Source organism: Streptomyces sp. NPDC107521, assembly GCF_055598485.1.
Map to the genome: position 1 here is coordinate 189,057 of NZ_JBVKAT010000009.1, position 57,360 is coordinate 246,416.

Annotated in this window: 48 protein-coding genes (2 of these 48 running past the window's edge); 30 read left to right on the forward strand and 18 right to left on the reverse strand. The window is 74.6% G+C overall.

Annotated features, from left to right (window positions below):
- The 9 genes in view from ACZ7LB_RS16385 to ACZ7LB_RS16425 are tightly spaced (at most 7 nt apart) and all read left to right on the forward strand, a layout consistent with a single transcriptional unit that may run on beyond the window.
- Positions 1-1,404, forward strand: the 3' portion of a protein-coding gene (locus ACZ7LB_RS16385; protein ID WP_471468757.1) for a dihydroxy-acid dehydratase domain-containing protein. It extends 444 nt beyond the left edge of the window; 1,404 of the gene's 1,848 nt are visible here — the last part of the coding sequence; its start codon lies off the left edge, out of view; its stop codon occupies positions 1,402-1,404.
- Positions 1,401-2,237: an ABC transporter permease gene (locus ACZ7LB_RS16390; RefSeq protein WP_471468759.1), complete on the forward strand. Its 837-nt coding sequence runs from the start codon at positions 1,401-1,403 to the stop codon at positions 2,235-2,237. Before ACZ7LB_RS16385 ends, ACZ7LB_RS16390 begins: the two co-directional genes overlap by 4 nt.
- Positions 2,234-3,010 carry an ABC transporter permease gene (locus tag ACZ7LB_RS16395; protein ID WP_471468760.1) on the forward strand — a complete coding sequence of 259 codons (777 nt, stop codon included), beginning with the start codon at positions 2,234-2,236 and terminating at the stop codon, positions 3,008-3,010. Before ACZ7LB_RS16390 ends, ACZ7LB_RS16395 begins: the two co-directional genes overlap by 4 nt.
- A complete protein-coding gene (locus ACZ7LB_RS16400; protein ID WP_471468762.1) occupies positions 3,010-3,810 on the forward strand; it encodes an ABC transporter ATP-binding protein in 801 nt (266 codons plus the stop codon). The genes ACZ7LB_RS16395 and ACZ7LB_RS16400 overlap by 1 nt, the downstream gene beginning before the upstream one ends.
- Positions 3,807-4,607, forward strand: coding sequence for an alpha/beta fold hydrolase (locus tag ACZ7LB_RS16405; RefSeq protein ID WP_471468763.1), 801 nt, complete (start codon positions 3,807-3,809; stop codon positions 4,605-4,607). Before ACZ7LB_RS16400 ends, ACZ7LB_RS16405 begins: the two co-directional genes overlap by 4 nt.
- On the forward strand, positions 4,604-5,947 hold the full coding sequence (locus ACZ7LB_RS16410; RefSeq protein WP_471468764.1) for an FAD-dependent oxidoreductase: 1,344 nt from the start codon (positions 4,604-4,606) through the stop codon (positions 5,945-5,947). Before ACZ7LB_RS16405 ends, ACZ7LB_RS16410 begins: the two co-directional genes overlap by 4 nt.
- Before the next feature lie 7 nt (positions 5,948-5,954).
- Positions 5,955-7,241: an aconitase X gene (locus ACZ7LB_RS16415; RefSeq protein ID WP_471468766.1), complete on the forward strand. Its 1,287-nt coding sequence runs from the start codon at positions 5,955-5,957 to the stop codon at positions 7,239-7,241.
- Positions 7,234-7,641 carry an aconitase X swivel domain-containing protein gene (locus ACZ7LB_RS16420; RefSeq protein ID WP_471468767.1) on the forward strand — a complete coding sequence of 136 codons (408 nt, stop codon included), beginning with the start codon at positions 7,234-7,236 and terminating at the stop codon, positions 7,639-7,641. The genes ACZ7LB_RS16415 and ACZ7LB_RS16420 overlap by 8 nt, the downstream gene beginning before the upstream one ends.
- A 2-nt stretch (positions 7,642-7,643) precedes the next feature.
- Positions 7,644-8,462: an SDR family NAD(P)-dependent oxidoreductase gene (locus tag ACZ7LB_RS16425; protein ID WP_471468769.1), complete on the forward strand. Its 819-nt coding sequence runs from the start codon at positions 7,644-7,646 to the stop codon at positions 8,460-8,462.
- Positions 8,463-8,539: 77 nt separating this feature from the next.
- On the opposite strand, the gene ACZ7LB_RS16430 is transcribed toward ACZ7LB_RS16425, so the two are convergent.
- Positions 8,540-9,205, reverse strand: coding sequence for a guanylate kinase (locus ACZ7LB_RS16430; protein ID WP_471468770.1), 666 nt, complete (start codon positions 9,203-9,205; stop codon positions 8,540-8,542).
- A gap of 167 nt (positions 9,206-9,372) precedes the next feature.
- Here ACZ7LB_RS16430 and ACZ7LB_RS16435 point away from each other — a divergent pair, with 167 nt between their 5' ends.
- From ACZ7LB_RS16435 to ACZ7LB_RS16485, 11 genes are all read left to right on the forward strand, one after another.
- Positions 9,373-11,070: a helix-turn-helix domain-containing protein gene (locus ACZ7LB_RS16435; protein ID WP_471468771.1), complete on the forward strand. Its 1,698-nt coding sequence runs from the start codon at positions 9,373-9,375 to the stop codon at positions 11,068-11,070.
- 451 nt (positions 11,071-11,521) lie between these two features.
- Positions 11,522-13,075, forward strand: coding sequence for an adenosylhomocysteinase (ahcY, locus tag ACZ7LB_RS16440; protein ID WP_471468773.1), 1,554 nt, complete (start codon positions 11,522-11,524; stop codon positions 13,073-13,075).
- Positions 13,075-14,106: a cupin domain-containing protein gene (locus tag ACZ7LB_RS16445; RefSeq protein ID WP_471468775.1), complete on the forward strand. Its 1,032-nt coding sequence runs from the start codon at positions 13,075-13,077 to the stop codon at positions 14,104-14,106. The genes ahcY and ACZ7LB_RS16445 overlap by 1 nt, the downstream gene beginning before the upstream one ends.
- Positions 14,107-14,139: 33 nt before the next feature.
- The gene (locus ACZ7LB_RS16450) at positions 14,140-15,393 is read left to right on the forward strand and encodes an aminotransferase class III-fold pyridoxal phosphate-dependent enzyme (RefSeq protein ID WP_471468777.1); all 1,254 of its coding nucleotides are present in this window, start codon (positions 14,140-14,142) and stop codon (positions 15,391-15,393) included.
- The gene (locus ACZ7LB_RS16455) at positions 15,390-17,603 is read left to right on the forward strand and encodes a hypothetical protein (protein ID WP_471468778.1); all 2,214 of its coding nucleotides are present in this window, start codon (positions 15,390-15,392) and stop codon (positions 17,601-17,603) included. Before ACZ7LB_RS16450 ends, ACZ7LB_RS16455 begins: the two co-directional genes overlap by 4 nt.
- Before the next feature lie 27 nt (positions 17,604-17,630).
- Positions 17,631-18,818 (forward strand): M16 family metallopeptidase, encoded by a 1,188-nt coding sequence (locus tag ACZ7LB_RS16460; RefSeq protein WP_471468780.1) that lies wholly within the window; start codon positions 17,631-17,633, stop codon positions 18,816-18,818.
- Positions 18,815-19,732, forward strand: coding sequence for a hypothetical protein (locus ACZ7LB_RS16465; protein WP_471468781.1), 918 nt, complete (start codon positions 18,815-18,817; stop codon positions 19,730-19,732). The genes ACZ7LB_RS16460 and ACZ7LB_RS16465 overlap by 4 nt, the downstream gene beginning before the upstream one ends.
- 2 nt (positions 19,733-19,734) lie before the next feature.
- On the forward strand, positions 19,735-20,796 hold the full coding sequence (locus ACZ7LB_RS16470; RefSeq protein ID WP_471468782.1) for a nucleotidyltransferase family protein: 1,062 nt from the start codon (positions 19,735-19,737) through the stop codon (positions 20,794-20,796).
- The gene (locus ACZ7LB_RS16475; protein ID WP_471468784.1) at positions 20,793-21,746 is read left to right on the forward strand and encodes an ABC transporter ATP-binding protein; all 954 of its coding nucleotides are present in this window, start codon (positions 20,793-20,795) and stop codon (positions 21,744-21,746) included. Before ACZ7LB_RS16470 ends, ACZ7LB_RS16475 begins: the two co-directional genes overlap by 4 nt.
- Complete coding sequence (locus tag ACZ7LB_RS16480; RefSeq protein WP_471468786.1) at positions 21,743-22,510, forward strand: ABC transporter permease; 768 nt, start codon at positions 21,743-21,745, stop codon at positions 22,508-22,510. The genes ACZ7LB_RS16475 and ACZ7LB_RS16480 overlap by 4 nt, the downstream gene beginning before the upstream one ends.
- A gap of 6 nt (positions 22,511-22,516) precedes the next feature.
- Positions 22,517-23,314 (forward strand): ABC transporter permease, encoded by a 798-nt coding sequence (locus tag ACZ7LB_RS16485; RefSeq protein ID WP_471468787.1) that lies wholly within the window; start codon positions 22,517-22,519, stop codon positions 23,312-23,314.
- Positions 23,315-23,585: 271 nt separating this feature from the next.
- Here ACZ7LB_RS16485 and ACZ7LB_RS16490 read toward each other — a convergent pair whose 3' ends face one another.
- The 10 genes from ACZ7LB_RS16490 to ACZ7LB_RS16535 all read right to left on the reverse strand — a co-directional run bounded on the left by ACZ7LB_RS16490 (position 23,586) and on the right by ACZ7LB_RS16535 (position 37,258).
- Positions 23,586-23,996 (reverse strand): DUF302 domain-containing protein, encoded by a 411-nt coding sequence (locus ACZ7LB_RS16490; RefSeq protein WP_471468789.1) that lies wholly within the window; start codon positions 23,994-23,996, stop codon positions 23,586-23,588.
- 61 nt (positions 23,997-24,057) lie between these two features.
- Positions 24,058-24,441, reverse strand: a complete 384-nt coding sequence (locus ACZ7LB_RS16495) for a GNAT family N-acetyltransferase (RefSeq protein WP_471468790.1) — start codon at positions 24,439-24,441, stop codon at positions 24,058-24,060.
- A 1,201-nt stretch (positions 24,442-25,642) separates the two neighbouring features.
- Positions 25,643-28,822 carry an AfsR/SARP family transcriptional regulator gene (locus tag ACZ7LB_RS16500; protein ID WP_471468792.1) on the reverse strand — a complete coding sequence of 1,060 codons (3,180 nt, stop codon included), beginning with the start codon at positions 28,820-28,822 and terminating at the stop codon, positions 25,643-25,645.
- Between the two features lie 692 nt (positions 28,823-29,514).
- Complete coding sequence (locus tag ACZ7LB_RS16505) at positions 29,515-30,648, reverse strand: LLM class flavin-dependent oxidoreductase (RefSeq protein ID WP_471468794.1); 1,134 nt, start codon at positions 30,646-30,648, stop codon at positions 29,515-29,517.
- 4 nt (positions 30,649-30,652) lie between these two features.
- Positions 30,653-31,528, reverse strand: coding sequence for a PhzF family phenazine biosynthesis protein (locus ACZ7LB_RS16510; RefSeq protein WP_471468795.1), 876 nt, complete (start codon positions 31,526-31,528; stop codon positions 30,653-30,655).
- Positions 31,529-31,535: 7 nt separating this feature from the next.
- Positions 31,536-32,411: a phytanoyl-CoA dioxygenase family protein gene (locus ACZ7LB_RS16515; RefSeq protein WP_471468797.1), complete on the reverse strand. Its 876-nt coding sequence runs from the start codon at positions 32,409-32,411 to the stop codon at positions 31,536-31,538.
- 202 nt (positions 32,412-32,613) lie between these two features.
- On the reverse strand, positions 32,614-33,369 hold the full coding sequence (locus ACZ7LB_RS16520; RefSeq protein WP_161225433.1) for an iron-containing redox enzyme family protein: 756 nt from the start codon (positions 33,367-33,369) through the stop codon (positions 32,614-32,616).
- 140 nt (positions 33,370-33,509) lie between these two features.
- Positions 33,510-34,826 carry an ATP-grasp domain-containing protein gene (locus tag ACZ7LB_RS16525; protein ID WP_471468799.1) on the reverse strand — a complete coding sequence of 439 codons (1,317 nt, stop codon included), beginning with the start codon at positions 34,824-34,826 and terminating at the stop codon, positions 33,510-33,512.
- Between the two features lie 32 nt (positions 34,827-34,858).
- A complete protein-coding gene (locus ACZ7LB_RS16530) occupies positions 34,859-35,971 on the reverse strand; it encodes a DUF1611 domain-containing protein (protein WP_471468800.1) in 1,113 nt (370 codons plus the stop codon).
- Positions 35,972-36,016: 45 nt separating this feature from the next.
- Entirely contained in the window at positions 36,017-37,258 is a 1,242-nt protein-coding gene (locus tag ACZ7LB_RS16535) for an ATP-grasp domain-containing protein (protein ID WP_471468801.1), read from the reverse strand.
- 755 nt (positions 37,259-38,013) lie between these two features.
- Between ACZ7LB_RS16535 and ACZ7LB_RS16540 the strand changes: the two genes are divergently transcribed.
- From ACZ7LB_RS16540 to ACZ7LB_RS16555, 4 genes are all read left to right on the forward strand, one after another.
- Complete coding sequence (locus ACZ7LB_RS16540) at positions 38,014-38,460, forward strand: flavin reductase family protein (protein WP_471468870.1); 447 nt, start codon at positions 38,014-38,016, stop codon at positions 38,458-38,460.
- Between the two features lie 283 nt (positions 38,461-38,743).
- Positions 38,744-40,093: a 3-phosphoshikimate 1-carboxyvinyltransferase gene (aroA, locus tag ACZ7LB_RS16545; protein WP_471468803.1), complete on the forward strand. Its 1,350-nt coding sequence runs from the start codon at positions 38,744-38,746 to the stop codon at positions 40,091-40,093.
- A 146-nt stretch (positions 40,094-40,239) separates the two neighbouring features.
- A complete protein-coding gene (gene hisC, locus ACZ7LB_RS16550; protein ID WP_471468805.1) occupies positions 40,240-41,307 on the forward strand; it encodes a histidinol-phosphate transaminase in 1,068 nt (355 codons plus the stop codon).
- A 793-nt stretch (positions 41,308-42,100) separates the two neighbouring features.
- Positions 42,101-42,634 carry a response regulator transcription factor gene (locus tag ACZ7LB_RS16555; RefSeq protein WP_471468806.1) on the forward strand — a complete coding sequence of 178 codons (534 nt, stop codon included), beginning with the start codon at positions 42,101-42,103 and terminating at the stop codon, positions 42,632-42,634.
- On the opposite strand, the gene ACZ7LB_RS16560 is transcribed toward ACZ7LB_RS16555, so the two are convergent.
- Positions 42,618-43,424 (reverse strand): alpha/beta fold hydrolase, encoded by an 807-nt coding sequence (locus ACZ7LB_RS16560; RefSeq protein ID WP_471468808.1) that lies wholly within the window; start codon positions 43,422-43,424, stop codon positions 42,618-42,620. The genes ACZ7LB_RS16555 and ACZ7LB_RS16560 overlap by 17 nt on opposite strands.
- A gap of 295 nt (positions 43,425-43,719) precedes the next feature.
- Positions 43,720-44,079 carry a winged helix-turn-helix transcriptional regulator gene (locus tag ACZ7LB_RS16565; protein WP_471468810.1) on the reverse strand — a complete coding sequence of 120 codons (360 nt, stop codon included), beginning with the start codon at positions 44,077-44,079 and terminating at the stop codon, positions 43,720-43,722.
- Between the two features lie 77 nt (positions 44,080-44,156).
- On the opposite strand from ACZ7LB_RS16565, the gene ACZ7LB_RS16570 reads away from it, so the two are divergent.
- The 5 genes from ACZ7LB_RS16570 to ACZ7LB_RS16590 all read left to right on the forward strand — a co-directional run bounded on the left by ACZ7LB_RS16570 (position 44,157) and on the right by ACZ7LB_RS16590 (position 50,502).
- Entirely contained in the window at positions 44,157-44,861 is a 705-nt protein-coding gene (locus ACZ7LB_RS16570) for an SDR family NAD(P)-dependent oxidoreductase (RefSeq protein ID WP_471468811.1), read from the forward strand.
- A 228-nt stretch (positions 44,862-45,089) separates the two neighbouring features.
- Positions 45,090-46,352 (forward strand): ATP-grasp domain-containing protein, encoded by a 1,263-nt coding sequence (locus ACZ7LB_RS16575; protein ID WP_471468813.1) that lies wholly within the window; start codon positions 45,090-45,092, stop codon positions 46,350-46,352.
- Between the two features lie 357 nt (positions 46,353-46,709).
- Positions 46,710-47,960: an MFS transporter gene (locus ACZ7LB_RS16580; RefSeq protein WP_471468815.1), complete on the forward strand. Its 1,251-nt coding sequence runs from the start codon at positions 46,710-46,712 to the stop codon at positions 47,958-47,960.
- A gap of 174 nt (positions 47,961-48,134) precedes the next feature.
- Positions 48,135-49,355, forward strand: a complete 1,221-nt coding sequence (locus tag ACZ7LB_RS16585; protein ID WP_471468817.1) for a metallophosphoesterase — start codon at positions 48,135-48,137, stop codon at positions 49,353-49,355.
- Positions 49,356-49,647: 292 nt separating this feature from the next.
- Positions 49,648-50,502: a hypothetical protein gene (locus ACZ7LB_RS16590; RefSeq protein ID WP_471468818.1), complete on the forward strand. Its 855-nt coding sequence runs from the start codon at positions 49,648-49,650 to the stop codon at positions 50,500-50,502.
- 183 nt (positions 50,503-50,685) lie between these two features.
- Here the strand turns inward: ACZ7LB_RS16590 and ACZ7LB_RS16595 are convergent, their stop codons facing one another.
- The 5 genes from ACZ7LB_RS16595 to ACZ7LB_RS16615 form a co-directional block, all read right to left on the reverse strand.
- Positions 50,686-51,666 carry a ferric reductase-like transmembrane domain-containing protein gene (locus ACZ7LB_RS16595; RefSeq protein ID WP_471468820.1) on the reverse strand — a complete coding sequence of 327 codons (981 nt, stop codon included), beginning with the start codon at positions 51,664-51,666 and terminating at the stop codon, positions 50,686-50,688.
- A gap of 384 nt (positions 51,667-52,050) precedes the next feature.
- Entirely contained in the window at positions 52,051-53,427 is a 1,377-nt protein-coding gene (locus ACZ7LB_RS16600; RefSeq protein ID WP_471468822.1) for an MFS transporter, read from the reverse strand.
- Entirely contained in the window at positions 53,417-54,643 is a 1,227-nt protein-coding gene (locus ACZ7LB_RS16605) for an ATP-grasp domain-containing protein (RefSeq protein ID WP_471468823.1), read from the reverse strand. Before ACZ7LB_RS16605 ends, ACZ7LB_RS16600 begins: the two co-directional genes overlap by 11 nt.
- A complete protein-coding gene (locus ACZ7LB_RS16610) occupies positions 54,640-55,827 on the reverse strand; it encodes a pyridoxal-phosphate dependent enzyme (RefSeq protein ID WP_471468872.1) in 1,188 nt (395 codons plus the stop codon). The genes ACZ7LB_RS16605 and ACZ7LB_RS16610 overlap by 4 nt, the downstream gene beginning before the upstream one ends.
- Before the next feature lie 225 nt (positions 55,828-56,052).
- A complete protein-coding gene (locus tag ACZ7LB_RS16615; protein ID WP_471468825.1) occupies positions 56,053-56,793 on the reverse strand; it encodes a class I SAM-dependent methyltransferase in 741 nt (246 codons plus the stop codon).
- Positions 56,794-57,072: 279 nt separating this feature from the next.
- Here ACZ7LB_RS16615 and ACZ7LB_RS16620 point away from each other — a divergent pair, with 279 nt between their 5' ends.
- A protein-coding gene (locus ACZ7LB_RS16620) for a hypothetical protein (protein ID WP_471468826.1) crosses the window boundary here: on the forward strand, positions 57,073-57,360 show its 5' end (the start). The gene runs 384 nt beyond the window's last position; only the first 288 of its 672 coding nucleotides appear in the window; it begins with the start codon at positions 57,073-57,075; the stop codon falls past the right edge of the window.

Consider the following 57,360-nt stretch of genomic DNA (forward strand, 5'->3'; position numbering starts at 1 on the left):
CAGCGCAGCGCCCTGCACGAGGACGGCGGCCCCGACATCGAGGACGTCTTCCTGCACGCCGGGCACACCGCCCTGGGCCGCACCTCCGCCGAGGACCTGCTGGCCATGTCCGAGGGCGCCATCCGGGGCCCCGGTGTGTGCGCCGGCATGGGCACCGCCAACACCATGCACATGGCCGCCGAGGCCCTCGGCATGACCCTGCCCGGCACCACCCCGACCCGGGCCAACGGCACGGTCATGTGGGAGGCCGTCCACGCGGCGGGACGCCGCATCGTGGAGATGGTGCACGAGGGGCTGACCGCCCGCACCGTGCTCACCCCGGCCGCGGTCCGCAACGCCGTCACCGTGATGCTCGCCGTCGGCGGTTCGATCAACTCCGTCAAGCACCTCCAGGCCATCGCCGTGGAGGCCGGACTCGACGTGGACGTGTGGCGGACGTACGAGGAACTGGCCGACCGGGTCCCGGTCGTCACCGCCGTACGCCCCAACGGGCCCCATCTCATCGAGGAACTGGACGACGCGGGCGGCACCCTCGGGGTCCTGCGCACCCTCGCCCCGCTGCTCGACACCGGCACCGTCGGCGTCACCGGCCGCTCCCTCGCCGAGCTGATCGCCGAGGCGCCGGAACCGGACCCCACCTACATCCGCCCCGTGCAGGAACCTTTCTCCACGCGGCCGTCCATCGTCGTCCTGCGCGGTTCCCTCGCCGCGGACGGGGCGATCGTCAAGCTGCCCGTCGACGAGGAGCGCCCCCGGCGCTTCAGCGGCCCGGCCCGCTGCTACCCCTCCCGGGAGGCGGCCGTCGCGGGACTCGCCGCGGGCGAGGTGCGCGAGGGCGAGGTCGTCGTGCTGCGCGGGATGGGGCTGCACGGCGGACCCGGCATGGCCATGGCCTCCGCGTTCGTCTTCGCCCTCGACGGGGCCGGACTCGGCGAGAAGGTCGCCGTGGTCACCGACGGCCAGCTCTCCGGCCTGGTCAACAAGGGCATCGTGGTCGGCGAGGTCGCGCCCGAGGCCGCCACCGGCGGTCCGCTCGGCCGGGTCAGGGACGGCGACGTCATCACCATCGACCTCACCACCCGCACCGTCGACCTGGAGGTCGACCCCGGCGTCCTCGCCACCCGCGAGACCGCCCCCGCGGAGACCGTCCGGACGCCCGGCTGGCTCACCGCGTACGACCGGACCGTCACCGGCCCCGCCTGCGGCGCCGTCCTGGCCCGCCCGGGATGCGGCACCCTCTGCGAGAGCGCCGCGCCGTCCCCCGCCACCGGCGGCGCCCCCGCACACCCCGCCGGGTCCGCCGCCGAGGACGCGCCCGCCACCGCCCGCACCCCCGCATCCGTCCCGGGGTCCGCCCCCGCACCCGGACCTCCCCCCGCCCCCACCCCCGGAGGCGCCAGATGACCGCACTCGACACGGCCCCACCGGGCCGGGCCCCCTCCGTCACCACCCCGCGCCCACGCAGGAACCGGCCGCGGACCGCGCCCTTCGTCGGGATCGCGGTCGCCGCGCTGATCGCCGAGACCGTCCCGCGCACCGGTCTGATCGCCGACGGCGTACTGCCGCCGCTCAGCACCGTCGTCGCCGAACTGGTCCGCGTGACCGGCGAGGCGGCCCTCTGGCAGGCCCTCGGCAGCACGCTGCGCACCTGGACCGTCGGCCTCGTCGCCGCGGTCGTCGCCGGGGTCGCCGCCGGTCTCCTCATCGGACTCGTGCCCGTGCTCCGCGCGGTCACCGCCTCCACCGTCGAGTTCCTGCGGCCCATCCCCTCGGTCGCCCTCATCCCGGCGGTCATCCTCGTCTTCGGCACCGACTTCGAGTCCGGCGTCGTCCTCATCGTCTACGCCGCCTTCTGGCAGGTGCTCGTCCAGGTCCTCTACGGGGTCCAGGACGTCGACCCCGTCGCGTACGACACCGCCCGCTCCTACCGCTTCGGGCTCCGCGCCCGGGTGCTGCACGTCGTCTGGCCGACCACGCTGCCCTTCGTGTTCACCGGGATCAGGCTCGCCGCCTCGGTCGCCCTCGTCCTCGCCATCACCGGCGAACTGGTCATCGGCACCCCCGGCATCGGACAGCTCATCTCCGTGGCCCAGAGCAGCGGCGCCACCACCCGGATGTTCGCCCTCGTCCTGCTCACCGGCCTCCTCGGGACACTCGTCAACATCGGCTTCCGGTACGCGGAACGGGCCGCGCTCGGCTGGCACCCCTCCGTCCGGCGATCGGAGAACGCCCGATGAGCCTCCTGCGCCGCGCCCTGCTCGCCCTCGGCCTGCCCGCCGCGCTCGTCGCCCTGTGGTGGGTGACCAGCGCCGGCAGCACCAGCTACTACTTCCCGCCGCTGTCGGAGATCCTCGACCAGTTCGGCCGGCTCTGGCTGTCCGACCGGTTCGCCGCCGACGTCGTGCCCAGCATGCTGCGGCTCCTCGCCGGGTTCGCCGTCTCCGCCGTGCTCGGCGTGGCCCTGGGCGTCGCGCTCGGCCTCACCGACGCGCTGCGCCGGGGCGCCGAACCGGTCCTGGAGTTCGTCCGGGCCGTGCCGCCCACCGTGCTCGTCCCGGTCATCGCCATCGTCGCCGGCATCGGGGACGGCTCCAAGACCCTGGTCATCGTCTCCGGCTGCGTCTGGCCGGTCCTGCTGAACACCGTCGAGGGCGTCCGCGCCACCGACGAGGTCATGGCCGACACCTGCCGCGTCTACGGCGTCCGCGGCGCGGCCCGGCTGCGCCACCTGGTGCTCCCCGCCGCCGCCCCGCAGATCGCGGCCGGACTGCGGCAGTCCCTGTCCATCGGGCTGATCCTCATGGTCATCGGCGAGATGTTCGCCGCGACCAACGGACTCGGCTTCAGCATCGTGCAGTTCCAGCGGACCTTCGCGATTCCCCAGATGTGGAGCGGGATCATCCTGCTCGGCCTCATCGGGTTCGTCCTGTCCGCGTTGTTCACCATCGTCGAGAAGCGGGCCCTGCGTTGGTACCTGGGCCTGCGCGAGTCGCAGAGGAGGAACGGCTGATGACCGAGATGGTCACCGTCGAGGGCCTGAACAAGGTGTACGAGTCCACCGGCCGCCGCGTCGAGGCGATCGGCGACATCACCTTCACCGTCGCGCGGGGCGAGTTCGCCTGCATCGTCGGCCCGTCCGGCGCGGGCAAGACCACCCTGCTCAAATGCCTCGCCGGACTGCTCGCCCCCACCGCGGGCGAGGTCCGGATCGACGGCACCCCCGTCACCGGGCCCCCGCCCGGCATGGCCGTCGTCTTCCAGGAGTACGGGCGCAGCCTCTTCCCCTGGAAGACGGTCCGGCAGAACATCGACCTGCCGCTGCGCCAGAAGAAGCTGCCCCGGGAGAGGCGCGAGAGGCTGGTCACCGAGTCCCTCGCGGCCGTCGGCCTCGCCGACGCCGGCGACTCCTACCCGTGGCAGCTCTCCGGCGGCATGCAGCAGCGCGTCGCCATCGCCCGCGCCATCGCGTACGAACCGCAGGTCCTGCTCATGGACGAGCCGTTCGCCGCCGTCGACGCGCAGACCCGCGCCGACCTCGAGGACCTCGTGCGCTCCCTGTGGCGGTCCCTCGGCATCACCACCCTCTTCGTCACCCACGACATCGACGAGGCCGTCTACCTCGGCGAGCGCGTCCTCGTCCTGTCGGCCTCGCCCACCCACGTCCTCGACGACGTGCGCATCGGCCTGCCCGCCGACCGCGACCAGGTCACCAGCCGCTCCACCCCCGAGTTCGCGGCCCTGCGCGCCCGGGTCCACCGCGGCATCCAGGACGCCAAGGCCGGCCGCCGCGGCACGGGAGCCGCCGCGTGACCGCCCACACGGACGAGGGCTCCGGCACCCCCGTCCTGCTCTCCGCCTCGCTCGGCACCACCGCGGCGATGTGGGCACCCCAGCGCGAGCGCCTGCGCGCCGGCCACCGCGTGATCGCCTACGACCACCGCGGCCACGGCGACTCCCCGGCGCCGCCCGGACCGTACCGCCTCGCCGACCTCGTCGACGACGCCCTGGCCCTGCTCGACACCCTCGGCATCGAGTCCGCCCACGTCGTCGGCGTCAGCCTCGGCGGCACCGTCGGACTCGCCCTGGCCGCCGGACACCCCGACCGGGTGCGCAGCCTCGTCACCGTCAACTCGCCCGTCGTCGCCGACGACCCGGAGTTCTGGCGGAACCGCGCCGCCGCCGTCCGCGACCGGGGCATGGCCGTCGCCACCGGCGGCCTGCTCGGCCGCTGGTACGCGCCGGGGGCCGCCGCCGCGCCCACCGCGCTGATGACGGACACCGTCGCCGGCGTCGGACGCCTCGACCCCGAGGGGTACGCCGCCTGCTGCGAGGCCATCGCCGGCATCGACCTGCGCGAGGACCTCGCCGGCGTCCGCTGCCCCGTTCTCGCCGTCAACGGCCTGGCCGACGCCGTCGTCCCCGCCCACCACGCCCGCACCATCGCCGCCCGGGTGCCCGGCGCCCGCCACCTCGCCCTGCCCGGCGCCGGACACCTGCTGACCCAGGAAGTCCCCGACCGGCTGCACACCCTGCTCACCGAGCACTGGACCGGGCCGGACCGGGAACCGGCGCCCGCCGGACCGACCCACCGAGAGGACGCCACGTGACCGCCTACGTCACCGAACCCACCCGCAGGACCCCCGTGCTGGGCGAATGGGAGGTCGTCGTCCTCGGCGGCGGCCCCGCCGGACTCTCCGCCGCCACCGCCGCCGCCCGCGCCGGACGCACCACCCTGCTCGTGGAGAAGAGCGGCTACCTCGGCGGCGCCGGGACCGGCGGCGGACTCTCCACCTTCTGCGGCATGTACTCCAACGTCCACGGCGAGCACGTCCTGACCGTGCGCGGCCACGCCACCGAACTGCTCGAACGCATCGACCGGCTCGGCGGACTGCGCGCCCCGCACCTGTCCTTCGCCGACCGCATCCAGGCCCAGGCGTACGACATCCCCGCCTACCGCAGCGCCGCCGACGACCAGGTGCTCTCCTCCGGCGCCCGGCTCCTCTACCACGCCTTCGCGGTGGGCGCCGTCACCGACGGGACCACCGTGGACGGGATCGTCGTCGAGTCCAAGTCCGGCCGCGGCGTCCTGCGCGCCGGCATGGTCATCGACTGCTCCGGCGACGGCGACCTCCTCGCCTGGACCGGCACCGCCCACGAGAAGGCCGACCCGCACGGCACCATGCTCTACCCGTCCACCATGTTCCGCATCAACGCCGTGGACGACGAACGCGCCGGGCCCGCCTGGAAGATCCTGCCCCGCCTGATGGACGAGGCCGTCGCCGCCGGCCGGCCCCGCTTCCCCCGCCGCGGCGCCATCGTCCGCCCCCAGCGCGACGCCATCGAGTGGCGGGCCAACGCCACCCAGCTGCGCAACGCCGACGGCAGCGCCGTGGACGGCACCGACGTCTGGCAGCTCACCCACGGCGAGGTCCAGGGCCGTGCCCAGGCCCAGGAGGTCTTCGGCTTCATCCGGGAGAACCTCCCCGGCTTCGAGGGCTCCTACATCGTCGACATCGGCCCCGAGATCGGCATCCGGGAGACCCGCCGCCTGACCGGCCGGTACCTGCTCACCGAGGACGACGTCCGCTCCTGCGCCCGCTTCGAGGACTCCATCGGCCTCAACGGCTGGCCCGTGGAGGCGCACGTCGACGGGGACCTCGACATCCGCTGGCCCTACGGCGACGACCCGGTCGGCTACAACCAGCTCCCCTACCGCATGCTCGTCCCCTCCGAGGGCCCCGGAAACCTGCTGGTGGCCGGACGCTGCGCCTCGATGACCCACGGCGGCCAGTCCGCCGCCCGCGTCGCCGGCCCCTGCTTCGCCATGGGCCAGGCCGCCGGCACCGCCGCCCACCTCGCGCTCAAGGACCGCGTGAGCGCCGCCGACGTCGACGTCACGGCCCTGCGCACCGAACTCGAAGCAGAAGGAGCGTGTCTGACGCTGTGAGGCCGACATGCAGCTGAGCCCCGCCGACGAACGCATGCTGGCCGGCGACCACGGCCCCGCCGTCGCCGCCGCCCTCGACCTGCTCGTGCGCTACGGCGACCTGATGGGCGCCGAACGGCTCGTCGACACCGACAACGTGTGCGGCGCCAACATCTTCGGACCGCGCCACGCCCGCGTCCTGGGCACCACCGATCCGGCCGCGCTCTTCTCCCGCTTCTCGCTCGACCTGGACACCACGGTGGACGTCCCCCCCTTCCGCGCCCACAGCTGCCAGCTCATCGGCCCCCGGGACCGGGACCGGTGGGACCTCCAGGGCATCGCCCCCGGCGACGCCGCCGCGATGGACGACAGCGAGCGCTACCTCGCCGAGAAGGGCGTCGATCTGCTGTCCACCTGCACGCCCTACCAGGTGGGCAACGTCCCCCGGTACGGCGAGCACTGCGCCTGGATGGAGTCCTCCGCCGTCGTCTACATCAACTCGGTCCTCGGAGCCCGCACCAACACCGAGGGCCGCGAGTCCTCGGCCGCCTCCATGCTCACCGGCCGCACCCCGTACTGCGGGTACCACCTGGACGCGCACCGCCGTGCCACGCATCTGATCGACGTCCGGCACCCGGTGCGCACCACCGAGGACTGGAACGTCCTCGGCTACTGGGTGGGCGGGCAGGTGCAGGACGCCGTGCCCGTCCTCACCGGGCCGGGGCTGACCGACGCGGCCGGGGGGCCGACCCCGGTCCGGCTCAAGCAGTTCGGCGCCGCAGCGGCCTCCTCGGGGGACGTCGAGATGTTCCACCTGCCCGGGGTCACCCCCGAGGCCCGGACGGTGCCGGAGGCGCTGGGCGGCCGGGAACCCGCCGCCGTCTCCGTCTACGACGCCGGGGCACGCGCCGACACCGTCGCCTCGCTCTGCCGCACGGCCACCGACCGCGACGTCGACTTCGTCATGATCGGCTGCCCGCACGCGTCGCTGGAGCAGGTCCGCGAGGTCGCCCGGCTGCTGGAGGGCCGCCGCCTCGCCGACTCCACCGCGCTCTGGGTCTTCACCCCCCGCGCGCTGCGCACGGTCGCCGAGCGCAGCGGCTACGTCGCCGCCATCGAGAAGGCCGGCGCCCGCGTCCTGTCCGACACCTGCCCCGCGATCGGGCAGTTCCTGCCCCCGGGAACCCGGGTCTTCGCCACCGACTCCGCCAAGCAGGCCCACTACCTGCCCGCGATCATGGGCGTCCAGGGCTGGTTCGGCTCCGTACGGACCTGTGTCACCGCCGCGCTCGACGGGAGGTGGCCCGATGCCTGAGCTGCTGAGGGGGCGGGGGGTCGTCGCCGGGCGGGCGAGCGGACCCGCGCTGGTCTGCACGGCGCCCGTGTCCGGCTGGGGCGGCATCGACCCGGCGACCGGCACCATCGTGGAGAACGGCCATCCCCAGCAGGGCCGGAGCGTCGCCGGGACCGTCCTCGTCGTGCCCGGCGCCAAGGGCTCTTCCGGCTGGTCCGGGCAGTTCCACCTCGCCAAACTGCTGGGCACCGCACCCCTGGCCGTCGTGTTCGGCCGGATGAACAGCAAACTGGCCCTCGGGCTCGCCGTCCTGCGCGTCCCGGCCGTGACCGGCCTGGCCCCCGCCGGGGCGATCCGCACGGGGGACGGGCTGGAGGTGGACGGCACCGCCGGCACCGTACTGATCCGAAGGGAAGTCTGACCATGGACACGCTGCGCATCGACGGACGGGTGGTCCTGGTGACGGGCGCCGCCGCGGGCATCGGCCACGAGATCGCCCGCGCCTGCGCGGCCGAGGGCGCCGTCGTCCACCTCGCCGACGTCGCCGACGCGGTCCGCGGGGCGGCGGCGGGGCTGACCGGCCCCCGGACGGCCGTCGCCCACGTGTGCGACGTGACCGACCCGGAGGCGGTGCGCCGCCTCGTCGACGACGTGGTCGGCGCCTCCGGCCGCCTCGACGTGGCGTACCTCAACGCGGGGATCAACGGCGTCCCCTCGCCGCTCCAGCCCGGCGGCGCCATCGACGGCCTGTCCTTCGCCGACTGGCGCCGGGTCCTGGACGTCAACCTCGACGGCCTCTTCCACTGCCTCCAGCGGTGCGCGGGGGTCATGAAGGCCCAGCGGTCCGGCAGCATCGTCGTCACCGCCTCCACCGCGGGCCTGCGCGCGGAGCCCCGCGTCAGCTACCCGTACGTGGTCTCCAAGGCCGCGGTCCTGGGCCTCGTCCGCCAGGCCGCCCTGGAGCTGGCCCGGTTCGGCGTCCGCGTCAACGCCCTCGCGCCGGGCCCGGTGGTCACCGGCATCGGCGGCCCCGGCCCGCGCCCCGCCGCCACGGTGGCCGCCTGGGAGGACTCGGTGCCGATGCGCCGCTGGGGCAGCCCGGCCGACCTCACCGGCCTGGCGCTCCTCCTCGCCTCGGACGCGTCGGGCTGGATGACCGGCGGCACGTACGTCGCCGACGGCGGCGCCAGCGCCCTGACCCAGGTCCTCAGCGACACCCTGCCGGGGCCGGAGGAGGAGTGATCCCGTCCGGCGGCGGCAGGCGGCGGCCGGTGCGCGGGCCCGGCCCGGCGCCGCCTGCCGCCGCCGGACGGGGCCCCTCAGTAGTAGCGCAGCAGGGCCGGCTCGGCGTACCGGGCGTAGGCGTCCAGCACCGGGCGCTGGCGGGCCAGCCGGGCCTTCTCGGCGCGGCGGATCGCCTGGAGCGTCACCAGCGCGTGGTCGAAGTCGTCGTTGACGACGTGGTAGTCGTGCTGGTCCACGAAGTTGAAGTCGCGCAGCGCCATGGTGTGCCGCAGCTCGCGCTCCTCGCCGTCCTCACTGCCGCGCCCGGCCAGGCGCTGGTCCATGAGGTCCACGCTGGGCGCCATCACGAAGACACCGACGGTCCGTTCGGGGAAGAAGCGCCGCAGATTGAGGTAGCCCTCGGGGCAGTAGTCGAAGACCAGGTCCTGTCCCTCGGCGAGGGCCTTCTCCAACGGGGTGCGCAGGGTTCCGTAGTACTCGTCGTAGGACGGATGGATCCACTGGGCGAACTCCCCGGCGGCGGCCATCGCGAGGAACTCCTCCCGGTCCACGTGGTCGTAGTGCTCCTCACCGGCCCCGGCGCGCGGCTCGCGGGTGGTGACCGAGCGGGCGTGGCCCAGCGCGGGGTCGGCCCGGACCAGGGCCCGGGCCAGCGAGGTCTTGCCGGTGCCCGAGGGACCGGAGAGCACGAGGAGCAGGCCGGTGGGCGCGATGCGGAACGGGGTGGCGTCGGGGGACATGGGCGCAGATCACCTCTGGATCGGAAGACGGGGACGGTCACCGGGGGTCCGGTCCCGCGCCGGGAAGGGCTCGGAGAGGGGCGGCGGGAATCCGCGGACCGCGTCCAACCAAGCCTGGTCACCCAGCGAACCTGAGGCAATGAGTTTCCGTCTCCTTCGACAGGTGGATGACGGGAGGCAACGAGTTGCAGGAACAGTTACCCATCGACGACAGGCCGTCCTTCGGCCGTACGCTCCACGCCTACCGGACCGGCGGGGGGATGTCCTTGCAGGCGCTGGCGGATCTGGTGCACTACAGCAAGGGCCATCTGAGCAAGATCGAGAACGGTGACAAGCTCGCCTCCGCGCAGCTGGCCCACAGTTGCGACGACGTCCTCGGCGCCGGCGGCGAGCTGGTGCTCGCGCACCGCAGGGCCGGTCAGGGGAGACCGCGGACGCGCCACCGGCGCCCGGCCCAACTGCCGATGGCTCCGGCCCCGTTCATCGGACGCACGACGCAACTGGCGGCGCTGGACGCCGCCCTGGACCAGTCGCACCACCGCGGCGGTGAGGCGACGGGCGTCGTGGTGGTGGACGGCATGCCGGGGGTGGGGAAGACCGCGCTGATGCTCCAGTGGGCGCACCGGGTGGCCGACCGGTTCCCCGACGGCATCTTCTTCTACGACCTGCTGCCGCGCGGTGAGCCCGCGGACCCCGCGCAGGTGCTGGCGGCCTTCCTGCAGGCGCTGGGGGTCAGGGCCGACGACCTCCCGGGGGGAACGGCGGACCGGGCGGCGCTCTACCGCACGCTGCTGGCGGGGCGCCGGGTGCTCGTGGTGCTCGACAACGCGGTCCGCGCCGAACAGGTCCGGCCGCAACTGCCGGGCACACCGGGCAGTCTGGTGCTGGTCGGCAGCCGGGACCGGCTGTCGGGCCTGGTCGCGCGGGACGGGGCCACCCGGGTGCCGCTCAAGCCGTTGTCCACCTACGAGTCCTGTGAGCTGCTGCGCCAGGTGACGGGCCACCGGCAGCCGTCCGTGGACCCGGCGACGATGGCCAAGGTCGTGGGGCGCTGCGGGCACCTGCCGCTGGCCCTGCGGATCGCCGCCGAGAGCATGGCGGCGGGCGAGGACGGCCGCGCCCACTGGTCGGCGGACACCGGGGTGTGGCTCGATCTGCTGTCCGCGGGCGGTGACGAGGTGGCTTCGGTCCGGGCCGCGTTCGAGCGCTCGTACCGGGCCCTGGAGGACGGGGCCGCCCGGGCCTTCCGGCTGCTCGGCACGCATGCCGAGGCCGGCATCTCGCTGGCCGCGGCCACGGTGCTGCTGGACACGGACGAGGCGAGTGCCTGGCGCCGGCTCGACGCCCTCTACCAGGTGCACCTGGTGGAGCAGCCCACTCAGGGTCGCTACCGCGTCCACCGCCTGCTGCGGGCCTACGCGGCGGAGCTGGCCGCCGGGGACCGGCAGGCGTGCGACGAGGGCTCGCGCCGGCTGCTGGAGTGGTACCGGCGCACCGCGCAGGAGGCGCTGCGGACGCTCCTGAGCGTGGAGCACGAGGAGGCGTCCGGCGGCGCGGCGAGGACCGGCGCAGGACCGGACGGCGCCCCGCCGCTGGAGCACGCCTGGCAGTGGTGCGAGGCCGAGGAGTGGAACCTGCGCCTGGCCGTCGAGCACGCCGACCGACTGGACATGGGCACCCAGTCGGTCGGCCTCGCGGACGTCACCACGCTCCTGGACCTGCTGCGGCACGGCGAGGGCCGGGCACCGGGCCGGTTCGACGGGCCGCGCGACGCGGTCCGGGCGAGGCTCCGGCCGGCTCCGGCCGACCGCGGCCACCGCAACGGTCACGGCGGCCACGGCAGTCTGGCCGCCGCCGCGGAATGACCCGCGGGAGGCGCGTGCCGCGAAGGCGCGGACGTCCGTGGCACCCGCCCGGCCGGCTCGACGGCCGCTCCCGGCCCGGCCCGGCAGCGGGCCGAGCCCCGTCCTGTGCTCGCGCACGCCGCGCCCGCCCCCTCCTCGGCCGGGAGGACCGCCGCGTTTCCCGGGGTCTTCCTGGGCGGCGTCTCCCGTGGCCCCGAGCCTGTCGACCGGAGTCCGGGCGGACAAGGGGTTTCCGGAAGGAGGAAACGGGACAACGGCCCGTCGGTCGGGGCGACTTGGGAAACCGCAGCTCCGCCGCCCGCGACGCTTCCCGGGCGGCGCCGTGACGGCTTCGGGGGCCGCCCGCGCCGGGGGAATCTCCCGCCCGAGCAGGAAACGGGAAACCCCTTGAGCGGTCCTCTGCGGCCGGACGATGCTCCCCTCACGACCACAGACGAAGGGACGGCTCGGCATGACCTCTGTCGCCACCCCGGGCGCGGGGCCGATTCCCGCCCGCGGCCCGCACCCCACCAACGGTGTCCCCGGCCCGCACCCCACCAACGGTGCTCCCGACCCCCGCACCGCGCACCACGGCCCCGGTACCGAGGAGGACCACCGGGTGCGGAACCTCTCGCTCGCCGCTCAGGGCCGGACCGGCATCCGCCTGGCGGAGCACGAGATGCCGGCCCTGATGGCACTGCGCGAGCGGTACGCCGGCAGCGCTCCGCTGGCCGGTGCCCGGATCAGCGGCACGCTCCACATGACCGTGCAGACGGCGGTGCTGATCGAGACGCTGGTCGAACTCGGCGCGCGGGTCCGCTGGGCGGGCTCCAACGTGCTCTCGACCCAGGACGCCGCGGCCGCCGCGGTGGCGGCGGGTCCGGGCGGCGACCGGCCCGGGGTACCGGTGTTCGCCTGGAAGGGGCAGAGCCCGGACGAGTTCTGGTGGTGCGTCGACCGCGCGCTGAGCTGGCCGGACGGCGCGGGCCCCAACATGCTGCTGGACGACGCGGCGTGCGCCACCCTGCTGCTGCACCGCGGCGTCGAGGCCGAACGGACCGGCACCGTGCCGGTGGCCGCCTCGGAGGACGACGAACTGGAGGCCGGGCTGCTGCGGCTGCTGGCGGCCAGGGGCGTGACCGCGGGCCACTGGGGCGCCCTGGCGGCGGGCGTGCACGGCGTCACCGAGGAGACCACCACCGGCGCCCATCACGTCCGCAGGCTGGCGGACTCGGGTGCGCTGCTCTTCCCCGTGATCAGCGTCAACGACTCGGTGACGAAGTCCAAGTTCGACAACATCTACGGCTGCCGTCATTCCCTCGTGGACGGGATCAACCGGGCCACCGACGTCCTGATCGGCGGGAAGACCGCCGTGGTCTGCGGCTACGGGGACGTCGGAAAGGGCTGCGCCACGGCGCTGCGCGGGCAGGGCGCCCGGGTGATCGTGACGGAGATCGATCCGATCTGCGCGTTGCAGGCCGCGATGGACGGCTACCAGGTCGCCGCGCTGGACTCGGTGGTCGGGACGGCCGACATCGTCATCACGACGACGGGCTGCCCCCAGGTGATCACCGCCGAGCACCTGATGCGGATGAAGCACCAGGTGGTGGTCGGCAACATGGGGCACGCGGAGGGCGAGATCGACCTCGCCGGCCTCGCCAGGACGCCGGGCGTGCGGCGGCACACCGTCAAGCCCCAGGTGGACGAGTGGACCCGGCCGGACGGCCGCTCCCTCATCGTGCTGTCGGAGGGACGGCTGCTCAACCTGGGCAACGCCACCGGGCATCCCAGTTTCGTGATGTCCAGCTCGTTCGCCAACCAGGTACTGGCCCAACTGGAGCTTTACCGCGGGGAGCACGGCTACCCGGTGGGCCTGCACGCGCTGCCCAAGCGGCTCGACGAGGCGGTCGCCCGGCTCCATCTGGACGCGCTGGGCGTCGAGTTGACCACGCTCAGCCCGCCGCAGGCCGCCTATCTGCGGGTGCCGGTGGACGGCCCCTACAAGCCCGCGGCCTACCGTTACTGATGGACCGTCATACAGCGGTCCACGGCGCGCCCTTCGGGCACACGCCCACGCACCCGCCTGGGCCCACGACCACGCGGCGCACCGGTGATCCGGCCGCCCTCCTCTCGCTCGTTCCCGTCCCCGGCGAGGGCTGGGCCGGGCCGGTCCGCGGCCACGACCACTACGACGGACGGTCGCTGACCGAGCGGGCCATGGCCTTCCGCACCCGGATGCTGGACACCGCCGGTCCGCGCACCGGCTGGCACCGCACCGTGTCCGACACCGTCCTGTTCCGGCATCCGCCGCACGGCGCGGCCGCGTCGCTGCGGCTGTGGCTCAGGGACGCGGCGGGCACGGTGTCGTCCCGCCCCCTGGGCCTCTTCGCCGGTTCGGACGTGCCGTTCCAGCACACCGTGCCCGGCGGCCACGGGTTCGCCGTCGAGCTCACCGCGGGCGAACTCGGCCTCTGGAGCGAGGCGGTGGTGCCGGGCGACGGATTCGCCCGGGCTGCGGAGCGGGGGTGGCCCGAGCCGGCCGGGCCCGGGGCGGCACCGCCCGCCGGGGTCACCGGGGCGCCCGCGGTCCGCGACGCCCTGGGACTGACCCGCCATGTCGAGGGCGGCTACTACCGTCAGTACTACGAGTCCGCGACGACGGTGCGGACCCCCCGCGGGGCGCGCCCGACCGCCAACACCATCCACTACCTGCTCGACCGGGACTCACCGGTCGGCCACCTGCACCGCAACACCGCCCACATCACGCACTTCCTGAACTCCGGCGGTCCCCTCCACTACCTGCTGCTCTCCCCCGACGGCGAGCTGCACGAGGTGGTGATGGGCGAGGACCTGGCCGCCGGCCAGGTGCCGGTCTTCACCTGCCCGGGCGGCTGGTGGAAGACCAGCCGGCTCGGCGAGGCCGCCGACCACGGCCTGATCAGCGAGATCGTCGCGCCCGGCTTCGACTTCCGGGACCAGGACCTCGCCCGCGCCGAGCAGATCTCCGCGCGGTTCCCCGAGGCGTTCGAGGTGCTGCGTCCCTCCATCAGCGGCTGACCGCCCCGCCCCACCGTCCCCCGAGGAGTCATCGTGAGTACGCCCGACCGGTTCGCCGCCTCCCGTCAGTTGCTGGACCGCGCCCGGCGGGTGATCCCGGGCGGCGTCTGGGGTCACAACAAGTTCCCCGCGGTCCTCGACCCGCAGCGGTACCCCTGGTTCGCCGAGCGCGGCGAGGGCGCCCGGCTGCGGGACGTCGACGGCACCTGGTACCTGGACTTCATGTGCGGTTACGGCACCATGGTCAACGGCTACGCACGGGCGGAGGTCGACGCGGCCGTCATCGAGCAGGTCCGGCTCGGCGAGTGCCTGAGCCAGGCCACCGCCCGCTCGGTCGAGCTGGCCGAGCTCCTGGTCGACACCGTGGCCGGCGCGGCCTGGGCCGCCTGGGGCAAGAGCGGCTCGGACGCGACCTGGATCGCCCTGCTCACCGCGCGGGCCCACACCGGACGCACCCTGGTGGCCTGCGTGGACGGCGCCTACCACGGCTCGCACGGCTGGTGCGCGTGGTGCAATCCGGGCCCCGGGCGGCAGCCGTCCGACTCCCACGACGTCGTCACACTGCGGTGGAACGACCTCGACGACCTGGACCGGGTCTTCGCCGAACAGGGCGAGCGGCTGGCCGCCGTGGTCATCACCCCGTTCCACCATCCGATCCCCGGCGCGGCCGTGCTGCCGGACCCGGCCTGGCTGCGCGCGCTGCGGGCGCACTGCGACCGGGCCGGAACCCTGCTGATCTCGGACGACGTCCGGGCCGGCTTCCGCCTCGACCTGCGCGGCTCGCACACGCACTTCGGCTACCGGCCCGATCTGGTCTGCTTCTCCAAGGCGCTCGCCAACGGCTGGCCGATCGCCGCCGTCACCGGCTCGGAGGCGCTGCGCGAGGCGGCCGGCACCGTCTTCGCGGCCGGCACCTTCTGGAACTCCGGCTCGGCGATGGCCGGGGCGATCGCCAACCTGCGGCTGATGCGGCGGGAGGACTCCATCGGCCGGATGCGGTCCGGTGGCGAGAAGCTGCGCGCCGGACTCCACGCGCTCGGCGAACTGCACGGCGTGCCGCTGCGGGTGACCGGGCCGGCGGCCATGCCGCACCTCACGGTGGACGGCGACGAGGAGCACCGGTGGATGCGCGCCTTCGCCGTCCGGCTCGTGGCGGAGGGCTGCTTCGTCCACCCCACGCACAACTGGTTCGTCTCGGCCGCCCACGACGACGGGATCATCGAGGAGTTCCTGGACCGCGCGGGGCGCGCCATGGTGCGTACGCAGGAGGAGCTGGTCGGGCGGTGACCTCGATCACGATCTCGGGCGAACTGGACCACGGGCGGCTGCGGGAGTGGCTGCGCGACCCGGCCGGTGTCCCCGGCGCGGGCGGCACCGTCGCGGTGACCGGCGTGCGCGGGCGGGGCCCGGCCGGGACCGCGGTCCTGTTCGAAGGCACCGGACCCGACCTGGCGCTGACCGTCCCCGACCCCCCGCCCTGCGACCCGACCTGGTGGACGGCCGCCACCGTGCGCCGACGGCTGCGCCGGGTCCCGGACGCGGCGGCCTGCGCCTCCCCCGGACTGGAGTCGGTCCTGCGCTCCGGCGACTGGCGGCACCCGGATGCCACCGGCGAGCGGCCGGGGGCGGACGGCGTCCTGCTGTTCAAACCGGGCATGGCGGTCACCGCGGCGGCCCTGCGCGAGCTGGCCGACCGGCTCGCGGAGTGCGGCTACCGCGCCGAGTGGGCCCGGATGCTGCCGGGCCGGGAGATCACCGATCTCGGCGCCGCGGCGGCGCACTACCGTCCGCACACCGAGCTGGCGCGGCGCGGAGTGCTCACCGCGGAGGAGCGGATCGCCCTGCTGCGGGTCTACGACCGGCCCGGTTTCCGCGCCCGGTTCGGCGCGCGCCCGCAGGACCTCGACGTGGTGCCCGCCTACCGGCTGCTGGCCGAGGAGCGGGTCACCGCCGGGGAGTTGGAGAAGTGGAGCACCGCCTCGGCGGAACTGCGCGGGCTGGACAGCGGCGCGGTGGACGGCCCCAACGAGATAGGCGACTGCCTGTTCGTCAACGTCTTCCGGGACGCGGCGTCGTCCGGGGGCGAGGCGGTCATCGTGGTGAATCCGCACATGCCCGGTGTGCTGGCCCGGTTGGAGCAGCCGGGGAACAGCGCGGTGGCGGTCCTGGTGTCCGCGGCGGGCGGGCGGCCGCTGCCGTGGAAGCGCATGCGGCGGGAGTTCTGCGGCACCACCGATCCGGCCCGGGCGCTGCCGGGCAGCCTGCGCGGCGACGCCCTGGCCGGACTCTTCCCGCTGCGCGGCACGACGGGGGAGCCGGTGCGCCGCACCAACAACGGGGTCCATCTGAGCAACGGCGTCGTCGAGGCGATGCACGACACCCTGACCTGGTTCGGCATCGCCCCGGAACGCACCGCCCCGGGGCGCCGGCTGGCGCGGGCGGGCACCGATCCGGCCGCGGTGCTGACCCGTCCGTTCCTCGAGGTGTCCGGCCGGCGGCGCGCGGTGGCCACCCTCACCGACGGGCTCGACGCGGAGGACGCGGCCCGGGCGCTGGCGACCGGGCGGCGGTGCGAGGCCGACGACTTCCCCGGCGCCGCGGAGAGCACCCGGCGCGTCGACCTGGCCTGGGACCTGGCCCAGTCGCTCGGGCACGCGCCGGGCGCCCTCGCGGTGCTGGTCACCGGGTCGGTGGGGCGGGGCCGTGCCTGTCCCGGCTCCGACCTCAACCTGCTGGTGGTGCACGACTCCGGGCCGCGGGCCGACGCCCCGGGCCGGCCGCTCTCGGAGTGCCGGGTGGTGGACGGCGTGCGGGTGCTCGTCGAGTACGTCCCGCTCGACGAGGCCATGTCCCTGACCTCCGACTCACACCCGCCGCCGACCGGGGCGCCGACCTTCCCCGCGGTGCTGCGCCGGCTCGGACTGGCCGCCCGGTTCACCGGCCTGCCGCTGCTGGACGACCGGGGCCACGCGCGCCGGCTGGCCGGGCGCGCCGAGCGGCAGTCGGTCCCGTCCGCACTGCTCGCCGGAAGGCTGGACGAGGTGCTGCGCCTGGTGCGCGAGCCGCACGGCGGCCGGCCGGACCGGGCCGCGATCCGCGCGGCCGCCTACGAGCTGGCCGTGACGGCGCTGGCCGCCCGGCCGCCGCGGTTCCACAAACCCAAATGGGTCCCCGCGGACCTGCGCACGATCGGCCGCCCGGACCTGTGGGCCGTGCTGTGCGAGGCGTGGCAGGCGGAGCGGCCGAGCCGGGCCGAGGTGTCGGCGGCGCTGCGGGCGTCGGCCGCGTCCGCCGCGGCCGACCACGGCGCCCTGGCCGACGCACGCGCGCTGCTCGCCGCCGGCCGGACCGCGGACGCCCTGTTCTGCGCCCGCTTCGCCGCCCGCGCCACGCTCCCCCACGGCGGTCCGGCCGGTTCGGCGGACGCCCCTCTCCGCGCCCTCGCCGAGCGCGTCGCGCACCTCGCCGAGCAGGAACGCCGCCGCTCGGCGGCCTGACTCCCGTCCCACGTCCAAGGAGCCCCGATGCCCCCTGCCGACCGGATCCATCTGGTCCACGCGCTCGACGAACGGCTGCGCACCACCAGCATCTGCCTGGCCGTCACCTACGGGGCGCGCGACGACCCCGCCGGCCGCGGCGGGCTCGCCCACATGCTCGAACACCTGCTGCTGTCGGCCCCCGTCGGCGGCGTCGGGCCACTGGTCCAGCACATCGAGAGCCTGGGCGGCACCGCCAACGCCGAGACCGGCCTGGAGCGCATGCTCTTCTACGCCCAGGTCGCCGCCGAGGACGCGGACCAGGTCGCCGAGCTGCTGCTGCGCGCCCTGCTCGAACCGGCCCTCCACACGGACACGCTGGAGACGGAGCGCGCGGCGGTGCTCCAGGAACTCGCCGCCGCCGAGGCCGATCCCGTGGACGTCGTCCAGGACGCGTTCCTCGGCGCGGTCTTCGCCGGCCATCCGCTGGGCCGCCCGGTCGGCGGGACCGTGCCGGAGATCACCGCGCTCGACCTGGACGCGGTGGCCGAGGGCCATCGCGAACGGTTCCTGACCGGCCCGATGGCGCTGGCCGTGGTCGGACCGCGGCTGCCGCGGCCACTGGCGGGCCTGTCGGACGGCCCGCTCGTCGTGCCCGCGCCCCCCGCCCCGGTGCCGCTCGGTCCGGTCCGCGCCGAGGAGCCCGCCTGGCCCGACACGTTCGGCTGGGTGGCCGTCGGCGGCCGCTCGCAGGGCCTGGCCGACCCCGGCCGCCACCGGTACGCCGTGCTGGCCGGTCTGCTCGGCGGCAGCGCCGGCTCGGTGCTGTACCAGGAACTGCGGGTCGCGGCGGGGCTGGCCTACTCGTTCCAGGCCTGGGACCGCGGCTACGCCGAGGCCGGAGCCTGGCGGGTGCTGATCGGCGTGGAGAGCGGGAACGGCCCGAGGGCGGTGGACGTCGTCACCCGCGAGCTGGCCCGGCTGGCGGAGGAGGGCCCGACCGGACGTCATCTGGGGGCGGCGCTGCGGAACGCCCGGATGAGCCTGATCCTGGACACCGAGACCCCGCTGGAGCACGCCCGGCTGCTCGCCTCCCGGGCCCTGCTGCGCCCGACGCCCTGGTCCGTCTCCCGGGAACTGGCGGAGATCGCCGCCGTCTCGGGCGACGACGTGCGCAGGGCCGCCGCCGAGCTGCTGACCGATCCGGTCACCGTGGTCCGCCCGGAGGCCCGGTGAACACCGCCGTCCGCGCCGTCGAGCGCTATCTCGCCGAGGCCGCCGACGCCGGACTGGTCGAGCACGCCGACGGCCGTCGCTACGTCGCCGGGGCCTACGTGGACCCGCTGTCGAACGAGCGCCAGCTCCTGGTCGAGTACTGCGACGAGGAACTCCTGGCCGGTCCGGAGTGGCCGGCGCGGCTCGTCGAGCGGGCCGGCGCCCTGGAGCCGGCGGTGGCCGCGGTGGTGCTGCGGGCCCCCGGCACCGTCCGGCTGCCCGAGCCCTGGGAGCGCACCCTCAGCTACGTGCTCCACCCCGCGGGCCCGGCGGACCCGGCGGACCCGGCGGACCCGGGTGACCGTACGGGCCCCGGCCCCGCCCCCGGCGACCGTACCGACCCCGGCACGGCGGCCGTCGGCCCGGCCGTCCCCGGCCTGGCGATCGGCCCCCTCGCCCCCGGGCCCGAGGAGGCCCTGGTCTCCCGGTGGCTGACCCGGGCCATGGTCGACGGCAGCGCGGACCGCGGTGACGCCGTCGACGCGGACGCCGCCGCCCGGGTCGCCCGGGAGTTCCTCGACGCCCCCGACCGCCGCACCTACGTCGCCCGCCTGGACGGCGCCGCGGTCGGCCACGCCACCCTGCTGTGCGACGTCCGCGACGAGGTGACCCGCCGCCGGGCCGTGGAGCTGGTCGACATCCTGGTCGACCTCTCCGACCCGGTGCGCCGCGGCGCCGTGATCGCCGCGCTCACCCGGGCCGCGCTCGCGCACGCGCACCGGCGGGGACTGCCGCTGCTCGGCCATGTCGTCCATCCCGCGACGCACGTCGCCGCGGGCCACGGCGAGCGGATCGTGGCCTCGCTGCTGACCCGCGGCTGGAACCTCGACCACGTCTTCTGGCGCCGGTCGCTCACCCACGACGAAGGTGCCTGACCATGGACCTCGCCCTGCTGTACGACGTACTGGACGTGCCCGAGGAGAACGGCCCGGGCCACCTGCTCTTCGCGGCCCGCAGACAGCACTACACGCTCCCGTACCTGGTGCTCTCCGTCCTCGCCCGCGAGGGTGCCCCGATGAGCGAGGCCGCCCGGGGCGAGCTGGCCCGCGCGCAGCGGCGCGCCGACCACTACCGGGCGGTGCTCGCGCGGGTGGCCGCCGAGGTGCCCGTCCGGGTCCTGAAGGGACCGCTGCTGGCGGCCGGTTATCCCGAGGGCGTGCTGCGGCCGCAGGGTGACCTGGACCTGGTCACCGCGGACGAGCCGGCCCTGTGGCGGGTGGTGCGGCTCCTGCTGGCCGAGCGCCCCGAGCACGTGGGCGTCTCGGTGCTGGGCGCGCCGGAGCGCCATGTGGTGGTGACGCTGAGCCGCCCGGCCGAGGACCCGCTGCTCGATCCCGAGCTGCGCTACGAAGTCGCCACCGCCGCGCTGGTCGGCGACCACGGGGCCGTTCCCATCCGGGCCGCCGTGCCGAACAACGCGCCGACGGCCAATCTGCTGGCCCTGGCCGAGGAACGCTTCCAGCGCCCCTTCCATCCGCGCGACGCCCTCGACATCCACCAGCTCGGCCGCGGGGCCGTGCCCAGCCTGCCCGGACTGGTGGCCGCCGCGACCGAGTACCATCTGGCCCCCGAGCTGCGCGAGTTGCTGGAGTACGCCGGTGGGCTGGTGCCGCTCGGCGAGCTCGCCCCGTTGGCGGAGGCACTCGCGGCGGCGGAAGCGGCGGAGCGGGGGCGCCGGGCCGCCGTCCCGGCCACCGGGCCGCTCCCCGGGGACACCGCCGCCGCCCTGGCGGACGGACGCCCGCTGTACGGACTGCCGCTGCGCCGCGCCGAGGGGCGCGGCGACTGGACGGGCGCCCGGGTCCACCGGTTCGGGAGCGAGGCGCTGCTGCTCACCCCGGTGGGCGACTACCTGATGGTCACCGGCGGAACGGTGAGCCGCGAGCGGCACGCGGCAGCCCTCGACGAGCTCGGCCGGATCACGGAGGTCCCGGCGTGAGCGCGGTCCGCACCCGCGCGCTGACCCGGCAGTACGGCGGCGGCCGCAAGGGGACGCCGGTCCACGGGCTGCGCGGGGTGGAGCTGGGCGTCGAGAAGGGCGAGGTCCACGGCCTGTTGGGCCCCAACGGCGCCGGGAAGACGACTCTGTGCCGGATCCTGTCCACCATCCTGCTGCCCACCTCGGGCAGCGCCGAGGTGATGGGACTGGACGTGGCGCGCGACGCCGACCGGGTCAAGCGGTCCATCGGCATCGTCTTCGGTGGTGAGCGCGGTCTCTACGGCCGGTTGACGGTACGGGAGAACATCCGGTTCTGGGCGGCGCTGTACGGCCTGCACGGTGCCCTGCTGCGCCGCCGCTCGGACGCGCTGCTGGAGCGGATGGGGCTGGCCGAGCGGGCCGGCGACCGGGTCGACGCGCTGTCCCGGGGCATGAAACAGCGTCTGCACCTGGCCCGCGGGCTGGTTTCCGATCCCCCCGTGCTGATCCTCGACGAACCCACGGTCGGGATGGACCCGGTCGCCGCGCACGACTTCCGCGCCCTGATCGGCGAGCTGCGCCGGGACCGGCGCACCGTCCTGCTCACCACGCACGACATGGCCGAGGCGGCGGCGGTGTGCGACCGGGTCTCGCTCGTCGACCGCGGCCGGATCATCGCGACCAAGGCACCCGCGGAGGTCGGCGAACTCGTCTCGCGCCACGAGCGGGTGGAGGCGCGCGGGGTGGCGGGCGAGGTCGCGGCCGCCGTCGGCCGGCTGCCGGGTGTCGTCGCCACCCGGCCGCTGGACCGGGAGCGGGTGCGGATCGAGACCGAGGACGCCGACGCCACCCGCGCGGTGCTGCGGCTGCTGGTCGACGCCGGGATCACCGACCTCGCCACCAGCAGGCCCACCCTGGAGGAGGTCTATCTGCACCTGATGGGCGACCGCGGCATGGCGGTGCGCCCATGAGGCTCTTCCTCACCGCCGTGCGCTGGCAACTGCTGCTGGCCCGGACCTCGCCCGACACGCTCCAGGTCTGCCTGACGGCGCCGCTGCTGACGGTCGTCCTCCTGGCGGTCAGCGAGAGTTCGGGACGCACGGACCTGTCGGCCTACGCGGTCGTCGCCCCCACCCTGATGTCGCTGTGGCTGCTCTCGCTCTACACCGCCGGTGAGCTGATCGCCGAGGAGCGGGCGCAGGGCACGCTGGAGGGCATGGTGGCCGCTCCGGCGTCGTTCGGGGTGGTGATGCTCGGGCGGCTGTGCGCGGTCACCGTGGTCGGGCTGGTCGCCTTCGCCGAGTCGTGGCTCACCGCCGGGGTGGTCTTCGGCCGCTGGCTGGCCCTGCCCCATCCGGTGGCCACCCTGGCCTGCCTGCTGGCCACCGGCGCGGCCACGGCCGCCACCGCCTCCATCCTGTCGCCGCTGTTCGTCCTGATGCCCTCGGCGCGGATCGTGCAGAACACCCTGAGCTACCCGTTCTACCTGCTCAGCGGTGTGCTGGTGCCGGTCTCCCAGTTCCCCGGCTGGCTGCGGCCGGTGGCGCGGGCCGTCTTCCTGTCCTGGTCCTCGGACCTGCTGCGGGACAGCCTGGCCCCGGCGCCGTTGCCGTCCGTCCTGCCGCGGCTCGCCGCGATCCTGCTCCTCGGCGCGGCCGGCGGGGTCCTCGGCCTGGTGCTGCTGCGCCGGGTCCTCACCACGGTGCGCCGGCTCGGCACCCTCTCCCAGGTCTGAGGTCACATGTTCGTCCAGAATCTGCGGATCGTCGGCCACAGCGCGGCCAACGCCTACGCCGACCTGCGGGCCGTCTACACCTGGAGGACGTGGACGGTCGGCTGGCTGGGCCGGATGCTCGCCCAGGTGACGTTCTTCACCCTGCTGGGCCGTCTGGTCGGCGGCGCGGCGGGCACCACCCATCTGGTGGTCGGCAACGCGCTGATGACCTGTGTGATCGAGTCCCTGTCCGTGGTGGCCTCCACGAGCTGGGAGCGGGCCGCGGGCACGCTGGGGCTGCTCGCCGCCTCACGCGCGCCGCTCACCTGGGTCTTCGTCGGCCGCAGCCTGCAATGGCCGGTCAGCGGCAGCGGAACCTCGCTGGTGGCGCTCTTCGTGCTGGGCCCGGCCTTCGGCCTGCGGTGGCAGCCGGGGCAGATCCTGCCCGCCGTGCTCCTGGTCCTGCTGACCGCGCTCAGCAGCTACTTCGTCGGCCTGTTCCTGGCCGCCCTGGTCCTCAACACCAGCCGGGTGCGCAACGTCGTGTCCAACGTCGCGTACCTGGTGATGATGGCCGTCTGCGGGGTCCAGGTGCCGGTCGGCTACTGGCCGGGCTGGGTGCGGTGGTTCGCCGACGCCCTGCCGCTCACCCATCTGCTGGCCGCGCTGCGCGCGCTGCTCGGCGGGCGGGGCCCGGCCATCGTGGCCGCCCACGCCGGCGTCGGCCTGGCCGTCGGCCTGCTCTGGCTGGCCGCGGCGCACTGGGCCTTCACCGCGCTGATGGCCCGGGGCCGACGGGCGGGGACGATCGAGTTCACGGCCTGAGTCCCGCCCGTCGACCACCGCGGAGGGCCGGGCGGGGCGGGGGCCACGGCCGGGAGCGGGTCCCGGCTCGCGGGAGGGCGGGTCCCGGCTCGGGGGGAACGCCTTCGAGTGCGGCGTCGATCGCCTCGGACACGGACCCGCCGCGACCCGCGCGACACGACGAGCCCCCGTCCGCCCGGGGCGACCGTCCTCGTCGCGGCCATGACGGGTGACCCCGACCGGTCGTTCGGGGGTTCGCCGGTTCCTCCAACGCCGTTCCCACCGGCGCCCGTCACGCCCGCTCCCGGGCCGCCTCCGCGCAGATCCGGGCGGCGGCCCCGGCCAGGGCGCGGGCCGCCGCCTCGCCGTCCGCACCCGCCTCATGGCGGCCCGCCAACCACGCCGCCGAGTTGTACGTCAGCCGGACCGTGCCCCGCCCGTCCTCCCAGACGAGGATCTTGGAGGGCAGATCGATGCCCGCGGTACGCCGATCGGTCATCAGCGCGGTGCCCACCGTCGGGTTCCCGAAGAGGACCAGGACCGTCGGCGGCAGCCGCAGGTCCGCGCGGACCGCGTTCTCCGCGTGGTCGACGCAGGCGAAGACGTGGTACCCGGCCGACGTCACCGCGGCGCGCACCCGCTCCACCACCGACTCGACCGGTCCCTCGGAGACCATCGTGACCAGGCCGGATTCCTTGTTCACCCGGACACCTTAGGCGCGCAGGGCCGGTCAACCGGCACATGACACCCAGGGCGCGTCGACGTCACCGACCGGGTGACCCGGTGGTCCCGGCAATACCGGCCGCCGTGTGGTTCCGCGTGGTGCGCGGGAGGCGCGGGCCGGGCACGCCGGCCCGTCGGCACTCCCGCTCGTACCCGACCCGGTCCAGCGGGTTCCCGTCGCCGAAGCCATGGGTGCGTGTGGTGCCGCGCTCGGTGAACCCGCACTCGGCGTGGAAGCGCCGGGACCGCGGGGTGTCGCGCGGTGTCCCCAGGCGCGCCCGGGTGAGGCCGTCGACGCGCAGGGGGCGCAGGGTCCCGGTCATCAGCGCGGCGGAGACGCCGCCGCCCCAGCCGCGCGGGTGAGCGTGGAAGGCGAGGATCCCGGCGAGACCCGGCCGGGTCGAGGACGGGCCGGAGACGGACATCGCCGGCGGACGGCCGTCGTGTTCGGCGATCAGGACCGTCCCCGCCCCCGGTGCGCGTCCCCCCTGTCACCGTGTGCGTCTGCCGCGGACCGCGTGGACGGCGGTCTCGGGTGCGAAGAAGGGGGCGTGGACCGGCTTCCCGGGCCGCGCCAGGGATCTCGCCGGAGATGTCGCCGTCGTCCTGGCCGGCGCGTCGCGTGATGAACATCCCCTCGGCGTTGTGGACCCGCGCGCGGTGGAACGTCCGCCCCGGGCCGGTCCCGCGTGGGTGCGGCACCGGGCCGTTCGACGTGCCCGCCGAGGGGACGCCACCGTTCAGGGGCACGGCCGTCACATGGTGTCCGGGTGGGAGGCCGCGCCGCCGCGGGCTGCCGGGGCGCCGGGCGGGCCCGGGGCTGCGGGGCGGGGCTGCGGCGGCCGGGCAAAGGCGGCGGCCGGGGCGAGGGCGGCCGGGCTGAGGCCGGTGCGCGGAGGCCGGTGTGCGGAGCCGCTCGTCGATCACGGGGATCGGGGGCTTCGACGCCGGCGCCGCGGTCATGGGCCGGCGTCCGCAAAAGGGGCGGGGCGGCCCCCCGCAGCCGACTGGCTGGGGTGGCCGCCCTGGTCAGTCGGGGCGTCAGCCCTTCTTGACGACCTTGTCGAGGCGCGGACGCATACCGACGGCGTGGTTGCGGTTCATGTGAATTCCCCTTTCCGGGAAGGTATTTCGTTCCGTCCGGGGCGATCTCCCCGAACACCCCGAACGCTAGACCGCCGCCGATGGACGGACGTTCTACGCGAGCGGTCCGCGGCCGTGGAGCGATCGTCGAGCGCTCGCAGATCGGGGCGGGCGGAGTGACTGGCAGAGTCGCCCGCGTATCTCCCGTGTCCGGGACGGAAGGCCCCTCATGACGCACCGGTCCACGTCCGCCCGCCGCTCGAGGAGCGTGTCGGCGGCGTCCTCCCCCCGCGACGCGGCGGCCCCCGGCGCCGGAGCGGGGCCCCGGGCGGCGTCGTCGCCGGGGTGCTCCCCGTCGCGGCGGGGCACCGCCGTCGCCGCGGGCGCCGGGAGCACCGTCCGGAGCGGGAACCGCACCGGGAACCGGGAGCACCCGCCGAAGGCGTCGTGCTGACGGGGCCCACGCGCGCGGAGGCCCCGGGCGGTCGTACGCGCCCGCCGTCCCCGGGAAGCGCGCCGGCGTCCCCGGGAAACGGGGCCGTCCTAACGGGGACGGCCGCCGATCCGTTCGAGCAGGTCGGTGACGTCCCGCCGCTCCGGCAGTCCCATGCCGTCGAAGATGTTCAGGGCCTGCTCCAGGTACACCTGGGCGCCCTCCCCGTCGGACCGGTCGGCCAGGACACGGCCGCAGACCAGCAGGGCCTGCCCCTCGGCCCGTTCGTCGGCCCTCCGCCGTGCCAGCGCCACCGCCTCGCGGCCCATCGACTCGGCCGCGGGGAACCGCCCCAGCAGGCGCAGGGCGTCGGCCAGCCGGTAGCGGACGTGCACCTCCCGGCCGTCGTCCCCCGCCCGGTGGCAGACCTCCAGGGCCTCGGCAAGCTGCTCCCCCGCCTCCTCGTGGCGGCCCGCCCCGGCGAGAGCGACCCCGCGCACGTACAGCGCGTACGCGAAGGCGTCGTCGTCCAGCCCGCCGTCGGCCTCCAGCACCTCCTCGGCGGCGGCGAGCGCCCGGGCGGTGTCGCCCAGCCGGACGTGCGCCAGCGCGCGGTTGAGGCTGATGGCGATCTCTCCCGGGCGGTGGCCCGACCGCCTGGCGAGGCGCAGCGCCTCCTCGTAGTGGGCGACGGCCCCGACGAAGTCGCCGAGGGTGACCGCGATCAGCCCGAGGTCGTTGAGGGCCTGCCGCAGGACCGGCACGTCGTCCTCCTCGCGGCAGGCCCGCACCGCCAGCCGGGCGTGGTCCCGGGCGGCCGGCAGCCGACCGGCCCGCAGCGCGAAGGAGCAGCTCAGCCACTGGGCCCGGCCGAACGACCGCCGATCGCCGCGGCGCTCGGCGGCCTCGGCGACCCGGAGCGCGGCGGGAGCGAGCTGCTCGTGGCGCAGGTCCCCCACGCACGGGCCGAGCGCCACCAGCAGATCGGTCGCGGCGGGCAGCAGCCGGCGGTACGGTTCCTCGTCGGCGTGATCGGCACACGTCTGGACCGCCAGCACGGCCGCCTCGAAGTGCTCGGCGGCCCAGGTGCGGGCCGCCTGCGGGTCGGTGAACTCCACACCGGCCGCGCCGGACGGCGTCAGCGATCCGGCCATCGCGTCGCCGGGCACCAGCCGGGCGAAGGCGTTGCGGGCGGTGGCGAGCAGATGGTCCAGCAGGCTCTCCCAGGCCCGGTCGGCCTCCGCCGGGTCGTGGGCGCGGGCCCGCGCCCGTCCGAACACGCGCAACAGGTCGTGGATGCGGTACCGGCCGGGCGCCGGCGACTCCATCATGGACACGCTGACCAGCGCCTCCAGCAGGTCCTCGGCGTCGTGTGCGTCGGTCCGGAGCACGGCGGCGGCGGCCTGCGGGCCCAGGTCCGCGGCCGTGGCCACCGCGATCAGCCGGAAGGCCCGGGCCTGGACCGCGGGCAGGTGCCGGTAGCTGAGGTCGAAGGCCGCCTCGACGGCCAGGTCTCCCGCCTTCAGCTCGCTCACCCGCCGGGCCTCGTCGTGCAGCCGGGCCGTCAGCGCCGCGATGGGCCAGCCCGGCCGGGCCGCCAGGCGGGCGGACACGATCCGGGTGGCCAGGGGAAGCTGTCCGCAGGCGTCGACGAGCGCCTCGACCTCGGGGCGTTCGGCATCGAGCCGGCCGGGGCCGATGATGCTGCCGACCAGGGTGGCCGCGTCCTCGGGCAGCAGTCGGCCCAGGCCGAGCTGCACCGCGCCCTCCAGGCTGGGCAGTTGGGCGCGGCTGGTCACGAGGACGGCGCACCCGGGCGCGCCGGGCACGAGGGGGCGCACTTGCGCGGCGTCGGCCGCGTTGTCCAGCACGATGAGCACCCGGCGGCCGTCGAGGACGGTGCGCAGCAGCCGGGCACGCGCGTCGACGGTGTCGGGGAGCAGGTGCGGGGGGTGGCCGAGCCCGTCGAGGAAGGCGCCCAGCACGATGGCGGGGTCCTCGGGGTCCGGGTCCATGCCGCGCAGGTCGGCGTAGAGCTGACCGTCGGGGTAGTGTCCGCGCACCAGGTGTGCCACGTGCAGCGCGAGCGAGGTCTTGCCGATGCCGCCCATGCCGGAGACGGCGGCGAGCGGCAGGCTCCTGCGGTCCCTTGCCGTCAGTAACGCGCATAACGTGTCCACTTCTCCGCTGCGACCGACGAAATCGGGTACGGACCGCAGGAGTTGGGCGGGTACGGAGCGGCGCTTGGGCCCGGCGGCCGGCTCGACCGGGCCCCGCTCCGCGGCGGGCAGGGGCCCGGCCGGCCATGTGCCGGGCACGGACGCGTCCGGTACGGGAGCGGACGCGGAGCCGGATTCGGGGTCGGCGCCCTCGTCCGCGGGCGTCGTCGCAGGGGTGCCGGCGGCGAAGTCCGTGGCGGAGCCGACGCCGGGAGCGGAGACCGGAACCGGCGCCGAACCGCCGCCGGGCGCGGGAACGTACGCCTCGGACCCGCCGTCCGCCTCCTCCAGGATCCGGTGGTGCACGGCGGTCAGCTCCCGGCCCGGCTCCATCCCCTGTTCCTCGATCAGGGTGCGGCGGACCCGCTGGAACAGCGCGAGTGCCTCGCTGCGGCGCCCGGTGGCGTGCAGGGCGCGCATCAGCAGCCCGTGCAGCCGCTCGCGCCCCGGGTGCTCTCCCGTGAGCGCGATCAGCTCGGGGACCACCCCGTGGTGGCGGCCCCGCGCCAGCTCCAGGTCGTACTTCTCCTCCAGCAGGACCGTGCGCAGTTCGCCCCAGCGCTCGCGCTGCAGGTCGGCGAACGGCCCCGGCACCCGGGCCAGCGGCTCGCCCCGCCACAGGCCGAGGGCGGTCGCCACGAGGTCGGCGGCCTCGTGGTGCCGGCCGGCCGCGCGGGCGGCGGTGGCCCGTTCGGCCAGCTCCGCGGCCCGGAGGGCGTCGACGGAGCGGCCGGGGAGGTCGAACTGGTAGCCGTCGCCCGCCGACACCAGGATCCGCGGCGCGGCCGGGTCCGGCTCCAGCAGCCTCCGCAGCCGCCAGGCGTAGGTCCGCAGGTTGGCGATGGCCCCGTCCGGCGGGTCGTCGCCCCAGACCCCGGTGACGAGATCCCACATGGGCACGCCCAGCCCCGGCCGGAGCAGCAACTGCGCCAGCACCGCCTGCTGTTGGGGCGAGCCGGGCTTGATCTCGGCCGCCTCCCCCGCACCGCCGCCACGGATCCGCAGCGGCCCGAGTACAGCGAACGCCAGTGTCCCCGATTCCCCGCGGTGCGCGATGTGCCGCACGGACATTCCCCCTCATGGCCTCGGTCGTCGGGGGGGAAGATGACGGCGGGCGGGAACGGGTTCCCGGGGGAGGTGCGACTCCACGGCCGGGTGTCGAATCCCCGGCGGGGGCCGCATCGCGCCTCTCCCCCGGGCCGGGTACGAGCGGATCCGGGCCCGTCGCGGAGGGGCCGGTCAGCGGGACGCGGCGGTCGGGGGACGCGGTGGACGGGGCACGAGGGGCGCGGTGGACCGGGTCCCGGGTGGAGGCCGCGGGACGGGCCCGCGCACGGCGTGGCACGCGCCCCGGGCCGCGTCGGCCCGCGCGGGGGATCCGGCGGTTCCGACGCCGGGTTCGAGGGAAACGAGGACCGCCGTCCGGCGCTCAGCACCGGCACGGTCGCCTCGTGGCGAACGGCCGGCCCGTCCGGGCCGCTCGTGCGCGGGCGGCCGGGGCGGGCCCCCTCCGCGCCGCTCCGGTCACCGGCGCCGTCGCGCGCGGCCGGCACGGCGGAAGTCCGGGGGAAGGGCGGGAGTCCGGGCCGCAAGGCCGTCCCCGTCCGCCGCACCGGCGAGGACGACGGCCTCCCCCGGCGGGCTTCCCCGGCGGCGGGGACCGACGGCCCGCCGGACGGGTACCGGAGGGCCGACGAGGCGGTCCGGGGCGCCCCGGAGCGACGCCCCGGGCCGCTTCCCGTCGGCGGCGTCGTCCGCCCCGGTCAGGCGCCACCGGCCGGAGCCGTCACGCCGTCCGCCGCTGCTGCGCCGGCGCGCTCGTGCCGGCGCAGCAGCGGCAGCACCCGGGTGTAGAAGATCCGCATCTCCTCCCGCGTCGGCCAGCCGGAGAAGATGAACTCGCTGATCCCGGCCGCCTTGTACTCATGGAGATAGGCCGCGACCTCCTCGTAGCTCCCGACCACGCAGAGGGCCGGTCCGCCGCGGTACGCCACGGCGCCGGAGTACAGCATGGGAGAGAGCCAGTCGGACTCCGCGGACTCGGCGAGCCGGAAGGAGGTGTTCACCGCCACGGAATCGGAGGAGGCGACAGCGGCCGCGATCATCTTCCGGTGCTCTTCGTCGGGTTCGCCCATCAGGTCGGCGAGGGCCGCCAGCGCCTCGACGCGGCTCTCCCTCGCCAGCACGTGCATCCGGGTCCCCACCCGGCGGCCCTGCGTCAGGACGGACTTCGCCGCCGCGGCCATTCCCTCGGGGGTGTCGCCGTAGCGCAGCCAGCAGTCCCCGTGCAGCACGGCGGTCTGCTGCGCCACCTCGGACGCCCCGCTGATGTAGATCTCGGGGCGGCCCCCGCCCTGGTACCCCAGGCCGATCCGCGCGTCCTCGATGCGGTAGTGCTCGCCCTTGTACGACAGCGGGCTCTCGCCGCGCCAGAATCCGTGGAGGATGTCCAGGAACTCGTTGGAGCGCGCGTAGCGTTCGTCGTGCGCGAGGAAGTCGCCGTAGTACGCCTGTTCGGCCGGGGAGGTGCCGGCGACCAGGTTGAGCGAGATCCGCCCGTCCGACATCCACGAGACCGTGTTGATCACCTGGGCGAAAAGCGTCGGTGAGATCAGTCCGGGACGGTAGGCGAGGAGGAACTTGACGCGTTCGGTCTCGCGGACGAGGGCGCCGAGCACCGGGAGCGGATCGGGCATGTGGGAGCCGATCCCCATGAGGAGCGAGTCGACCCCCAGTTCGTCGGCCTCCTGGGCGAACTCGACGATGGCGTCGAAGTCGAGCCGTCCGGTCCCGTACTTTCCCGTCGCCTTCTGCTGTCCGCTGAGCGGGGAGTTCCAGTGCACTCTCAGTTCGTCCGCGTCCGACCGCGGGTGGCTCGACAAGCTGCTGGCGACCACGTTCTCACCTTCCGTTGCTCGACATCTGATGGTCCTGCTCCGCCAGGACCCGTGCGGTGCCGCCGAGTTCGACTCGCAGGTCCGGGCCCGCCGTGGCGGTGACGGTGGCGTGGCCGCCGAGGGCGTCGCCCATGTCGACGGCGATCCGGTGGATGCCCCGGCCGGCGAGGGACGCGGCGAGACAGGCGGTGCCGTTGGCGTTGGCCATGTCCTCCGGAACGCCGATCGACGGGGCGAACATCCGTGCCGCGAGCCTGCCCTCGGGCGTGGGCTCCGAGTGGACGTACGCGCCGAGCAGGCCGAACCGGTCGCAGGCCGCCCGGAGGCGGTCGAGGTCCGGGCGCAGCGCGGTGAGCGCGGCCCGTGTGCGGACCGGCACCAGCACGCGTTCGCGCCCCAGGCCGGCGATCCGTACGTCCGGCCCGGTCTCGTCCGGCGCGAGACCGAGGGCCGGAAGGACGAGGGCGCGTTCCGCCGGGGTGGGTTCGCGCAGGCCGACCGGTCCGGCGTCGAAGTCGGCGGTGATCAGCTCGCCGTCCCGTTCGGCCCGTCCGGCGAAGACGCGTCCCCCGGCCCGCAGGGTTGCCCGGTAGGGGCCGGTGCCGCCGTGCCGGGCCATGAGCAGGGCGAGGGCGGCGACCGTGCCGTGGCCGCAGGCGGGCAGTTCCCCCTCCGCGGTGAAGAACCGCAGGTCGGTCGTGTCGCCGGCGCGGCGTACGAAGACGGCGTGCGAGGTGCCCCGTGCGGCGGCGGCCCGTCGCCCCGCGTCCGCGTCCGGCGGCGGTCCGGCCGTGCCGTCCTCCAGCACGACGGCCGTGGGACTGCCGCCCGCGCCGCCCCTCAGGCAGGCGCGGACGACCGTCGCGTCCGGCAGGCTCACGGGGCCGTCACTCCGCGTCCTCCGGAGTGGCGTACCCGGTGGCCGCCGCGCCGTCCCCGGCGCCCTCCTGGAGCTGGAAGAGGGAGCCGAAGGGGCGCTCCGCGAGCGGGAGGCGCCAGGTCCCGCCCTCCACGCGTGCCGTGTCCGAGACGGAGCCGCGCAGCAGCTTGACCCCGGCCTCGTTGTGGCCGGCGTGCGCGCCGAAGTGGATCGGGTAGGCGTCGGCCGCCCGGTAGGCCGGCAGGAAGGCGCGGCGGAACCGGTCGGAGCGGTTCGGGGAGGAGTAGTGCAGGAGCAGCGGGTGGATGAAGACCACGCTGCCCGCGGGCGCCTCGATGGCCACGGCGTGCGCGGGGTCGGGGGCGTCCGCGCCCACCACCTTGCCGCGGAAGAAGCCGTCGACGTAGTGGTCGGCGAGGCCGCGCAGATGGGAGCCGGGGACGGCCTGGAGGGCGGAGTTCTCGGTGGTGGTGTCGTCCAGGTAGAGGAGGGCGGTCACCAGGTCGGTGTTGGTGTGGGGGTAGTAGGCGAAGTCCTGGTGCCAGTCCACGACGCTTCCCACCTGCGGGGCCTTGAGGTGGAGCTTGCTGTAGTGGAACAGGATGTCGGGGCCGATGAGTGCCTCGACGTGGTCGAGCAGCCCGGGGTGGGCGGCGGCCCGCTCGAAGGCGGTGTGCTGCTTGGTGGGCGCCCAGATCCGGCGGGCCATGCTGTTGTCGCCCGGCTCCACCTCGGCGACGGAGCCGATGTCCGGGACGGCCAGGACCTCGGTGATGGCGGTGTTCAGCTCGGCGACCTCGTCCTGGTCGAAGAGCCGCTCGGCGACCGCGAAGCCGTTCTCGCGGTACTCCTTGACGAGCGCGGCTGTGTCGGGGGCGGACATTCGCGGTTTCCTCTCTGCTGGGCGTCGGGGGTGCGCCGGGGGTGCGGTCGGTGCGGGTCCGGCGGGCGGGGAACGCCCGCCGGACCCGCCGCGGCCTCGGGGCGGGGACGCGGGCCGTCCCCGTTGAGCTCCCGACCGGTCCCCCCGGGCCGCGGGATCCCCGGGTGCCGGTCCGGTCTTCGGTACGTCCGGGGCGTGCGGGTCACACGGCGGCGACGGCCTCCGCGTGCTTGGCGACGGTGTCCTGGTAGATCTCGCGGAAGAACATCGCGAGGATCTCCTGGACGTCGTCGATGTACTTGAACACCTGCTGGAAGTCCTCCTCGGTGAAGATCAGCTGGCGGAGGATGTCCCACATCTCCTGGGAGTGGTCCTCGGTGGTGTCGACGTGGAGGTGGGCGGCCTGGCCCTTGACGTTCTCCTTGCCGAGCCGCTTCTGGAGGTTGTCGACGATGGCCGGCTGGAGCTTCACCTGGGTGTACTCGACGAGGTAGTTGGAGACGACCGGGGCGAGCGCCGACTCGTGCTCCAGGGCGAAGTAGAAGAAGCCCTCGAAGAGGCGGGTGGAGAGGTAGGGCTCGGTGGCGAGGATCTCCTCCTCGGTGACGCCGGCGGCCTCGGCGTCGCTGATGTACAGCTTGTCGTGCAGCATCTCCTCGGCCTGGTACTGCGCGTAGTCGCGGGCGGCCCGGGGCGAGACCTGGGCGATCTTGTAGATGGCCTTGGACTGGCTGACCCGGGAGAGGCGGATCCGCCACACGTGCTCGATGAGGGTGCGGCGGTAGTACGCCTGGTGCAGCTCGGGCTCGCTCAGGTGGGAGGCGAAGGGGACGGTGGCCTTCCACTCCGCCATCTTCTTGTCCATGTAGCGGTCGAGTTCCGCCTTCTTCAGACGGCTCTGCTCCTCGTTGAAGAGCGGCTTCGGGTGGTTGATCCCGCTGTTCTGCACGCGGTTCATCGCGTTCTCCTTAACAAGAGGGTTCGCCGGGAGACGTTCACGGAAGGGTCAGGTCGTGGTGGCGCCCGGCACGGTGGCGGCGGCGCCCGGGGCGGTCGTCGGCCCGGGCCGGCCCGGGGTGGGGGCCGGGGCCGCCGGGGTCAGCGGTAGCGGACGTGGAAGTGTTCCTCGGCGTGCCGGTCGAGGAAGGCGGTCTCGGCCACGAGGTCGTCGGCCGCCACGTCCCACAGGGCGTCCATGAGGCAGATCCCCCGGTCGGACGCGTCGAGTTCGGTTCCCTCCGCCACGTGCAGGCGCAGGATCCGGGGCGGCCGGGCGGGCGGATCGAAGCGGATCTCGTCGATGGTCCGCCCCTTCTCCCCGTACTTGCTGAGGAACACGGTCGCCCGGGTGGGCGCGCCGGTGCGCAGCGCCTCCACCTGGGAGGCGCGGGTGAGCCGGTCGCAGAAGGCGTCCAGTTCGCCGTCGGGCAGCACCAGGGACTCGGTCCACAGGTCGAGCAGGGAGTACCCGGTGACGGTGCGGGTGCTGGGGTTGATGAGGCTGCCGCCCATCCGGGGGTTGATCTCGATGATCTCCCAGCGCTTCCTCGACTCCCAGTACTTGACCTCGATGTGGAAGGTTCCGGCGGTCAGCCCGCGTTCCTCCAGCGCGGTCAGGCAGCGGGTGACGTGGTCGGCCGCCTCCAGGACGAGTTCACGGCCGATGCTCGCGGGCGGGCTGACCGACATCCCCTCCAGGGTGGTCCGCTCCAGGCGTTCCACCCGGGCCTTCTCGTGGACGCACAGGTGGTGGACCCGGCCGTCGACGACGACGGTCTCGAAGCTGAACTCCGGTCCCTCGACGTACTCCTCGACGAGGAAGTCGTACCGGTCCATGAAGATCGCCTTCATGCGCCGGTCGGCGAGCATCTGCTCCTGGAGCGCGGGCAGGTCGGCCAGGTCGGCGACGTCCTCCAGGACGAAGGTCGCGAAGGACGAGGCGCCGCGCACCGGCTTGACGAACCAGCGTGCGGACGGGTCGAGTTCGGGCGTCGTGCCGGGGACGACCGGGCTGACCCGCACCTCGCTCAGTCCCTCGGCGAAGAGGTGGCGGCGCAGCTCGTACTTGTCGAGGCAGAGGCGGAGCGCGGCCTCGCCGGAGTCGCGTGCGCCGAGCCGCTCGTTGAACTCGGCCATCAGGAGCCGGTAGCCCTCGAAGGAGGCGAGCACGGCCTCGACCCGGTAGCCCCGGTCGGTGAACTCGCGGACGGCCTTCTCGACGTCGCCGGAGCGCAGTTCGGTCTCCTCGGTGACCACGCAGTCCGCCAGGTGGCGGCGGGTCCCGTCGAGGACCTCAGGGGCGCCCGGCCGGGAGCTGAGTCCGACGAGGGACAGGCCGAGACCGGCGGTGGCCGCGGCGATCTCCTCGGTGTACGACTTGCCTAGGTGCAGGAGGAGCAGGATCGCTCTCTTCATCTGTGCATCTCCTCGAAGGTCCGGGACCGCCCTCAGCGCAGGCGGGCCGCGGCCGCCCGCCGGTCCGCGGTCTCGAACTGGTGGGCACGCAGGGCGTCCACGAGCCGGGCGGCGCCGTCGTCGCGGAGCGGGTCGACGACGGGCAGTCCGGTGTCGGCCTCCAGCTTCTCGGCCTCGCGGCGGTAGTCCTCGTCGCTGAAGCCGAAGCTGTTGACGCTGACGGCGGCGACCTTGGCGGGCCGTTCGAAGACGGTGAGCTCCTCGTTCATGCGGATCAGCTCGGGGATGGGGATGATGGGCGTGTCCCAGACCTTGGTGCGCTCGGCGCCGAGGCGGTGGCAGAAGACCAGGGCGTGCGGCAGGGAGCCGTGGAGGATGGCGAGGGCGACACTGCTGAACCCGATGTGGTTCAGGGACCCCTGGCCCTCGACGACGACCCACTCGTTGCCCGCCGCCGCCCCCAGGACGGCCTGCTCCACGGCGCCGGCCATGAAGTCGCCGGGCACGCCGTCGACCGCGACGCCGTGGCCCGAGATCAGCATGCCGCTCTGGCCGGTGGCGGCGAAGCCGGTGGGGATGCCGCGGCGTCCGGCCTCCTTCCAGATCTCCAGGGCGGCGGTCTTCTTGCCGATGTTGGAGTCACTGCCGCAGGTGTGGACGACCCAGGTGTCCAGGTCCAGGACGCGGGCCCGGTTGAGCGGCACGGGCGGGGAGTCCTTGGTCTCCCAGACGGTGACGCCCCGCTCGCGGACGGCACGGGCGATGTCCGGGTCGTCGGCGAGGCGGAAGTGGATCGAGTTGATCACGTGGAGGCCGTTCCGGACGGCCGCGAGGAGGTGCGGCTTCCAGCCGGAGGGCAGTTCGGCGGAGTGCAGTCCCTTGCCGACGATCAGGACCTCGGGGTGCAGGTCGAGGGCCTGCTCGACACGGCCGACGATGGGGATCGGGCCGCCGTAGCCGAGGACGTCCTGGACGGTCTGGCCGGCCTTGCGGCTGTCGATCACGGCGACGCAGCGGTCCCCGTTGTAGCGGATCAGGGAGGCCGCGATCTTGCTCGTGAAGAGCCCCAGGCAGCCCTCGGCGAACAACACGAATCTCTTCTCGACCAGCTCCGCATGGCTCAACTGACCCACGTCTTCCTCCACGGACTCGATGGTTCGACTGCTGGTGGTACGAGATGTCCGGCCGCTCTACGGGACGGGCTCGGTGGTCAGGCGGTACTCCGCACGCGCCCGGCGCACGGCCGCCTCGATCTGCTCCTGGGTGCCGCCCCGGAAGAGGAACCGGCCGCCCTGGAGCGTGGCGTACGAGCCGGGACGCGAGACCAGCACCTCACCCGGCCTCGGCACCAGTTCCCGGTACACATGGGGCACTCGGCCGAGGAGCGGGGTGGCGGCGGTGACCGTCCGGGGCAGTGGCCGGGGGCCCGGGACGATCAGCCATCCGCCGCTCAGCGCCCGGTCGGGGACCGGCAGGTCCACCGGCCGGCCGAGCAGGACGTCGGTCCACAGCCGGAACAGGTTCACCCCGTGCACGTCGTGGATGACGTACGAGACGTCGGCGCCCGGCACCCGGGCTCCGACCTCCAGGAACACCAACTCGTCGCCGGTGTCGAAGAGTTCGAGGTGGAAGGCGGAGCTCCGCAGGCCGAGCGCGGACAGGCAGCGCACGGCGAAGTCCTCGCAGCGTTCGCGCACCGCGGGATCGGTCTGGAAGACGGAGCCGAGCGGTTCGCCCAGGCGCTCGAAGTCCAGGCAGGTGGAGAGATAGCGCGAGGTGCACAGGAACAGCGGTTTGCCCTCGGCGTCCAGCACACCGTCGACGTGCAGGATGTCGCCCCGGACGTACTCCTCGATCTCCAGCTCGCTCAGGGGCCGTTCGGCGCACAGCGCCCGCAGCTCCGCCGCCGAGGCGACCTCGCGCACGCCCTGGCTGGACGCCCCCCGCACCGGCTTGACGATCACGGGGTAGCCGAACTCCTCGGCGGCCGCGAGGACCTGCTCCTCGGTGCGGCAGGACGCCCAGCGCGGCACCCGCAGGCCGGCCCGGGACAGCGTCTCCTTCATGACCGTCTTGTCGCGGAACCGGGAGGTCTCCTCGGGACCGGGGCCCGGGACGCCGTGGCGCTCGCGCAGGGTCGCCGCGAGGTCGAGGAGCATTTCGGAGAAGCCGATGACATGGTCGAACGGGCCCTCGTCGCGGACGATGGCGTCCACGCGCTCCAGCACGCCGTCCAGATCACCGAAGTCCGCCACGACATGGACCCGTTCGGCGTCGGCGGGCACCCCGCTGCGGCCGCCCTCGTCGCACACGTACGTGACCCGGTCGGTCCGCGGGTCGAAGACGACCTCGGGGGCGGCGAGGCGGTTCTCCCAGCGTCGCTCGTCCTCGTAGAGGGGCCAGCGGGTCAGGAACAGGATTGCGCCGGACATGAATGTCGTCCTCACGGTTCACGGGCTTTATGGTCGTGCCCGGCCGGGCCGGCCGGTTGACGGCATCGCCGGGCCTTTCGAAACCGGATGGCGAACCAGGACTTGAATTCCGGGAAAGGCTCCGACGCGCTTTTACCGCTGCCACAGCCTCGCACGGGACCCGTCTGGCCAGAATAGGACCTAGGTCCCGGCGCAACGGAGGGCGGACGCACGGACCGGCCCGGAACGGGAAGTCCCGGTGGCGCCGAATGGCCGCGGTTCATCGCGGACGGTGCGGTCGCCGCCCCTCACCGACAGGCCCCTTCGATTACCCCGTACCGTCCGGCCGCGAAGCCCGTGGGCGCCGTGTCCGGCGCGGGACCGGTCCATGCCGGCCCGCCGCGAATGGCTGTCCGAGTGCACCGGCCTGGCCGCCGGGACGGGGTGCGGAGGGGGCGTCGGGACGGAAACGCCATGGGCAGATGGGCCTATTGCGAACCGGCCACCCGCGGCACAGAATTCCTGTCGCCCCCTGCCGCCGGAGGAGGGCTTACGCCGCGCGCCGGGAGGCACTTCCCCTGCCGCGCCGACAGATGAGCGCCAAGCGGTTGGGCGACGCGTTCCCGCTCCGCGGAGGTCGCCCGTGCCGCACGCGGCCGGGACACGGCCCCGCGACAGGCTTCGGGACCCGGACCGGGTCCCGCGGGACAGGATGGGGTGCTGCCGTGACGGCGGAGACGGTACGGCGGGCGGGCTCCGACGACTTCCGGGCGGCGATGGCGCGCTTCGCCGCCGGGGTCGTGGTGGTGACGACGGTGGGCGACGGCGGGCTGCCGCGCGGTTTCACGGCGAGTTCGTTCTGCTCGGTGTCGCTGCAGCCGCCCCTGGTCCTGGTCTGCCTGGCCAACTCGGCCGACTCCTTCGAGGCGTTCGACTCCTGCGGGCACTTCGCGGTCAGCGTGCTGGGCCCCGAGCACCGGCCACTGGCCCAGCGGTTCGCGACCAGGGGCACCGACAAGTTCGCCCAGGAGGGCCTGTCCCGTACGCCCGGCGGCCTGCCGTCCGTGGCGGGCGCGCTGGCCGAACTGGACTGCGAGGTGCACGCCCGGTATCCGGCCGGGGACCACATGATCCTGATCGGCCGGGTGTCGGACGCACGCCTGGGCGGGGACACGGCGACCCCCATGGTCTATTACGAGAGGGACTTCCGCATTCTGGCGTGAGCGGTACGGGATCGTCGGGCCGCCGCGCGACGAAAACGCCATGGGATCATCGGCCTATTGCCCCCGCGTCACACGGGACACAGAATGACTATCGCGCCCCCACTGCCGGAGGCGGGTTGTCGTTGCGCGGCAGGAGAGATTTTCCGAACTGCCCCCGACACTTCAGTGCCAAGCGGCGGGACGACATGTCCCCGCTCCGCTGATATCGCCTGGCCCGGACGTCAAAACCACATCGCCTGCGAAGGTTTCGGATGGCGAAGGATGGGAAATGGGAGATACGAGGATGCTGCTGAAGGTTGATCCGGTCGATTCCTTTTCCGGAACATTCCGAGTTCCCTCTTCGAAACCGGAGACGCAACGGGCGATTCTGGTCGGCACCCTGGCCGACGGCACCTCACGGGTGTTCAACGACCTCCGTTGCGACGAGACGGAGACCATGAAGAACGCGTGCCGTGCCATCGGCGCCACGATAACCGAGCACGACGACTTCCTGGAGATCCAGGGCATCGGCCAGTCGTCCCCGCGCATCGGGCGCGTCATCCAGTCCCGCGGGTCGGGCCTGGTGTTCCGCGTGGTGACGGCACTGGCCTCGGCGCAGCCGTCGGCGGTCGTCGTCACGGGTGACGCGACCCTGCGCAACCGGGTGATGGAGCCCCTGCTGCGGGCGCTGCGCGAACTCGGCGCGGACATCGAGTCGATCGTCGGCGAGGACCAGGCCCCGGTCGTCAACTGGGGAGGCGGCCTGAAGGGCGGCACCTGCCGGCTCCCGGGCGACATCAGCTCGCAGTTCATCACCGCCATCCTGTTCGCCGCGCCGCTGGCCGACGGGCCGGTGGAGATCGAGGTGACGGGCGAGGTCTACTCCCAGTCGTACGTGCGGCAGACGCTGGCCAGCCTCACCGAAGCGGGCATCAAGGTCACCGCCTCGGAGGACATGCGCCGCTACCAGGTGGAGCCCTCCGCCTACCAGGCCCAGGACTTCACCATCCACGAGGACTACACCTCGGCCTCGTACCTGCTGGCCGCCGCCGCGCTCTTCCCGGGCCGGACCGTCCTGACCAACGTGTACGGCGACAGCATGCAGGGCGAGTTCGCGATCGTCCCGATCCTGGAGCGGCTCGGGGTGAGCGTCACCTTCGACCGGGCCACCTCGTCGCTGACCGTCGACAACCCGCCGGGAAGCATGTGCGGCGACTTCGAGGTGGACACCCGGGACTGCCCCAACATCGTGCCCACGCTCGCCGCCCTCGGGGCCTACGTGCAGGGCAGTCTGCGGGTGACCGGCGGACGCCTCACCCGCTTCCACAAGGCGTCGCGGATCGAGGCCATGGCCGCCGAACTGACCCGTGCGGGCGTGGACATCGAGGTCCTGTACGACGACGGGATCTGCGACGGCTTCCTGGTCCGCGGCGCGCGGACCTACCCCGGCGGGGTGACGCTCTCCAGCTGGGGCGACCACCGCATCTTCATGTCGCTGTTCGTGGCGGGTCTGCGCATGGGGTCGGCCAACCGGTTCTCCGGCTTCGAGGACGTCCGGCTGTCCTTCCCCACGTTCCTGGAGGAGTTCGCCAGGGCGGGGGTGCGGGCCACGGCCGTCGAGGAGGAGACCGTGCCCGCCGCGCCCGTCGGCTGACCCGCCCCCCGGCATCCCCGGTGGTGCGCGCCGCCGCGGCACCGCGCACCGCCGGGCCCGGCCGGAGAGGCCCCGGGGGCATTCACCGCCCCGACGCACGACGCCCCGCACGCCCCGTCCGCTCCCCCGTTCAGGAAGTCCTCTTGATGCCCGCCACACCTGCCCCCCGGCTGCGCGCCGATGTCTCCGGGCTGCCCCGCTACGTCCCCGGCCGAGCCGCTCCCAGCGACCGGGTGGACAAGCTGTCGTCGAACGAGAACCCCTATCCGCCGCTGCCGTCGGTCGTCGCCGTGCTGCGCGAGGAACTGGAGCGGGTCAACCGCTATCCCGATCCCGCCGGCCGGCACCTGGTCACCCGGCTGTCGGAGGCGCTCGCGGTGCCCCCGGAGCACATCGTGCCCGGCACCGGGTCCCTCGGCGTCACCAGGGACCTGCTGCGCGCCGCGGCGGGCGAGGGCGACGAAGTGGTGTTCGCCTGGCGGTCGTTCGAGGCGTATCCCCAGCTCACCTGGGCCAACGGGTCGACGTCCGTGCAGGTTCCGCTGCGCGACGAGCGGCACGATCTGGAGGCCATGGCCGACGCGGTGACGGACCGCACCCGCATGGTCATCGTGTGCAACCCCAACAACCCGACCGGCACGGCGGTCCGCCGCGACGAGCTGGAGCGCTTCCTCGACCGGGTACCCGGCCATGTGCTGGTGGTGCTCGACGAGGCGTACCGCGAGTTCGTCGACGATCCCGGCGTCCCCGACGGCGTCGAGCTGTACCGCGGGCGTCCCAACCTCGCCGTTCTGCGCACCTTCTCCAAGGCGTACGGGCTGGCGCGGCTGCGCGTCGGCTACGCGGTCGCGCATCCGCCGGTCGCGGCCGCGCTGCGGGCCTGCGCGGTGCCGTTCGGCGTCAGCGGACTCGCCCAGGCCGCCGCGCGCGCCTCGCTGGACGCGGAGCCCGAACTGATGGAGCGGGTAAGGACCCTGGTGGCCGAGCGCGCCCGGGTCACCGACGCGCTCCGGACCGCGGGCTGGACGGTTCCCGACAGCCGGGCCAACTTCGTGTGGCTGCGTCTCGGTCCGCGTTCGCGCGCGTTCGCCGACGCGTGCGAGGCGGAGGGCGTCATGGTGCGCCCCTTCGGCGACGAGGGGGTGCGGATCACCGTCGGCACTCCGGAGGCGAACGACCGCCTGCTGAAGATCGTGGGCGACCGGCGCGGGTGAGGCCCGGCCGCGGCGGCCCGCACGGCCTGCCGCCGGCACCCTCGCCCGCGCGGACTCCCGCAATCCCCCCGGGGGGGTCGGTCGCGGCCCTCGGGATTGCGGGAGTCCGCCCTCGCGGCACGTTCCCGGATTGCCGGGAAAGGGAGCCGGGTTCGCCGGCCCGGAGTCCGCCCGGCAACTCCGTTGTCCCCTCGGGCACCCCGCGGACGACGCCCATGGACGACGGACCGACCATACGATCACCGTTGCGATTTGACGGCGGTCATGGAATGCTCCCCATAGACTGCGCCTACCATTGATTTCGTCCTGCGAACGAAATGGCGTATGCACACGGGGGGAGATTTCATTGCAGTTATGCCCGCTCGCGCTTTCCGTCGATCCGCCGGGTTCCGTGAATCCCGGCGAGGCTTCCGGAACGGGAAGCCCCCGTCCGGCGGAAGACCGTCGCGGCCACCGGCCGACGGGCCGCAGGCTCCTCGCCCGGCGCCGGAGCGCCTCCGCCTCCGCGCCGCCCGGTGACACCGGTCCACCGGTCTCCGCCTCGGTCCGGACCACGGCGTCATGCCCTGTCCGGCCCCCTCTTCCCCCTCCTCCTCCCCGGACCGCCCCACCGGCGTGCCGCGCTTCCCGGGCCCGCGCGGCCCGGCCGGGCCGGACGCCGGACTGACTGCTGCGGCCGTCGCCCGCCGGGTGACTCGCCGGCGCTCACCATCCAGCGGCAGCATGCCGGGTGAACGAAGTCCTTGGACTTCTTTCCCATGCCCCTTTCGGGAGACGCGAGGAGAGGCAGGACGTGGAAGAAGCACCGGTCATGGAACTGACGTGCCGGGAGTTAGAGGTACTCCGCCTACTGGCACAGGGGTTGAGCAACCGGCTCATCGCCCGGAACCTCGACATATCCGAGAAGACCGTGAAGAACCACCTCAGCAGCATCTACCCGAAGATCGGCGCCACCGACCGCATACAGGCGGCCCTCTATGCCCGGGACACCGGCCTCACCGACCCCGGGGAAGCGGCTCCGTGCGCTCCGGTGTCCATGACCGTCCGTGAAAAAGGGACCCTGTCCGCCGACCCCGCTCTCACCGCACGTGAACAGAGCGTACTCGGCCTATTGGCCCTGGGGTTGAGCAATCGACTCATCGCCCGGAATCTCAACATATCCGAGAAGACCGTGAAGAATCACCTTAGCAGTATCTACTCGAAGATCGGCGCCACCCACCGTACCCAGGCCGCCCTCTACGCCCTGTATTCCGGTCCTCTGGCCTATCCCGCAGCGGTGCCTTTCCGACCGGAGAGACCCGCGCTGACGGTCAGTCCCCCTCGCTGAGGAACCTCCGCACCAGTTCCCCGGCCTCGGCCCGGCACTCCTCGAAATAGGCGTGCCGGGCGCCCGGGAAGAGGTGGGTGCGGGCACCGGGAATGCGGGAGGCGAGCAACCGGAGATTGTCCGACGGGGTCAGCCGGTCCTGGTCGCCGTGGAGGATCAGGGTGGGGGCCGCGATGCGCGGCAGATCGTTCCAGGCGTCGTGCGCGTTGCTGGCCACCAGGTGGCCGCGGCGTGCGTGGGCGGGCATCCGCGGGTCACCGAGGGTCCGGTAGGGGCCCGGGTTCGCGGCCCGCCAGCCGGGTGAGTACATCAGATCGGCGAGCACCTCGCGCACGGCCTCCGCGTCCGGCCGGGCGAGGGACCGCCGGACCGACGCGTCGCGCTCCACCGCGTGCGCACCGCCCGGGGAGGTGCAGCCCAGGACCAGCCGGCGGACCCGCTCCGGGTGGCGGATCGCGAGCGACTGCGCGACCCGGCCGCCCATCGAGGTGCCGTACACGTCGGCGCGCGCGATGCCGAGCGCGTCCAGCACGTCGACGACGTCGTCCGCGAACCGCCCGATGGAGTACGGCCCCTGGGGCTTGTCGCTGTCCCCCGTGCCGCGCGTGTCCAGGGTGACCGTGGAGCGCAGGGGGTGGAAGTCCTCGCGCACGCCGTCCCACCAGTGGTGGTCGTTCGCCTGCCCGGCGAGGAGCACCAGCGGCGGCCCCTCCCCGCGGTGCTGGTGGGCCAGCGCGGTGCCGTCCTGGGCGCGGACGAGGGCCGGGGCCGGCCGGTCGTGCTCGGTCATCGACGTCCTTCGAAGGGGCGCGCGGGGCGGCACGCGGGTGCCACGGGTCCCCCCGACAGTAGCCGGAGCGGGGACGCCGCACCGGCGCACCGCCGTTCCGGCTAGGGTCGGCGGGACGTCGGCGCGCCACGGCGGCAGCGGCACCAAGGCGCCCACCCTGCACAGGAGTTGCGGTGCGCCGAGATCCGCCCGGGGCTCCGGCCGATGCCGGGGAGAGGTCCCGGCGCTCCCTGCGACGCCGCTCCCGGGGCCGCGGCAACGCCCGCCGGTACGCACCCTGTTGCCGGGGTCCGGCTCAGCGGACCGTCCGGCGGGCCCGGGCCATCTCCATGTCCGGGACGTGCTCCTCGGCCCAGAGGCGTATGGCGCGCAGCGGGCCGAGCAGTGAACGGCCCAGCGGCGTCAGTGCGTACTCGACGCGGGGCGGGTTCTCGTCGTACTCCTGACGGCTGATCAGCCCGTCGGCCTCCAGGGAGCGCAGGGTCTCGGTCAGGGCCTTCGAGGTGATGCCCCGGATGTGCCCCTTCAGTTCGCCGAAGCGGCGGGGCCCGTCGTCGAGGGCGTTGACGACGAACACGGTCCAGCGGGCGCCGATGCGGTGCAGCACCGTGCGGCTCGGGCAGGTCGCCGCCATCACGTTGTACGCCTTGCCCATCGCTGCCCCCAGTTTCGTTGAAGATACCGGTATCAAATCCATACCGTTCTCTCCGATCCTACGAGAGGGCGTGACGCATGGAGCGGATCCTCGTCATCGGCGGTGCGCGGGCGCTCGGCGCGGCCGTCGCGAGGCGTGCGGTGAAGGACGGGTACGACGTCGTGGTCGGCGCCCGGGACCTGACCGCGGCCGACGCGCTGGCGCGCGAGATCGGCGCCCGGGCGGTACGGGTCGACCTGCAGGACGAGTCGACGCTCGCGGCCGCGGCGGAGCGGCTGGAGGAGGGGGTCGACCACATCGTGACGACCGGTTCGGCGCCGCACGACGTGCGCGCGGCCGAGCTGGACCGGGACAGGCTGGTGGCCGCGTTCACGGCGAAGGTGATCGGCCCGATGCTGGTGGCCAAGCACTTCGCACCGGTGCTGCGGCCGACCGGGTCGATGGTGCTGTTCTCCGGTGTGGTCGGCCGGCGTCCCGGGCCGGGGTCCCTCGTCAAGGGGGTCACCAACGGCGCGGTCGAGTACGCCGCGCGCCACCTGGCGGCGGACCTGGCGCCGGTACGGGTCAACGCCGTCTCGCCCGGTGTCGTGGACTCGGGCGCCTGGGACCGCCTCGGTGACGGCAAGGCCGCCCTGCTGAGCAGGAGCGCGGCCGGGACCCTCGTCGGACGGCACGGCGTGACCGACGACGTCGTCGACACGGTGATGTGGCTGCTGCGCGCCGGATTCGTCTCCGGCGAGACGATCCACGTCGAGGGCGGCGCCCGCCACACGTCCGCCTGACGTCCGGCCGCGGGGCGCCCGGCCCTCCGGCCGCCGGGTGCCCGGATCCCGGGAGCGCTGCCCGCTCCCGGGATCCGCGCTCGCGTGTGCGGCCCAGAACCGGCGGGACCCGGAAGGTGCCACCGGCCGGCGGTCCCGCAGCACTCCCCACCGCCTCGTTCCCGGCCGCCACACCGCCGTCACGCGGACCCGGTTCCCAGCCCTTCCCAGTCCTCCAGGAGGCAGAGCATGTCCGAGCACATCCTGATCGTCGGCCCGGGCCGCGACTTCCCCCCTCGCCTCCGCCGCGCCGAGCCCGGGGCCCGGACCACGGTGATCTGCGACATCACCTACATCGGCCGGGTCCGCGAACCGGGTGGGAACGCCCGGGTCATCTGCGTCCGCAGGGACGCCCCCGAGCAGGAGTGGATCGACCTGGCCATGGCGGTGCACAAGTTCGACCCGTTCACCCGCGTCAGCTCGTTCGGTGAGTCGGACCAGTACCCCTACGCGGCGATCGCCGAGGCCCTGGGACTGCCCGCGCACAGCAGACGGACCGTGAAGCTGGCCCACGACAAGGCCGCGATGCGCGCCTGGCTGCGCGAGAGGGGAATCGACGGCGCCGCCTCGGCGCGCGTCCGGGACCTGGACGAGCTGCGCGCCTTCGTGGGGCGGCACGGCCTGCCGTGCATCGTGAAGCCGGTGACCAACGCGGGCAGCGCCGGGGTCAGCAAGGTCGCGTCCGAGAGCGACCTGGAGCGGGCCCTGGAGCGGGCCGGCGGGAGCGGTACCGGTTCGGCCGAAGGAGGCGTGCTGGTCGAGGAGTTCTTCGACGGACCGCAGTTCAGCGTCGAGGCGTTCTCCGAGTCCGGCGAGCACGCGGTGGTGGGCGTCACCCGCAAGTACTCCGACCCGGTGAGCTTCGTCGAGCTGGGCCATGTCTCGCCCGCCGGCCTCTCCGGCGAGCGGAGCCGGGAGATCGGGACGTACGTCGAGCGGATCCTCGACGCCATCGGCGTGCGCGACGGGCCCACGCACACCGAGATCGTGCTCACCGACCGGGGACCGCGGCTGATCGAGACGCACATCCGCATGGGCGGCGACAGGATCCCGGACCTGACCCTGGACGCCACCGGTGTCGACATCGACGACTGCGCGGTCCGCCAGGCGCTCGGCGAGCGGGTGCTGCCGGGCATCCGGGCCGTCCTCGACGCCGCGGACCGGCCGAGCCGGGCCTCGTCGGTCTGGTTCGCCTCGGTCGACACGGCCGGCGTCCTCGACGCGGTCACCGGGACGGACGAGGCGGCGGCCGTGCCGGGGGTGACCGAGGTGTCGGTGCTCGCCGAGCCGGGCACCAGGATCGGCGCGCTCGTCGACTCCGAGTCACGGCTGGCGTGCGTCCGGGCGCTGGCGGACACCGCCGACGCCGCGGTGACGGCCGCGCAGGAGTCCGTCTCCCGGCTGGAGTTCAGGATCAGGGCGCGCCCGCAGAGCGGCGGCGAGGCGGTCTGAGACCCGGTCAGGTGCCTCCCGCCTCCGTGTGGCGTCGCCCAGCGCCGTGTGGCGTCGCCCAGCGCCGTGTGGCGCCGCCCGGCGCCGGGAGGCACGTGACCGCGCGTGGCCGCGCCCTCGCGGTGACGCGGCCCTCCCCCGACCGGCGCCGCCGGTGCCCGCCGGCCGGTCCAACCGGCCGTCCGGCACGAGCGCTCGTCCGGCACGAGAGTGCCCGTCCTGCGCAGAGTGCTCGCCCGGCGCCAGGGCGCCCGCCGGCGGGCGGCGACGGGCGGCGACGGGCGGCGACGGGCGGCCGGAGTCGACCCTGTCGTGCCGCATCCCTTCAGGTCCCGCGAGAGAGAAGAGAACCCTGACATGACGGCTGGCCCCCGGACCGCCGCGCCGCGCGGCGGCTCCTCGTCACGCTCGGGATTCTGGCACTTCTGGGCCGCCTCGGGCATCAGCAGTCTGGGATCCGGCATCACCGCCGTGGCCCTGCCGCTGACCGCCCTCGCCGTGCTGGACGCGTCGGCCTTCGAGGTCGGTCTCATCACCGCCGCCAGCTACACGGGCGCGGTCCTCATCGGGCTGCCGGCCGGGGTGATCGTGCAGCGGTTCCCGTTGCAGCGGCTGCAGGTCATCATGGACCTGATCCGGGCCGCCCTGATCGCCTCGGTCCCCGTCGCCGCGTGGCTGCACATGCTGACGCTCACGCAGCTCGTCCTGGTCGGGCTCGCCATCAGCCTGGCCAACATCCTCTTCGACGTCGCCAACACGGCCTTCCTCCCCTCCCTCGTCGCCAAGGAGGAGCTGACGGCCCGCAACAGCCTCCTCTCCGGAACCCTGGCGACGACCCAGCTCGCCGGGCCCTCACTGGGCGGCCTCCTGGTGCAGACGCTGGGGGCGGCCACCAGCCTCCTCACCGACGCGGTCAGCTACCTGGTGTCCGCGGTCTTCCTCTGGCGCGTCCCCAACAAGGACTCCCGCTCCGCCGCGCGCAGCCACGAGCCCTTCGCGCAGCAGGTGAGGGCCGGGCTGAGGTTCGTACTGCGGCATCCGGTCATACGCCCCTGCGTGGTCGCCTCCACCGCCCTCAACCTGTCCTCCGGCGTGGTCCTGGCCACGGCGCCGGTCTTCCTCGTCAGGACGGCCGGGCTGCCCGCGGGGACGGTCGGGCTCGTCCTCGCCAGCGACGGGGTGGGCGCCCTGGCGGGGGCCGCGATCACCACCCGTCTCTCGGCCACGATCGGAACGGCCCGCGTCGCGCTGGTCTCGACCGCCGCGGGAGCCGTCCTCGCGTTGGGCATGCCGCTGGCCCACGCGAGCTGGACGGCGCTCTGCTTCGCCCTGGGCCAGGCCGGCTTCGCGGCCGGCATCACCGCGTTCAGCATCGTCACCCGCACCCATCGCCAGACCGTCACCCCGCCGGACCTGCTGCCCCGCGTCGTCGCCTCCGTCCGCTTCTTCACCTGGGGAGCGATTCCGGTGGGCGCGCTGCTGGGCGGTCTCGCCGCCGACACCCTCGGAGCGCGCAACGGCCTCCTGGTCGGCTGCACCGCCGCCTTCCTGGCGCCGGTGGCCCTCTACGCCAGCAAGGTGCGCCGCTGCAGGGACCTCGCCGACTGAGCCTCCTCCGGCGGTCCGCCCGGGCTCGCTCCGGCCTCCCGGGCGGCGCGGCGCGCGGGCGCGGGGGCCGGGGCGCCGTACCGCTCGGACGGGGGCTCCCCGGAGCGCCGGTCCGGTCGGCCCGGGTCACCGGATACAGTGCGCGGGACGCCGGCCAGGGCAGGGAGAGGAAGCGTGACCGACACCAGCGACACCAGGCCCGCCGACGGCGGGGAGCGAGCGCCGCGGCCCAGCCGGCTGCACCGGCTGATGCGATGGGTCCCCCTGATCGCGCCCGTCCTGCTGTGGGCGGTGCCCTGCTGGGTGCTCCTGTACACCGGCCAGCACTGGCCGCTGCCCGTCACACTGGCCGGTACCCTCCTCTTCGCCCTGGGCCTGGTCTGCATGCCGCTCGCGATGGTGCGCGGCCACGGCCGGCGCCGGCAGGACCGGGCGGCGGTCATCGGCGACACCCTGCTGGGGACGAGCTGGGTCCTGTTCACCTGGTCCGTCCTGACCGGCGTCCTGCTGCGGCCCGCCCTGGCCGTGGCCGATGCCGGCGGGGCCGAGGACCGGGCCCGCACCGTCACCTGGGCCGCCCTCGGCATCACCGCGGTACTGCTCACCCGGGGGTACGCCGAGGCACGCCGTGTGCCTCGCGTGCGCCGGCTCGACCTACGGCTCCCGCGACTGGGTGCCGGGCTGGACGGCACCCGTGTCGTCCTCGTCACCGACACCCACTACGGCCCCCTCGACCGCGCCCGCTGGTCGGCGCGGGTGTGCGAGAGGGTGAACGCCCTGGAGGCCGATCTCGTCTGCCACACCGGCGACATCGCGGACGGCACGGCAGAACGCCGCCGCGCCCAGGCCGCCCCGCTCGCCACCGTGCGGGCCACCCGGGCCCGTGTGTACGTCACCGGCAACCACGAGTACTACAGCGAGGCCCAGGGCTGGGTCGACCTGATGGACGAACTGGGCTGGGAGCCGCTGCGCAACCGTCATCTGCTGCTCGAACGCGGAGGTGACACCCTGGTGGTCGCCGGGGTGGACGACGTCACCGCGGAGTCCTCCGGCCTGCCGGACCACCGCGCCCACCTCGCCGGAGCGCTGAGCGGCGCCGACCCCGGCCTGCCCGTCCTGCTCCTGGCGCACCAGCCCAAGTTCGTCGACCGGGCCGCGGCCGCCGGTGTCGACCTCCAGCTCTCCGGCCACACCCACGGCGGCCAGATCTGGCCCTTCCACCATCTGGTCCGCCTGGACCAGCCCGCCCTCGCCGGACTCAGCCGGCACGGCACGCGCACCCTCCTCTACACCAGCCGCGGCACCGGCTTCTGGGGGCCACCGTTCCGCGTCTTCGCCCCCAGCGAGATCACCCTGCTCGTCCTCCGCTCCCCGCACCCGCCTCCCGCGCCGTAGCACCGGACGGCGCGGGCCGCCCCCGTCGCCCGACGGCGGCCCGCCCACCACGCGGTCACGGGGGACGGACGGCCGGGGCACGGATACGACGGTCCTTCCCCCGGTGGAGACCTCCGGTCCACCGGGAGATACTGGTCGTGGGTTCAGCGCTTCCGCATCCGGCGACGACCCGACGATCCCCTGAACCGACCCCCGTCATCCCGCGCCGGAACTCCCGGCGGCACGGAACCGGGACGAGGCCCTGGCACCCGACTTACCGCGTCGGTTCAAGGCGAGTGGCAGGGTGAGAATCATGACCGAGTCCCATGAGGGCCGCACCGGGCCCGACGTGCGGATCGAGTTCAGGACGGATCCGGACGCCGACACGCGGCACGGAGTGGAGAGTTCCGTCCGGGCCATGGCGGCCCACTCGGCCGAACTGACCGCGCGGGCCCGTGCCGAGAACTCCGGGAGCGACGAACTGACGGCACTGGTCGACGACGCCCTCCGGCGGCAGATCGACTCGGATCCCGGGGCGGCCGCGGCACTGGCCGAGATCCTCGACCGTCCGCTGGGACCCGAGTTCGCGCCGGGCTCGGCGTCCCCCCGGGTCGTGGGCGCGTCCCCGCCGTACGACTACCACTGGTCCTGGCACGACCTCAACGGTGCTGCCCCGGACCAGATGATCCTCGACGACGCGGCCGCACACGCGGCCCTGTACGCGAAGTCCGGTCTGGGCGGGGCGGGAACGTTCGTCAACGCGCACGCGGGGTTCGGCATCGGATTCCGCGCGGGCGGCTCCCGGGTGATGCGGGCGGACTCGGGCCGCCGGGTGACGTTCGGGTACGTGGCGGGGGCCAAGGGGTTCGGCTCCAACGCGACCGTCGAGGGCGGCCTGGACTGCACCGTGTTCGAGAACGGCCGGTTCGTGAAGGGCGACAGCCGGAGGATCTTCCGGCGGCGGGCGAGCGTCAACGAGACGTTCGTGGTCAACCCCGGTACCTGGGTGCTGGATTCCTCGATGCCGCTGGAATTCCCCGCGGTGGCCGGGCGGGACTACAACTTCAACGTCGGTGTGTGGGTGTACACGGACAACACGTCCGGTGTGGGCGTGTCGGCCGCGAAGTCCCTGTGCCAGGTCCTCGTCGAGTCCATGTGGGTGGCTTGACGGCGTCCCCCGACGGGGCGGCCCTCCCCGCAGGGGAGCGACCCCGCCGGCGGGGCCCGGCCCGCCGCGCCCCGCCCCGCGTCGGCACATCGCTCGCGGCGGACGGGGCGCCGCCGGTGCGTGGGACGGGGGCCGGTCCGCCCGTCAGGGGCCGGGGGAGCGCGGGGACGGCGGCTGAGGGGGCTATCCGTGGTTGTTGTGGGTGGAGGAGGTGTCCTCGGGGGGTTCCGTGCGGCCTCCGTCGCTTCCGGTGGCGATCACGGCGATCAGGGCGGCGATCGCCCCGGCGACGGCGACGCGTCCGGTCAGGCGCAGGGACCAGCCCGCCGGGGAGCCCGTGTGGGCTCGCGGGGCGCGCAGTCGCTCCGCGCCGCGGGCGGGCCGGATCAGGCGCAGCAGCAGGAGTGCGGCGACGGGGAGTTGGAGCAGCCAGACCGCGGTGCGGAAGGCGCCGTCGTACCAGACGTTCGTCCCGTAGAGCAGGGTGTGCCAGACGCTCAGCGCATAGACGGCGATGACGAAGCGGTGCAGCACCCGCCAGGTCCTCGGACCGATGCGGTGCCTGACGTAGAAGAGCAGGCCCAGCGGGATGGCCAGGTAGAGGGCGGCCTGACCGATGGGGATGGCGACGCGGCCGGTGCCCGAGTCGTAGCCGCCGGGGACGAAGCTCTCCACGAAGGCCGTGGCGACCGCGGAGTGCCAGCGCGCCGAGTCGGAGTACACCAACTGGGCGGCGAACAGCAGGGCGTGCGCGACGATGAGGGCGATCGTGTTGAGGCTGGTGGTGCGGTGCAGGCGTTCGAGGCGCTGGGCGGAGAGCGGGAGCCGGGAGGGGCGGGGGCCCGAGAGGAGCAGTCCGAGGACGACGGTGATCCAGGCCCACAGCAGCGCGGACCAGCCGAACGCCTGGCTGAGGAAGTACATCCAGAACTCCCCCGCGTCGGCCATGAACGGCATCACGGTCACGGTCGAGGAGGTCCTGGCGCGGATGCGGGCGTAGAGGAGGGCGAAGACGGATCCGGTCACGGCCAGCGCGACCAGCCCGTCGGGCACGGAGGCGCGCAGGTCGGAGCGGAGGGTGGGGCGGCGCGGCCGACGGGTGCCCGGTTCGGCGACGGGGGCCTCGGACGGCTCGGAGGCTGACTGCGGTGGCGGTGACGTCATCGTGCGGCCTCTTCCGTCGCGTCGGCTGCTGGGCGGGGGTGTCCGGGCCCGGCCGGGCCGCGGTCCGGCGGCGCCGGGCAGGGCGCTGTCCGGTCGTGTCCATGGGATGAGTCGGAGGGGCGGGGCGCGGAGTTCCCGCCGGGGCCGTGTGGCGTGGGTCACAGGATGGTGTCGGCCCTGCCTCGGGTGCGCCATTCACCCGTTCCGGTGCGCGCCTCCTTCCCGCCCCGTGGGGACCGCTCCCCCGCTCCGGCGGGCGCTTCCCCGTTCCCTCCGGGCGGGCGCCTCCCGCCCTCTGGGTGGTCACCTCCCGTTCCCTTCGGACGGCCTCCCTCGCCTCGCTCCGGCAGCGTCGCCCGTTTCCTCCGGACGGCCCCCGCCGTCTCACTCCGGTGGTCGCCTCGCGCCCGGGGGCGCCCTGTCCGTCCCGGGGTCCGGGGCCGGGGTACGGGGGTGACGGCGGCGTGCCGCGGTCGTCAGCAGGGCGGGGAGGAGCAGGGCCTGGAGGGAGACGGCCAGCCAGAAGCCGCGGGCCGAGCCGAGCGCCTCGGCGCCCGCGTACATCTGGCCGCCGACCACTCCGCTGCCGAACGCTCCGAGGCCCGCGGCCAGCCGTTGCCGGCCGAAGACGGTGGCCGGTGGCGCGGTGGAACGGGCCAGTGCCTCCAGGTCGTTCTTGAGAAAGAGGACGATCTCGCCCCCGCAGACGAGCACCGCCCCCGCGCCGATGCCCAGGTGGCCCCCGTACGCGAGCACGGCCGTGCCCGCCGCCATGCTCCCGAAGCCCGTCCGCAGGGCGTCCCGGTAGGTCAGTGCGGCGATCCACCGCGACAGCGGCGGCTGGGCGGCGACCAGGAGGCAGGCGTAGCCGGTGAGCACCGCGCCGTAGTAGGCGGCCGAGGTGCGGGGGACGGCGTAGAGCGCCAGGTAGTGCTGGAAGAACATGAAGACGTACACGCTCAGCAGGGTCACGGCGAAGGGCGGCGGGCCGTCGGGGCGGCTCGGGGGCGGGTCCGTGCCACCGATGCCCTCCGCCACCGGACGGGACGGTCCGCCGTCGTCCACCGGGCCCCCACCGCCCGACGGGTCCGCGCCCTCACCCGCCCGGTCCGGGACACCGTCCGCCCGGTCCGGGACGCCCTTCGCCCGGTTCGCGGCGCCCTCCGGTCCCCCGCGGTCCGCCGGACCCGCCGGCAGCAGCGCGTGCCCCGCGCCGACCAGCGCGAACAGTACGGCGACGCAGGCGAACAGGGCCGCGGGCGAACCGAGGACGAAGGGGGCGGCGAGCGGCGGGCCGAGGGCGATGCCCGCGTTGAACGCCGCACCGCTCAGCGAGAGCAGCCGGGGCCGCTCGGCCTCCTCGGCCCCCTCCACCAGGTACGCCTTGTTGGCGGGCAGGTACAGGGCCGCGCCGCAGGAGACCAGGAAAAGGGCGCCGACGGCGAGCGCGGGGCTGCGCGTGCCGGGCACGAACGCCGCGAATCCGGCCGTCCGCAGGGCCAGCGCCGTCAGCATGGTGGCCCGCAGGCCGATGCGCGCGGCCAGCCGGCCGGCCCCCACTCCGCCGGAGAACTGCAGCAGCGAGGCGACGGCGAGCACGGCGCCGACCGTGCCGAGTCCCAGCCCGAGCCGCTGGTGGAGGAGGACCGACAGATAGGGCAGGACCGCGAAGCTGCCCACGGTGATCAGGAACGAGGCGGCCAGCAGGAAGCCCTGCGGGCCGGTGACCCGCCGGCCGCCGGACCGGGGGCTACGGCCCATCGTCGGCGACGACGGGGCGCACCCGGGTGGCCGCGCTCCAGGCCCGGTGCTGGGCCAGTTCGGCCGTCGCGCCCTCGGCCCGCACGATGCCGGTGCAGCCGCGCTGGTCGGCCACGGACGGCACCGGGTCGCCCGGCGCCCTGGTCGGGTACCAGCACACGCCGCCGGGGAAGGCCGCGAGTTCGTCGAGCCCCTGCCAGCCCTCCAGGACGCCCGTGCGGTCGGCGTAGACGAGGACGAACGCCTGCGCGGGGCCGGTGTGCCGGAGCGGAGCGTCCATCAGGCGCGGTCTGCGGCCCAGGGCCTCGTCCATCATGGCGGTGTAGACGTTGGTGCCGAGCGAGCGGCACAGCGCCTCGCCCACCAGGGCTCCGCCGATCCGCCGGTTGATCTCGACGAGCTCGGGGCCCTCGGCGGTGAGGACGAACTCCACGTGGGCGAAGCCGCGGTGGTGCCCCGCCGCGCGCAGGACGTCCCCGGCCCACCGCTCGACCGCGGCCGACCGGTCCTCCGGCAGCGCGACGGGGAAGGCCGCCGCCTCCTCCCGTACGGCGGGCTGCCGGGAGGTCTGCCTGCTGAGCACACCGAGCAGCCGCGTCGTCCCGTCCCAGCCGAGGGTCTCGGCGCTGTAGAGCGGTCCGGCGAGGAACGCCTCGGCGAACAGGCTCCCCGAGAGGCGCCGCCCGGCGGCCTCGCCGAGAGCGCGGCGCAGGGCCGCCTCGTCGTGGACGATCCAGACGTCGCGCGAGGAGGTGCCCGAGGAGTCCTTGAGGACGGCGGGCAGGCCGACCGCGCGGCGCACCGCGTCGTCGGCGCCCGGGCCCGGGGCGACGCGCACGGCGCCGCTCCGGCTCAGTCCGCGGCGGTGCAGCAGCTCCCGTACCCGGTACTTGTCGCGCAGCAGCCGTACGGCGGCGGGGTCCGGCCCGGGGAGGCCGAGCTCGGCGGCGAGGTCGGCCGCCGGGACGCTCCAGGTGTCGGTGGTGTTGACCAGGCCGGCCAGTCCGGGCAGGGCGGTCAGCGCCCGTCGGGTCGCCGCCGCGTCGAAGGTGTCGACGTCGACGACGGTGAGCGCGCCGTCGGGCAGGGTGGCCAGCTCGTGGCGGTAGACGGACCGGTCCGCGGTGAGCAGGCACAGGGTGTGCCCCGCCGCCGCGGCCGCGGCGGCCATGCGGCCGAGGCCGAAGGAGAGGGATTCCAGGGCCGCGATGGTCATCGGGTCGCCTCCAGGGGCCAGGCGGGGTCCGCTCCGGTGGTGCCGGTGTCCCGCCCGGGCCGGGCCGCCTCGGGGCCGGGACGCCGCCCCCACGGCATCACCGACCAGGGCGGGCGCAGTTCGCCGAGCCGCCGGATGGGCCGGGGCCTGAGGGTGCGGATGTCCTGGGCCTCGGTGTGCCGGGCGAAGACCCGTTCGGCGTAGCGGTGGCCGGTGTCCGCGCCGAGGACGAGGTGCAGGCGGCCGGGGTCGCGGGCCGCCTCCCACGAGGAGACCAGGTGCGCGGCGCCGGTGGAGAGTCCGGCGAAGGCCGCGTGCTCCCGCAGCAGGCCGACCGCCCCGGCCATGGCGTGCCGGAAGTCCAGCCAGTGCAGGGTGTCGTACAGCTCGTGCCGCACGTTCCCGAAGGGGATGGAGCTGCCGATGCCCGCGATGATCGACTCGGGGTCGGTGAACCGCTCGCTGCCGAAGGTGACGCTGCCGAAGGGCTGGATCCCGACCAGCCGCACCGTCCGACCGGTCTCCCGCAGCGCCTGGACCAGGCCGCCGGTCGAGGAGCCGGTGCCGACGGCGCCGACGACGGTCAGGGGGACGTCGGGCAGGGTCCCGGTGACGAGGTCGGCGAACTCCCGGTACCCGGCGTAGTGGACGGAGTCGTGGTACTGCCGCATCCAGTGGTAGTCGGGCCGCCGCGCCAGCAGTTCGCGCACGCGGCTCACGCGGCGCTCCTGGTCGAGCCGCAGGTTCGACGAGGGGGGCATCTGGTCCACGGTGGCCCCCAGGACCTCCAGTTGCGCCCGCATCACGGAGTCGACGGTGGTGGACGCCACGATGTGGCAGCGCAGGCCGTAGCGGTGGCAGGCGAGGGCGAGCGCGAGGGCGTAGATGCCGCTGGAGCTGTCGATCAGGGTCTGCCCCTCGACGACGCGCCCGCGGCGCAGCAGGGTGCGGACGGCGCCCAGGGCCGCGTAGACCTTCATCGTCTCGAAGCGGGCGAGGACGACGTTGCCGCCGAGCCTGATCAGGTCCGGTGCCTTCAGCGCGTCGGTGATGTGCTCGTGGACGGGGGCGGGCGGGGCGGCCGTCTCCGCGCGGGGCCCGGCCGACGCGGCTCTCCGCTCGCCGGGCGGACGCGCCGCCGTGGTGCCGGGCGCGGGATCGTGGTTCTCGTGGTGCGGTGACATGGTGTACCGGTCCTCCAGGGCTGCGGGCGCCGGATGGTTGGCCACGAGCGGGCGGCAGGGTCGGGCGGGTCCACGGGGCTGCCGTCCCCGGCGGCGGGGAGCGCGGGGCGGTGCCGGACCGGCGCGCGGGGCGCCGGGGCGGAGGCTGCGGGTACGCCGCGGGCTCGGGCGGGGGCCGGCCGTCCGGTGCCGGGGCCCGAGTCCCCGGTGGCCGGGGGGCCGGTGTCACGGCCTGCGTCCCCGGACGATCAGCCGCCGGGAGTGCTGGTCGTACGCGCGGCCGTCGAAGCCGCCGAAGCACTCCACGTCGGTGAACCCGGCGGTGCGGAACAGGTCGTGCAGTTCGGCGGCGCTGTAGAGGTGGGAGGTGAGGGACACGGTCCGCGCCGCCGTGCCGCGCACCAGCGTCCAGTCGGTCCGCAGCCTGCGCCAGCTGTCGAGGACGACGTCCCGCTGGACCACGTACGAGCCGTCCGGCAGGTCGACGGCCTGGGGCCGGCCGATCCAGCCGGCCAGCACCTCCTTGCCCATGACGTCGACGAGGAGCCGGCCGCCGGGGGCGAGGCTCTCCCACGCGTTGCGCAGCACCCGGAGGTTGTCGTCCGGATCGTCGAAGTACCCGAAGGACGTGAACACGTTGAGCACGGCGTCGTACGCCCCGGGGTCCGTGTACGTGAGCATGTCGCCCCGGACGAGGCGCACTTCGGCACCGGCCTCCCGGCAGGCGGTCCGTGCGCGCTCCAGCATCGGTTCGCTCAGGTCGACGCCGGTGACCTCGAACCCCCGGGCGGCCAGCGGCACCAGGAACAGCCCCGGGCCGCAGCACAGGTCGAGCACCCGCGCGCCGGGCGGGAGGTCGAAGAAGGGCGACGTGGCCACCAGTTCGGCGGCCGACCGGGCGCGGTCCGGGGAGAACATGGTGGGCGCGAAGTCGGACCAGAGCGTGTCGTCCTCGTACCATTCCATGGCGCCCGGCCTCCCTCTCGGACCCGGCGGGCCCTGTTGGCAGCTCCTGTCCCTTCAGTAGTCGGCCGCCCCCGGCGGCTGGTTCCCGGCGATCGAGGGACCGGGCTGGGGGCCGGGCAGGGGGCCGGTGGCCCCGGTTGGCCTCAACACCCCTTTCAGCGGAGCCTGTTGCGTGCGATGGTTCGGGTGAGGCGTGAGGGGGAGACGCGACCGCCATCCGTTCCGATCCGGCAGGAGAATCCGTGACGTGAGCGGCACGGACAGGAGGACGGGCCCGCCATGACCGCCGGGCGGGCCTGTCGTGCGACGAGGACCGCGGTGTTCGCCGCCGTCTGCGCGCTGCTCGCGGCCCTGGGGCACGGGATGATGTCCGGCTCCCCGGTGGCCTGGTGGGCCGTCGCCGCGGCGTTCGCGGGGACCGGCGGAGCGGCGTGGTGCCTGAGCGGGCGGGAGCGCGGGCTCCCCCTGGTCGTCAGCGTCTCGATGGCCGCCCAGGCCGGCTCGCACCTGTGGTACTCGTTCGCGCGGACGATCGGGCGGCACGACGGGGCGGACCCCGACGCGGGG

Coding starts and splice junctions, on each gene's coding strand:
- ACZ7LB_RS16390 (WP_471468759.1), top strand. CDS start 1,401: ATGACCGCACTCGACACGGCCCCACCGGGCCGGGCCCCCTCCGTCACC.
- ACZ7LB_RS16395 (WP_471468760.1), top strand. CDS start 2,234: ATGAGCCTCCTGCGCCGCGCCCTGCTCGCCCTCGGCCTGCCCGCCGCG.
- ACZ7LB_RS16400 (WP_471468762.1), top strand. CDS start 3,010: ATGACCGAGATGGTCACCGTCGAGGGCCTGAACAAGGTGTACGAGTCC.
- ACZ7LB_RS16415 (WP_471468766.1), top strand. CDS start 5,955: ATGCAGCTGAGCCCCGCCGACGAACGCATGCTGGCCGGCGACCACGGC.
- ACZ7LB_RS16420 (WP_471468767.1), top strand. CDS start 7,234: ATGCCTGAGCTGCTGAGGGGGCGGGGGGTCGTCGCCGGGCGGGCGAGC.
- ACZ7LB_RS16425 (WP_471468769.1), top strand. CDS start 7,644: ATGGACACGCTGCGCATCGACGGACGGGTGGTCCTGGTGACGGGCGCC.
- ACZ7LB_RS16430 (WP_471468770.1), bottom strand. CDS start 9,205: ATGTCCCCCGACGCCACCCCGTTCCGCATCGCGCCCACCGGCCTGCTC.
- ACZ7LB_RS16435 (WP_471468771.1), top strand. CDS start 9,373: ATGACGGGAGGCAACGAGTTGCAGGAACAGTTACCCATCGACGACAGG.
- ahcY (WP_471468773.1), top strand. CDS start 11,522: ATGACCTCTGTCGCCACCCCGGGCGCGGGGCCGATTCCCGCCCGCGGC.
- ACZ7LB_RS16445 (WP_471468775.1), top strand. CDS start 13,075: ATGGACCGTCATACAGCGGTCCACGGCGCGCCCTTCGGGCACACGCCC.
- ACZ7LB_RS16460 (WP_471468780.1), top strand. CDS start 17,631: ATGCCCCCTGCCGACCGGATCCATCTGGTCCACGCGCTCGACGAACGG.
- ACZ7LB_RS16470 (WP_471468782.1), top strand. CDS start 19,735: ATGGACCTCGCCCTGCTGTACGACGTACTGGACGTGCCCGAGGAGAAC.
- ACZ7LB_RS16480 (WP_471468786.1), top strand. CDS start 21,743: ATGAGGCTCTTCCTCACCGCCGTGCGCTGGCAACTGCTGCTGGCCCGG.
- ACZ7LB_RS16485 (WP_471468787.1), top strand. CDS start 22,517: ATGTTCGTCCAGAATCTGCGGATCGTCGGCCACAGCGCGGCCAACGCC.
- ACZ7LB_RS16495 (WP_471468790.1), bottom strand. CDS start 24,441: ATGTCCGTCTCCGGCCCGTCCTCGACCCGGCCGGGTCTCGCCGGGATC.
- ACZ7LB_RS16500 (WP_471468792.1), bottom strand. CDS start 28,822: ATGTCCGTGCGGCACATCGCGCACCGCGGGGAATCGGGGACACTGGCG.
- ACZ7LB_RS16515 (WP_471468797.1), bottom strand. CDS start 32,411: ATGTCCGCCCCCGACACAGCCGCGCTCGTCAAGGAGTACCGCGAGAAC.
- ACZ7LB_RS16520 (WP_161225433.1), bottom strand. CDS start 33,369: ATGAACCGCGTGCAGAACAGCGGGATCAACCACCCGAAGCCGCTCTTC.
- ACZ7LB_RS16525 (WP_471468799.1), bottom strand. CDS start 34,826: ATGAAGAGAGCGATCCTGCTCCTCCTGCACCTAGGCAAGTCGTACACC.
- ACZ7LB_RS16535 (WP_471468801.1), bottom strand. CDS start 37,258: ATGTCCGGCGCAATCCTGTTCCTGACCCGCTGGCCCCTCTACGAGGAC.
- ACZ7LB_RS16540 (WP_471468870.1), top strand. CDS start 38,014: ATGGCGCGCTTCGCCGCCGGGGTCGTGGTGGTGACGACGGTGGGCGAC.
- aroA (WP_471468803.1), top strand. CDS start 38,744: ATGCTGCTGAAGGTTGATCCGGTCGATTCCTTTTCCGGAACATTCCGA.
- hisC (WP_471468805.1), top strand. CDS start 40,240: ATGCCCGCCACACCTGCCCCCCGGCTGCGCGCCGATGTCTCCGGGCTG.
- ACZ7LB_RS16560 (WP_471468808.1), bottom strand. CDS start 43,424: ATGACCGAGCACGACCGGCCGGCCCCGGCCCTCGTCCGCGCCCAGGAC.
- ACZ7LB_RS16565 (WP_471468810.1), bottom strand. CDS start 44,079: ATGGGCAAGGCGTACAACGTGATGGCGGCGACCTGCCCGAGCCGCACG.
- ACZ7LB_RS16570 (WP_471468811.1), top strand. CDS start 44,157: ATGGAGCGGATCCTCGTCATCGGCGGTGCGCGGGCGCTCGGCGCGGCC.
- ACZ7LB_RS16575 (WP_471468813.1), top strand. CDS start 45,090: ATGTCCGAGCACATCCTGATCGTCGGCCCGGGCCGCGACTTCCCCCCT.
- ACZ7LB_RS16580 (WP_471468815.1), top strand. CDS start 46,710: ATGACGGCTGGCCCCCGGACCGCCGCGCCGCGCGGCGGCTCCTCGTCA.
- ACZ7LB_RS16590 (WP_471468818.1), top strand. CDS start 49,648: ATGACCGAGTCCCATGAGGGCCGCACCGGGCCCGACGTGCGGATCGAG.
- ACZ7LB_RS16595 (WP_471468820.1), bottom strand. CDS start 51,666: ATGACGTCACCGCCACCGCAGTCAGCCTCCGAGCCGTCCGAGGCCCCC.
- ACZ7LB_RS16600 (WP_471468822.1), bottom strand. CDS start 53,427: ATGGGCCGTAGCCCCCGGTCCGGCGGCCGGCGGGTCACCGGCCCGCAG.
- ACZ7LB_RS16605 (WP_471468823.1), bottom strand. CDS start 54,643: ATGACCATCGCGGCCCTGGAATCCCTCTCCTTCGGCCTCGGCCGCATG.
- ACZ7LB_RS16610 (WP_471468872.1), bottom strand. CDS start 55,827: ATGTCACCGCACCACGAGAACCACGATCCCGCGCCCGGCACCACGGCG.
- ACZ7LB_RS16615 (WP_471468825.1), bottom strand. CDS start 56,793: ATGGAATGGTACGAGGACGACACGCTCTGGTCCGACTTCGCGCCCACC.